Origin of the sequence: Arthrobacter sp. D5-1 (assembly GCF_017357425.1) — a bacterium.
Taxonomy (GTDB): Bacteria; Actinomycetota; Actinomycetes; order Actinomycetales; family Micrococcaceae; genus Arthrobacter.
Window position 1 is genome coordinate 57,672 of sequence record NZ_CP014571.1, and the last position, 55,525, is coordinate 113,196.

Annotated in this window: 56 protein-coding genes and 3 tRNA genes (2 of these 59 only partly in view); 29 read left to right on the forward strand and 30 right to left on the reverse strand. The window is 63.5% G+C overall.

From position 1 onward, the window contains the following. The 5 genes from gyrA to AYX22_RS00240 all read left to right on the forward strand — a co-directional run. Positions 1-941: the final stretch of a DNA gyrase subunit A gene (gyrA, locus tag AYX22_RS00225; RefSeq protein ID WP_207595586.1), read on the forward strand. 1,729 nt of this gene lie to the left of the window's left edge; 941 of the gene's 2,670 nt are visible here — the last part of the coding sequence; its start codon lies beyond the left edge, outside the window; it ends in the stop codon at positions 939-941. Beyond that, the gene (locus tag AYX22_RS00230) at positions 938-1,639 is read left to right on the forward strand and encodes a DUF3566 domain-containing protein (RefSeq protein WP_207595587.1); all 702 of its coding nucleotides are present in this window, start codon (positions 938-940) and stop codon (positions 1,637-1,639) included. The genes gyrA and AYX22_RS00230 overlap by 4 nt, the downstream gene beginning before the upstream one ends. A gap of 113 nt (positions 1,640-1,752) precedes the next feature. Then, positions 1,753-1,826: transfer RNA gene (locus AYX22_RS00235), tRNA-Ile, on the forward strand. Between the two features lie 47 nt (positions 1,827-1,873). Then, positions 1,874-1,993 carry a DLW-39 family protein gene (locus tag AYX22_RS23940; protein WP_232481486.1) on the forward strand — a complete coding sequence of 40 codons (120 nt, stop codon included), beginning with the start codon at positions 1,874-1,876 and terminating at the stop codon, positions 1,991-1,993. 70 nt (positions 1,994-2,063) lie between these two features. Beyond that, positions 2,064-2,139, forward strand: a tRNA-Ala gene (locus tag AYX22_RS00240). 187 nt (positions 2,140-2,326) lie between these two features. Here AYX22_RS00240 and AYX22_RS00245 read toward each other — a convergent pair. Next, positions 2,327-4,318, reverse strand: a complete 1,992-nt coding sequence (locus AYX22_RS00245) for a beta-N-acetylglucosaminidase domain-containing protein (protein ID WP_207595588.1) — start codon at positions 4,316-4,318, stop codon at positions 2,327-2,329. Positions 4,319-4,436: 118 nt separating this feature from the next. Between AYX22_RS00245 and AYX22_RS00250 the strand changes: the two genes are divergently transcribed. After that, positions 4,437-5,345, forward strand: coding sequence for a DMT family transporter (locus tag AYX22_RS00250; RefSeq protein WP_207595589.1), 909 nt, complete (start codon positions 4,437-4,439; stop codon positions 5,343-5,345). A 38-nt stretch (positions 5,346-5,383) separates the two neighbouring features. Here AYX22_RS00250 and AYX22_RS00255 read toward each other — a convergent pair whose 3' ends face one another. Together AYX22_RS00255 and AYX22_RS00260 are read right to left on the reverse strand one after the other, a co-directional pair. Next, the gene (locus AYX22_RS00255; protein ID WP_207595590.1) at positions 5,384-6,259 is read right to left on the reverse strand and encodes a glycosyltransferase family 2 protein; all 876 of its coding nucleotides are present in this window, start codon (positions 6,257-6,259) and stop codon (positions 5,384-5,386) included. Between the two features lie 143 nt (positions 6,260-6,402). Beyond that, complete coding sequence (locus AYX22_RS00260) at positions 6,403-7,365, reverse strand: hypothetical protein (protein WP_207595591.1); 963 nt, start codon at positions 7,363-7,365, stop codon at positions 6,403-6,405. Positions 7,366-7,518: 153 nt separating this feature from the next. Here AYX22_RS00260 and AYX22_RS00265 point away from each other — a divergent pair, with 153 nt between their 5' ends. Beyond that, on the forward strand, positions 7,519-8,061 hold the full coding sequence (locus tag AYX22_RS00265) for a peptidylprolyl isomerase (protein WP_090822161.1): 543 nt from the start codon (positions 7,519-7,521) through the stop codon (positions 8,059-8,061). Between the two features lie 21 nt (positions 8,062-8,082). After that, positions 8,083-8,937 (forward strand): rhomboid family intramembrane serine protease, encoded by an 855-nt coding sequence (locus AYX22_RS00270; RefSeq protein ID WP_207595592.1) that lies wholly within the window; start codon positions 8,083-8,085, stop codon positions 8,935-8,937. Positions 8,938-8,982: 45 nt separating this feature from the next. On the opposite strand, the gene AYX22_RS00275 is transcribed toward AYX22_RS00270, so the two are convergent. The 7 genes from AYX22_RS00275 to AYX22_RS00305 all read right to left on the reverse strand — a co-directional run bounded on the left by AYX22_RS00275 (position 8,983) and on the right by AYX22_RS00305 (position 13,795). Next, on the reverse strand, positions 8,983-9,603 hold the full coding sequence (locus AYX22_RS00275) for a GyrI-like domain-containing protein (RefSeq protein WP_207595593.1): 621 nt from the start codon (positions 9,601-9,603) through the stop codon (positions 8,983-8,985). Positions 9,604-10,423: 820 nt separating this feature from the next. After that, complete coding sequence (locus tag AYX22_RS00280; RefSeq protein ID WP_207595594.1) at positions 10,424-11,023, reverse strand: DNA-3-methyladenine glycosylase I; 600 nt, start codon at positions 11,021-11,023, stop codon at positions 10,424-10,426. A gap of 93 nt (positions 11,024-11,116) precedes the next feature. Further along, entirely contained in the window at positions 11,117-11,833 is a 717-nt protein-coding gene (locus AYX22_RS00285; RefSeq protein WP_207595595.1) for an alpha-ketoglutarate-dependent dioxygenase AlkB, read from the reverse strand. Further along, the gene (locus tag AYX22_RS00290; protein WP_207595596.1) at positions 11,830-12,459 is read right to left on the reverse strand and encodes a methylated-DNA--[protein]-cysteine S-methyltransferase; all 630 of its coding nucleotides are present in this window, start codon (positions 12,457-12,459) and stop codon (positions 11,830-11,832) included. The genes AYX22_RS00285 and AYX22_RS00290 overlap by 4 nt, the downstream gene beginning before the upstream one ends. Then, the gene (locus AYX22_RS00295; RefSeq protein ID WP_207595597.1) at positions 12,456-12,986 is read right to left on the reverse strand and encodes an RNA polymerase sigma factor; all 531 of its coding nucleotides are present in this window, start codon (positions 12,984-12,986) and stop codon (positions 12,456-12,458) included. Before AYX22_RS00295 ends, AYX22_RS00290 begins: the two co-directional genes overlap by 4 nt. Continuing rightward, the gene (locus AYX22_RS00300) at positions 12,986-13,495 is read right to left on the reverse strand and encodes a methylated-DNA--[protein]-cysteine S-methyltransferase (RefSeq protein ID WP_207595598.1); all 510 of its coding nucleotides are present in this window, start codon (positions 13,493-13,495) and stop codon (positions 12,986-12,988) included. The genes AYX22_RS00295 and AYX22_RS00300 overlap by 1 nt, the downstream gene beginning before the upstream one ends. A gap of 45 nt (positions 13,496-13,540) precedes the next feature. Further along, complete coding sequence (locus tag AYX22_RS00305) at positions 13,541-13,795, reverse strand: cell division protein CrgA (protein WP_089593065.1); 255 nt, start codon at positions 13,793-13,795, stop codon at positions 13,541-13,543. A 157-nt stretch (positions 13,796-13,952) separates the two neighbouring features. Here AYX22_RS00305 and AYX22_RS00310 point away from each other — a divergent pair, with 157 nt between their 5' ends. Continuing rightward, positions 13,953-14,780 (forward strand): class E sortase, encoded by an 828-nt coding sequence (locus AYX22_RS00310; protein ID WP_207597406.1) that lies wholly within the window; start codon positions 13,953-13,955, stop codon positions 14,778-14,780. Positions 14,781-14,950: 170 nt separating this feature from the next. Further along, a complete protein-coding gene (locus AYX22_RS00315) occupies positions 14,951-15,592 on the forward strand; it encodes an aminodeoxychorismate/anthranilate synthase component II (RefSeq protein ID WP_207595599.1) in 642 nt (213 codons plus the stop codon). A gap of 105 nt (positions 15,593-15,697) precedes the next feature. On the opposite strand, the gene pknB is transcribed toward AYX22_RS00315, so the two are convergent. From pknB to AYX22_RS00350, 7 genes are read right to left on the reverse strand one after another with little or no spacing between them, the layout of a single operon-like run. Further along, positions 15,698-17,617: a Stk1 family PASTA domain-containing Ser/Thr kinase gene (gene pknB, locus AYX22_RS00320; protein WP_207595600.1), complete on the reverse strand. Its 1,920-nt coding sequence runs from the start codon at positions 17,615-17,617 to the stop codon at positions 15,698-15,700. A 9-nt stretch (positions 17,618-17,626) separates the two neighbouring features. Then, a complete protein-coding gene (locus tag AYX22_RS00325) occupies positions 17,627-19,471 on the reverse strand; it encodes a protein kinase (protein ID WP_207595601.1) in 1,845 nt (614 codons plus the stop codon). Then, complete coding sequence (locus AYX22_RS00330) at positions 19,468-20,925, reverse strand: penicillin-binding protein 2 (protein WP_207595602.1); 1,458 nt, start codon at positions 20,923-20,925, stop codon at positions 19,468-19,470. The genes AYX22_RS00325 and AYX22_RS00330 overlap by 4 nt, the downstream gene beginning before the upstream one ends. After that, on the reverse strand, positions 20,922-22,349 hold the full coding sequence (locus tag AYX22_RS00335; protein ID WP_089593071.1) for an FtsW/RodA/SpoVE family cell cycle protein: 1,428 nt from the start codon (positions 22,347-22,349) through the stop codon (positions 20,922-20,924). The genes AYX22_RS00330 and AYX22_RS00335 overlap by 4 nt, the downstream gene beginning before the upstream one ends. Continuing rightward, the gene (locus AYX22_RS00340; protein WP_207595603.1) at positions 22,346-24,040 is read right to left on the reverse strand and encodes a PP2C family serine/threonine-protein phosphatase; all 1,695 of its coding nucleotides are present in this window, start codon (positions 24,038-24,040) and stop codon (positions 22,346-22,348) included. The genes AYX22_RS00335 and AYX22_RS00340 overlap by 4 nt, the downstream gene beginning before the upstream one ends. Before the next feature lie 3 nt (positions 24,041-24,043). Continuing rightward, the gene (locus AYX22_RS00345) at positions 24,044-24,523 is read right to left on the reverse strand and encodes an FHA domain-containing protein (RefSeq protein WP_172322000.1); all 480 of its coding nucleotides are present in this window, start codon (positions 24,521-24,523) and stop codon (positions 24,044-24,046) included. A 5-nt stretch (positions 24,524-24,528) separates the two neighbouring features. Beyond that, positions 24,529-25,278 (reverse strand): DUF3662 and FHA domain-containing protein, encoded by a 750-nt coding sequence (locus tag AYX22_RS00350; protein WP_207595604.1) that lies wholly within the window; start codon positions 25,276-25,278, stop codon positions 24,529-24,531. Between the two features lie 370 nt (positions 25,279-25,648). Between AYX22_RS00350 and AYX22_RS00355 the strand changes: the two genes are divergently transcribed. Next, positions 25,649-25,731, forward strand: a tRNA-Leu gene (locus AYX22_RS00355). Positions 25,732-25,869: 138 nt separating this feature from the next. On the opposite strand, the gene AYX22_RS00360 is transcribed toward AYX22_RS00355, so the two are convergent. Then, entirely contained in the window at positions 25,870-26,568 is a 699-nt protein-coding gene (locus tag AYX22_RS00360) for a FadR/GntR family transcriptional regulator (RefSeq protein WP_207595605.1), read from the reverse strand. A gap of 10 nt (positions 26,569-26,578) precedes the next feature. Next, positions 26,579-27,706: a mandelate racemase/muconate lactonizing enzyme family protein gene (locus AYX22_RS00365; RefSeq protein ID WP_090822204.1), complete on the reverse strand. Its 1,128-nt coding sequence runs from the start codon at positions 27,704-27,706 to the stop codon at positions 26,579-26,581. Between the two features lie 69 nt (positions 27,707-27,775). Between AYX22_RS00365 and AYX22_RS00370 the strand changes: the two genes are divergently transcribed. After that, a complete protein-coding gene (locus AYX22_RS00370) occupies positions 27,776-28,060 on the forward strand; it encodes a hypothetical protein (RefSeq protein WP_207595606.1) in 285 nt (94 codons plus the stop codon). A 36-nt stretch (positions 28,061-28,096) separates the two neighbouring features. Here the strand turns inward: AYX22_RS00370 and AYX22_RS00375 are convergent, their stop codons facing one another. Together AYX22_RS00375 and AYX22_RS00380 are read right to left on the reverse strand one after the other, a co-directional pair. Then, a complete protein-coding gene (locus AYX22_RS00375; protein WP_242703461.1) occupies positions 28,097-28,723 on the reverse strand; it encodes a response regulator transcription factor in 627 nt (208 codons plus the stop codon). Next, entirely contained in the window at positions 28,720-29,952 is a 1,233-nt protein-coding gene (locus AYX22_RS00380) for a histidine kinase (RefSeq protein WP_207595607.1), read from the reverse strand. The genes AYX22_RS00375 and AYX22_RS00380 overlap by 4 nt, the downstream gene beginning before the upstream one ends. Before the next feature lie 145 nt (positions 29,953-30,097). Here AYX22_RS00380 and AYX22_RS00385 point away from each other — a divergent pair, with 145 nt between their 5' ends. The 3 genes from AYX22_RS00385 (at position 30,098) to AYX22_RS00395 (ending at position 32,079) form a co-directional block, all read left to right on the forward strand. Then, positions 30,098-30,571, forward strand: a complete 474-nt coding sequence (locus AYX22_RS00385; protein WP_207595608.1) for a hypothetical protein — start codon at positions 30,098-30,100, stop codon at positions 30,569-30,571. A 120-nt stretch (positions 30,572-30,691) separates the two neighbouring features. After that, positions 30,692-31,261, forward strand: a complete 570-nt coding sequence (locus tag AYX22_RS00390) for a sigma-70 family RNA polymerase sigma factor (RefSeq protein ID WP_242703462.1) — start codon at positions 30,692-30,694, stop codon at positions 31,259-31,261. Next, positions 31,258-32,079, forward strand: a complete 822-nt coding sequence (locus AYX22_RS00395; RefSeq protein WP_207595609.1) for a hypothetical protein — start codon at positions 31,258-31,260, stop codon at positions 32,077-32,079. The genes AYX22_RS00390 and AYX22_RS00395 overlap by 4 nt, the downstream gene beginning before the upstream one ends. A 27-nt stretch (positions 32,080-32,106) precedes the next feature. Here AYX22_RS00395 and AYX22_RS00400 read toward each other — a convergent pair whose 3' ends face one another. Continuing rightward, positions 32,107-32,814, reverse strand: a complete 708-nt coding sequence (locus AYX22_RS00400; RefSeq protein WP_207595610.1) for a TetR/AcrR family transcriptional regulator — start codon at positions 32,812-32,814, stop codon at positions 32,107-32,109. 106 nt (positions 32,815-32,920) lie between these two features. Between AYX22_RS00400 and AYX22_RS00405 the strand changes: the two genes are divergently transcribed. The 3 genes from AYX22_RS00405 (at position 32,921) to AYX22_RS00415 (ending at position 36,820) form a co-directional block, all read left to right on the forward strand. Next, on the forward strand, positions 32,921-34,297 hold the full coding sequence (locus tag AYX22_RS00405) for an NAD(P)/FAD-dependent oxidoreductase (protein ID WP_242703655.1): 1,377 nt from the start codon (positions 32,921-32,923) through the stop codon (positions 34,295-34,297). A gap of 103 nt (positions 34,298-34,400) precedes the next feature. Next, complete coding sequence (locus AYX22_RS00410; RefSeq protein WP_207595612.1) at positions 34,401-35,282, forward strand: universal stress protein; 882 nt, start codon at positions 34,401-34,403, stop codon at positions 35,280-35,282. Positions 35,283-35,305: 23 nt separating this feature from the next. Continuing rightward, the gene (locus AYX22_RS00415) at positions 35,306-36,820 is read left to right on the forward strand and encodes an APC family permease (protein ID WP_207595613.1); all 1,515 of its coding nucleotides are present in this window, start codon (positions 35,306-35,308) and stop codon (positions 36,818-36,820) included. Here the strand turns inward: AYX22_RS00415 and AYX22_RS00420 are convergent. Beyond that, positions 36,792-38,525, reverse strand: coding sequence for a prolyl oligopeptidase family serine peptidase (locus tag AYX22_RS00420; protein ID WP_207595614.1), 1,734 nt, complete (start codon positions 38,523-38,525; stop codon positions 36,792-36,794). The two genes, AYX22_RS00415 and AYX22_RS00420, sit on opposite strands and share 29 nt — an antisense overlap. Further along, positions 38,522-39,745 carry a hypothetical protein gene (locus tag AYX22_RS00425; RefSeq protein ID WP_207595615.1) on the reverse strand — a complete coding sequence of 408 codons (1,224 nt, stop codon included), beginning with the start codon at positions 39,743-39,745 and terminating at the stop codon, positions 38,522-38,524. The genes AYX22_RS00420 and AYX22_RS00425 overlap by 4 nt, the downstream gene beginning before the upstream one ends. Before the next feature lie 104 nt (positions 39,746-39,849). Here AYX22_RS00425 and amiA point away from each other — a divergent pair, with 104 nt between their 5' ends. The 7 genes from amiA to AYX22_RS00455 all read left to right on the forward strand — a co-directional run bounded on the left by amiA (position 39,850) and on the right by AYX22_RS00455 (position 47,771). Further along, positions 39,850-39,951, forward strand: coding sequence for a streptamidine family RiPP (gene amiA / locus AYX22_RS23945; protein ID WP_242703463.1), 102 nt, complete (start codon positions 39,850-39,852; stop codon positions 39,949-39,951). A gap of 74 nt (positions 39,952-40,025) precedes the next feature. Continuing rightward, on the forward strand, positions 40,026-40,757 hold the full coding sequence (locus AYX22_RS00430; RefSeq protein WP_207595616.1) for a hypothetical protein: 732 nt from the start codon (positions 40,026-40,028) through the stop codon (positions 40,755-40,757). After that, the gene (locus tag AYX22_RS00435) at positions 40,754-41,863 is read left to right on the forward strand and encodes a CocE/NonD family hydrolase (protein ID WP_207595617.1); all 1,110 of its coding nucleotides are present in this window, start codon (positions 40,754-40,756) and stop codon (positions 41,861-41,863) included. The genes AYX22_RS00430 and AYX22_RS00435 overlap by 4 nt, the downstream gene beginning before the upstream one ends. Further along, a complete protein-coding gene (locus AYX22_RS00440) occupies positions 41,860-43,251 on the forward strand; it encodes a YcaO-like family protein (RefSeq protein WP_242703464.1) in 1,392 nt (463 codons plus the stop codon). Before AYX22_RS00435 ends, AYX22_RS00440 begins: the two co-directional genes overlap by 4 nt. Then, entirely contained in the window at positions 43,251-44,381 is a 1,131-nt protein-coding gene (locus AYX22_RS00445; protein ID WP_207595618.1) for a hypothetical protein, read from the forward strand. The genes AYX22_RS00440 and AYX22_RS00445 overlap by 1 nt, the downstream gene beginning before the upstream one ends. Before the next feature lie 13 nt (positions 44,382-44,394). Continuing rightward, the gene (locus AYX22_RS00450; RefSeq protein WP_207595619.1) at positions 44,395-46,113 is read left to right on the forward strand and encodes an ATP-binding cassette domain-containing protein; all 1,719 of its coding nucleotides are present in this window, start codon (positions 44,395-44,397) and stop codon (positions 46,111-46,113) included. Further along, complete coding sequence (locus tag AYX22_RS00455) at positions 46,110-47,771, forward strand: ABC transporter ATP-binding protein (protein ID WP_207595620.1); 1,662 nt, start codon at positions 46,110-46,112, stop codon at positions 47,769-47,771. The genes AYX22_RS00450 and AYX22_RS00455 overlap by 4 nt, the downstream gene beginning before the upstream one ends. 53 nt (positions 47,772-47,824) lie before the next feature. Here AYX22_RS00455 and AYX22_RS00460 read toward each other — a convergent pair whose 3' ends face one another. From AYX22_RS00460 to AYX22_RS00475, 4 genes are all read right to left on the reverse strand, one after another. Beyond that, a complete protein-coding gene (locus tag AYX22_RS00460; protein ID WP_242703465.1) occupies positions 47,825-48,844 on the reverse strand; it encodes an ABC transporter substrate-binding protein in 1,020 nt (339 codons plus the stop codon). A 41-nt stretch (positions 48,845-48,885) separates the two neighbouring features. Beyond that, a complete protein-coding gene (locus AYX22_RS00465; protein WP_207595621.1) occupies positions 48,886-49,707 on the reverse strand; it encodes an ABC transporter ATP-binding protein in 822 nt (273 codons plus the stop codon). Next, positions 49,704-50,822, reverse strand: coding sequence for an iron ABC transporter permease (locus tag AYX22_RS00470; protein WP_207595622.1), 1,119 nt, complete (start codon positions 50,820-50,822; stop codon positions 49,704-49,706). The genes AYX22_RS00465 and AYX22_RS00470 overlap by 4 nt, the downstream gene beginning before the upstream one ends. Positions 50,823-50,935: 113 nt before the next feature. Further along, on the reverse strand, positions 50,936-51,484 hold the full coding sequence (locus tag AYX22_RS00475) for a hypothetical protein (protein WP_207595623.1): 549 nt from the start codon (positions 51,482-51,484) through the stop codon (positions 50,936-50,938). A 100-nt stretch (positions 51,485-51,584) separates the two neighbouring features. On the opposite strand from AYX22_RS00475, the gene AYX22_RS00480 reads away from it, so the two are divergent. Continuing rightward, positions 51,585-51,968, forward strand: a complete 384-nt coding sequence (locus AYX22_RS00480) for a VOC family protein (protein ID WP_207595624.1) — start codon at positions 51,585-51,587, stop codon at positions 51,966-51,968. 52 nt (positions 51,969-52,020) lie between these two features. On the opposite strand, the gene AYX22_RS00485 is transcribed toward AYX22_RS00480, so the two are convergent. Next, complete coding sequence (locus tag AYX22_RS00485; protein WP_207595625.1) at positions 52,021-52,470, reverse strand: DUF5997 family protein; 450 nt, start codon at positions 52,468-52,470, stop codon at positions 52,021-52,023. A 33-nt stretch (positions 52,471-52,503) separates the two neighbouring features. Between AYX22_RS00485 and AYX22_RS00490 the strand changes: the two genes are divergently transcribed. Then, the gene (locus AYX22_RS00490; protein WP_207595626.1) at positions 52,504-53,229 is read left to right on the forward strand and encodes a LysR family transcriptional regulator substrate-binding protein; all 726 of its coding nucleotides are present in this window, start codon (positions 52,504-52,506) and stop codon (positions 53,227-53,229) included. Here AYX22_RS00490 and AYX22_RS00495 read toward each other — a convergent pair whose 3' ends face one another. Further along, complete coding sequence (locus tag AYX22_RS00495; RefSeq protein WP_207595627.1) at positions 53,230-53,928, reverse strand: GntR family transcriptional regulator; 699 nt, start codon at positions 53,926-53,928, stop codon at positions 53,230-53,232. It abuts the gene before it with no gap. 109 nt (positions 53,929-54,037) lie between these two features. Between AYX22_RS00495 and AYX22_RS00500 the strand changes: the two genes are divergently transcribed. Then, positions 54,038-54,796 (forward strand): 5-oxoprolinase subunit PxpA, encoded by a 759-nt coding sequence (locus AYX22_RS00500; protein WP_207595628.1) that lies wholly within the window; start codon positions 54,038-54,040, stop codon positions 54,794-54,796. A 49-nt stretch (positions 54,797-54,845) separates the two neighbouring features. Further along, positions 54,846-55,525, forward strand: the 5' portion of a protein-coding gene (locus AYX22_RS00505; RefSeq protein ID WP_207595629.1) for an MFS transporter. The gene runs 670 nt beyond the window's last position; 680 of the gene's 1,350 nt are visible here — the first part of the coding sequence; the start codon lies at positions 54,846-54,848; the stop codon falls past the right edge of the window.

Consider the following 55,525-nt stretch of genomic DNA (forward strand, 5'->3'; position numbering starts at 1 on the left):
ACCACTGGCTGCTGTTCTTCACCAACCTGGGCCGCGTGTACCGTGCCAAGGCCTACGAGCTGGCAGAAGCTGGACGTGACGCCAAGGGCCAGCACGTGGCCAACCTGCTGGCTTTCCAGCCTGATGAGCACATCGCCCAGGTCCTTGACCTCCGGGACTACCAGCAGGCCCCCTACTTGGTGCTCGCCACCAAGAACGGCCTGGTTAAGAAGACGAGGCTCGAAGACTACGACACCAACCGCACGGCCGGCGTCATCGCCATCAACCTGCGCGACGAGGACGAGCTGGTTTCCGCACAGCTGGTCAGCGAGACCGACGACCTCCTCCTGGTGTCACGCAAGGGCCAGTCCATCCGCTTCACGGCCACCGATGACGCACTGCGTCCCATGGGCCGCGCTACGTCCGGTGTGACCGGTATGAAGTTCCGTGAAGACGACGAATTGCTTGCTGCAGACGTCGTCCAGGACGGTTCCTTCGTCTTCATCGTGACCGAGGGCGGCTACGCCAAGCGGACCGCCGTGGACGAATACCGCTTGCAGGGCCGTGGCGGCCTGGGCATCAAGGTTGCCAAGCTTGCCGAAGACCGCGGTGACCTTGTGGGTGCCTTGATCGTGCAGGAAGAGGACGAAGTCCTGGTGGTCATGGAGGGCGGCAAGGTGGTCCGCTCGGCTGTCACCGGCGTGCCGGCCAAGGGCCGTGACACCATGGGTGTCATCTTCGCCAAGCCGGACAAGAACGACCGCATTATTGAGGTTGCGCGCAACAGCGAACGCGGCTTGGAAGTCGAAGAGTCAGAAGACGGACTCGACGATGACGTAACGTTGGCTGCAAACGACGGCGCCCCTGAGGCGACCGTGACGGCCGAAACGGAAAACGACGCAGACCCGGAAACCGAAACGGGCGCGGAGCTGAACGAAGACAACACCGGAGGTAACGAGTGAGTAATTCCGACTCATATCCCAAGCCGAGCACAGGTGTCCCCGGCGGACTCCGGCAGCCCTCGGGCAGCGCCCAAGCAGGAACGCCTGCGCGGCCCCAACAGCGTCCAGGAACTGGGGCTGCTGGAACCGGCGCCGCCGGCGCACGCCCAGCAACTGGCACCAACTCCGCGCAGCGGCCCTCCGGGGCTCCCGGACAACGGCCGGCCCAGGCAACCCAGCGTCCTGCAGGCGCTCCGGGACAACGTCCGGCACAGCCCGGACAGCGCCCTGCCCAGTCAGGTCAGCGCCCCGCCCAGGGTGCCCCCGGCTTGGTGAAGCCTGCTCCCAAGGCCAAGGTCCGCCGCGCTCGTTTGCTGGTCAGCAAGGTGGATCCCTGGTCTGTCCTGAAGATGGCGTTCCTCTTGTCCGTTGCGTTGGGCATCGTCACAGTGGTGGCTGCCATCGTGCTGTGGACTGTGTTGGATCTCACAGGGATCTTCAACCAGGTTGATAGCCTCCTGGGGACCCTGGCAGGATCCGAAGGAAGCGGTTTTGAACTGAAGAAGATTGCGTCCCTCGGCCAGGTGGCATCCTTCGCCACCATCATTGCCGTGGTGAACGTGGTCCTGCTGACCGCACTCTCCATGCTTTCCGCAGTGCTGTATAACATTTCCGCAACGTTGGTTGGTGGCGTCGGCGTCACTTTGACCGACGACTAATAAAAACCCGCGGAAATACGCCGAAATTGGCAGAATTTCCGCATGGAAATGCCTCGATTTGAGATCGGGCCGGGATGTGCTGTACAGTCATATCTCGGCCCGATGAGGCATCGGGGCGTATAGCTCAGGCGGTTAGAGCGCTTCGCTGATAACGAAGAGGTCCCAGGTTCAAGTCCTGGTACGCCCACGGAACCGAAAGAGGTTCAGGTAAAACTGAACCGGAATGAGGTGCTTGTGAAGAAGTTGCTGGTAGTTGTAGCAGCGGCAGTCGCAGGTCTCCTGGTCTATAAAAAGGCACAGGAATCCGAAGCCCGGAAGGATGTCTGGAGCAAGTCAACCGACACGGTGGACTAGCCGAGGAGCCCGGTCTGAGCTGGTAAATACCAGCCTGGACATGGGGTATGATTGACGGGTTGCTTCTTATGGGGGCATGGCGCAATTGGTAGCGCACCTGCTTTGCAAGCAGGGGGTTCGGGGTTCGAGTCCCCGTGCCTCCACCATAAGAAAAGTCCCGGTCAGAAATGACCGGGACTTTTGCTTTTAACTCCGTAACCCCGCCAACACCCAACAAGGCCGGTGCCACCTTGCCGCGCCCACGCCGCGCGCTTCCACCATTGCTACGCATTTCCGGGCGGCACCAGCGAATGTGCGTGTCATCAACGAATGCCCGCGGCACCAAGGGGGAACTCAGCCAGCCGGAACCTGCTGCAAGGCTCGCTCAAGGAACGCTGCCAGCTCGCTGTTCCCCAAGACGGGAGTCACCACACCCAGCTCCAGGGTGGGCTGTGTCTTGGCCCCAGCGGTCTTCAGGGCACCCTGCACTTTGAGCCGTGCTGCGGTTGCGGCCTCTGTATCGCCTCGCTTGTCCGCCTCCAGCATGGTGATGGCCTCCTCCACTCCTCGTCCGTACTCAGCAGCCGCTGCAACCCACGTAGAGCCGTCCTGTGCGAAACCGGGCTCCGCCATCCGTGGCAGGAGCCCGGGAAGCCGCTGAAGCAACCCAGCGCGGTCCTTCAACGCCCCCGAGGGTTGCGTGCCGGCGTCGTACTCCGCCCAGAACTGGTCAATATCGTGCCGCAATTCTGGAGCGGAAGGGGTGAGTTCGTCGTCCTGCCAATCCTGATTCAGGTCCACGAAGGCCCGTACGGCAGCTTGGACCTCAGGATCGGGCCCGGCGAGCAAGGCCAACGCGGCATTCATGGAATGGGAGGCGTCATAGGCGGGGCCGTTCCAGGAGAGGTCAGCGTAGTTGAAGATGGCGGGCAGGGAGAGATAGGGCTGGATCATTGGGTTGGTGACGATGCCCTGGATGGACCCGTGCAGATCTGCGTCCCTGCCGATGACGGGTGCCAGGAAGAGATGGTCCTGGGAGAAGTCGTTGACCGGATAGTTATCCCAGATGACTATGCTGCGGGAGGCGCCGGGTGTCCCGTAGGTCTGGCCCGCTGTCTCAGCTGACTTCCGGGTAATCCGGTGGGAGACGACTTCTTCACCCGTCCACTGCACCACAATTCCGGGGTTTAGCGCCTGACCGAGTTCGCGCTTGTACGGAGTGCTCGGTGAGCCGTTGTAGAAGGTGGGGACCGTTTCCAACGGGAGGACCCCGTCCTTGGCTGAGATGAACTTTTCATTCACGTCGTTAAGGAAGGACGCCTGTGCCTTCGCCAGGTTTGCTTGCCCCGCGCCGAATTCCCGGAGGTCTTCCGCGCATTGCACTTTTGTGGCGATGTCGTCCAAGGGAATCACGTACGAACGCACTCCCAGCGCATACAGGGATTCAAGCTTCGCCACTGCGTCCTCAAGATCGGCCTCGCGCGAATAACAAATGTCGATCCCTGGCGAAAGGGCATAGCTGAAGCGGACGTGATTGGCGGCAGCAGCGTCGATCAGTTCCTTCAGCTCCTCGAGCTCCTGGTCGGTGTACAGCTCGCGCCACTTGTCGCGCAGCAAAGGATCGTCCTTGGGCGAGTAGATGTAGGTGTTCATCTTCTGACTGCCCGCAAATTCAATGACATCCAGACGGGCCTGGTGGGACCACGGCGTGCCATAGAAGCCCTCAATAACGCCGCGGGTTTGCATCAGCGGCCAGTCACTGACCAGGACCGGGGCCACAGAGCCGGCCTTGAGCAACTGCCGGAGGGTCTGCACGGCGTGGAAGACGCCGTCGTTATCACGTCCGGCGAGGACCGCCGTCGGAACCCCGTCAGGCTGTCCGGTAGCAATGGCATAGCCTTCAGCGCGTCCAAGGGCATCACGAAGGGAGGAGTCGCCGTCCACGCTCAAAGCCTTGAGTGCCGGACCCATGGCGGACCCGGTGCCAAGGTGGATGGCAGATGATCCGTCGCGGGGGTTGGAAAGCTGCGTCACGACTTCAGCCGTGCCTCCAGCACCGGTCACGAGATCCTGCACGGCGGCGGTGGAGGCCTGATCGGTTCCGGCGGGTGCCACCACGTACACATGACCGGTCAACGGAACAGGGTCGCCGGTTGCGGTCCGGGCATGCTGCGGTACCGGGAAGATGCTCGGAACACCTGTCCCGTTTCCCCCGTTTCCCTGGGTTCCGTCAGGACGTTCACGTGAAACAGCGGCCCATCCAGCGATAATCAGGGCGGCTGTGAGCACGCCGGCCGCCACCAGCAGCAGGACTGACCGCCGACGCTTGACGGGTGCTTCGCTCAATCAAATAACCCCTTGGGTATGCCGTCACCGGCTGACGGGAATGCTGAGTCAAGACAACCACACTGTTGGAGCATCAGATAGGGGCTGGAACGCTCCCCCACCCCACTAGTGTTGATCCGTGACCTTTCTCATGGCCGCCCTGGGTGTTCTGGGTGTTGCCTCCTCCGGACCGCTCATTGCGGGCACCCTCGGAGCCACCTCAGTGACGGCACTGGCTATCGCTTTCTGGCGGAATGCGATCGGTGCGGTGGTGATGGCAGCTCCGGTGGCTGTCCGCGAGCCGAGAGCATTCGGCAGGATCACCCGTCGGGAATTCGGTTGGTCCACTGTTGCCGCCGTTGCACTGGCGTTCCACTTCGCTTGCTTCATCACCGCCCTTGAACTGACCTCGGTGGCGGCCGCCACTGCCTTGGTGTGCTTGCAATCCGCGTGGATCGCGGTCTTCCAGTTGTTCCGGGGCACACGGCATCGCTGGCCGGTGCTGGTGGGCCTGGGGATCGCTTTCGGCGGCGTGGTGGCCATTACCGGGTTCGATATGGGTTCCTCGCCGGAGGCCCTGCTCGGAGACTTGTTGGCGATTGCCGGCGGCGCTCTGGCGGGTCTCTATACACTTGCGGGCGGGAAGGCCCGCCAATCCATGGGAACGGGCACCTACACCACGCTCTGCTACGGCATGTGCGCAGCGATCGTGGCGGTGCTGGCACTGTTCAGCGCCCAGCCACTGACAGGGTTCGACGCCGGCGGCTGGCTTGGCATCATTGCCATCACCGTTTGCGCGCAGCTGGTAGGGCACACGGCGTTCAACCACTTGCTGGCCACGATGAGTCCGTTGCTGGTGTCCATGATCATCCTGCTGGAGATTCCGGGCGCTGCCATCCTGGCTGCCGTCTTCCTGTCTGAGACCTTGCCGGCCGGGACCTATGCGGGCTTGGCACTGATCCTGGCTGGCCTGGCCGTGGTTGTTGCCGGGCAGCGGCGGGGCCGCCCAGCAGCAGATCGACGCGAAGCTGAGTTGGGCACGGACTGAGGATCCGCCGTCGGGTGCTTGTCATCGGCGCTGCGCGCCTAGACACCACCGCGGCGGGCGCCCTGTGCGGCGTTTGCCGTGTGGATGGCCCGGAGGATCTTGGCCGGGAAGTACACCGAGAAGAACACCACCATGGGTGCTTTCAGGGCCATCTTTTTGACGTTGTGGGCCTTGTACGTCCGGTCGAAGCGCTGCACGTAGTAGCGGTAATCGCGGGGTGAATCCTCCAGCCGGCGGGCAGACATCCCGGACACCATCTGCGGCACGTACTGCACTTTGAGGTCGTGCTCGAAGAGGTGCAGTGACAGATCAATGTCCTCGTGCATTTCGTCCTTGGGATCCAGGCACGCTTCGTCGCGGATGGTCTCCCAGGCGGTGCGGCGAAGGGCCATATTGGAGCCAAAGAGGAAATGGTATTGGTGCTTGGCCAAGCGCAACATGAGCTGGCGCATTTTGTCGTCCGCCTTGAGGCCGAAGCGGCGCATGGGCATGTCGTAATAGACCACAGGACCCGTGGCCGCAGCGATCGACGGGTCTGTGAACGCCTTTTGGACTTGTTCAACCCAGTCCGGTTCCAGAACGGAATCTGCATCGATGCGTCCCACTACCTCGCCCGTGGCGCTGTTCAGGCCATGATTGCGGGTGGGGATCAGGCCCTGGAAGGCTTCCTGGCGCAGGAGAATGATGGGGCTTTCCGGGTATTCCTGCTGCATCTGGCGCACGATCCTGGCTGTGCGGTCCGTGGAAAGGTTGTCCACCACAATGATTTCGTCAGCAGGAACGGACTGGTAGATGGCCGCGATGAGGCACTGGCGAATGACGCTTTCCTCGTTATACGCCGGGATGACGATGGACACGCCCGGGGGCACCGGACCATCCTGAAGGGCACCCGCAGAGGGTCTATCGGCTGACATCACTCCAAATCTAACACTCGAGGCAGTGCGTCGGACGGAGCCTTGGGTTACAAGCCGGCAAACACTGAAGGGATCCCGGCGACGGCCGGGATCCCTTCAGTAGCTTGACGTGCCGGCCCCTGACAGGGGCCACTTGTCAGTGTTTAGTTCTGTACACCCTTGGCGTCGGAGTCCGAGCCCTCAGTGTCCTTGTGCAAGCTGGCCGCGATGTTCTTGACGGCAGTCTTGGCGTCGGTTGCCACCTTCGCAGAGGAGTCTTCAACGTTCTTGAAAGCATCCTCGGTGGCCTGCTCTGCCTCTGCTGCGGCTTCCTCCGGCGTGATGTCCTTGGTGCCGGATTCAGTCACTGCGGCAGCCGTTGCTGAGGCATCAGCCGAAGCCGGGGCAGCTGGAACCGGAGCGGGCGTCGGAGTAACCGGGGAAGGTGTCTTCCACGGATCCTCCACCGGCTTGGAAGCTTTCCATGCGGCAACGCCGGCGGCAGCGGCCGCGGCGATAACAGTCACGATCAGCCAGCCGCGCTTCTTAGGCTTTGGCTGTTCCTTCACCAAAGCGGTGGAAACGGCCTTGGTGGCCTGATCGGTCACTGCCTTGATCTGCTTGCCGGTGGCCTGCGCCTGCTCTTGGACGCTGTGCACAACGCCGGAATCAACCAGCTTCTGCGCTACGGCGTCAACCTGGGCCGGCGCGTTCTCCAACGCGTGGTGAACGGCTACCGAAGCCTGGCCCAATTGCTCGGACAGCTTGGGCAGGTACTCCTCCACCACTTTGTCCCGCGCGTGGCCGAGAGCCGGAGTGGCCTTGTTGAGCGTCTCCTGGATCCTGGGCGTTGCGTCCTCCACTACGTCATGGATCTTCGGCGCAAGGTGCGCCAATCCATCCTGAATCCGCGGCGTAACAACAGCAACGCCGTCGGCAAGGTTGTGCGCAGCGGACTTCAGCCCCTCTTGGATCTTGGGGGAAGCGGTATCAATGCCGTGCTGGATACGCGGAACAGCCCAGTTGACGGCGGCTTCCACGCGGGGTGCTGCCCAGTCGCGGGCGTTGTCCACACCTGCCACAACGGATTGTTCGAGGTCGCGGGCAATACGGTCTGATTTCTTCACAACTACCTCCCGATACACATGCTCGTTTGTTGCTAGCCTACGTCGCTTGTGGAACACCGGCTATTCATCTGCCCGATTCGTCCCGGATTTCACCGAGCGCGGAACCGGCTTTACAACTGCAACGGCGTTGACCCTGCATGGAAGAATGGGGCCATGACCATCGCAACCGCAAAAGCAACGATCCACACGACCCTCGGCGACATCAAGGTTGACCTCTTCGGCAACCACGCGCCCAAGACGGTCGCCAACTTCATTGGCTTGGCCACGGGCGAAAAGTCCTGGAACCACCCTGAAACGGGCGAAGACAAGACCGGGACGCCGCTGTACGACGGCACCATCTTCCACCGCATCATCAAGGACTTCATGATCCAGGGCGGAGATCCCCTGGGCCGCGGCGTTGGCGGACCGGGCTACCAGTTCGACGACGAAATCCACCCTGAACTGACCTTCAACGCTCCCTACAAGCTGGCCATGGCCAACGCCGGTATCCAGATGGGCAAGGGCACCAACGGGTCACAGTTCTTCATCACCACCGTGAACACCGACTGGCTCTTCGGCAAGCACAGCATCTTCGGCGAGGTCACGGACGAGGAATCCCGCAAGGTTGTGGATGCCATTGAGGCCGTCCGCACCGGCATGGGCGACCGCCCCGTTGAGGACGTCGTCATCAACAGCATCGACATCGAACAGCTCTAGTCAGACTCTGAACCTGAGCTCATGAGTTACGGAATCCCGTCGGCAGAGCCGTCCGCTGATATTCCGGTGTGCCCGAGGCACCCGGACAGGCCCTCCTATGTGCGGTGCCAGCGCTGCGGGCGCCCTGCGTGCCCCGAGTGCCAGCGGGCGGCCGCCGTCGGGTTCCAATGCGTTGACTGCGTCAACGAACAAAAACGTACGACGCCGGTCTACCGGTCGCCGTACGGCGGCGCCCTGGCTGTGGGCAAGCCCTTGGTGACGTACATGATCATTGGCTTGTGCCTGTTGATCTTTGTCCTTCAGTGGATCGTGCCCCGGGATGCGGTCTTCCAGAATTTTGCCTTCGCGAATATCTTCGCCGACAGCCAACCGTGGCGCATGCTCACCGCGGCCTTCCTGCATTCGCAGGGTTTCCTGCTTCATATCGTGCTGAACATGTACACGCTGTGGATCTTCGGACAAGCCCTTGAGCCTTTGCTCGGGCGTATCCGGTTCCTCGCTCTGTACCTGATCTCTGCCGTCGGCGGATCGGTAGGCTACCTGGCCCTGACCCCGATGTTTCCGCCCGTTGCCGTTGTGGGTGCTTCCGGGGCCATCTTCGGCCTCTTCGGAGCCATGCTGGTGGTGCAACGCCACCGTGGCGGTGAAACCAAACAACTCTGGGTCCTGATCGCCATCAATGGAGCCATCGGTTTCTTCGTTCCCAGCATCGCGTGGCAAGCGCACCTGGGTGGCTTGATCACGGGTGGCCTGGCTGCTGCCGTTATCGCCTACGCACCAAAGGGCAAGAACCAAGCCCTGCTGCAGGCCGGCGGGCTGATCCTGGTGGCTGGCCTGTTGGCCGTGGTCACGTGGTTCCGCGTCACTGCCGGATAGCCGCTCGTCAGCTGGTTTCCCCGTCCGCGGCCGGTTTAGCCTTCGTCAGCCTGCAATCGGCATCACCGGCTGCCGCAGGATGGTCTTGAGTTTCTCCGGTGCGGTGCGGCGCGGATCGCCAAGATAGATTTCATGGTGCTTGCCGGTCATAACCAGTGATTGACCGGGAATGAAACTGTTGTGCATCTCCTCAAGCACGGGTGCCTCATCATCGTAGGACCCAATGTGGAGCGTCTGCACGCTCATGCCTTCCTCCAACGGCCCCAACCGGAGTTCATCCAAGGCCGGGGCCTCCCCCTTTTTGGCCACCACTTCGCGTGCTGCATCAAAATGCTCATGCGTGATCCAATCCGGAACCAGGTTCATCAACGTCCAGTCCCACTGTGACTTGTCCCTGGCGCTGGTGAAGGACTCCATGTCATCGGCCCACCAGAGGGCCTCCAGGGGCATCACGCCGTAATCCTTGTCCAGCTCGTTCTTACTGAAGAACTTCAGCTTGTAGGCCACCGGATACAGAGTGGTCAGAGCGTCCTTGTAGGCCTGGGCGCTGTTGGGGTCTCCGTGGCCGTCGATCATCAGGAACTGCAGCGGTGGAACTGTTACTACCGAGAACTCGCCGTGCTTGGCGCTGTAGCTGGGGATCAGTTTCTTGAAGTCGCTCTTCATGCCACCACGGTACGCCCAAGCCCACACCCCGTCGGTGTACTCCGTTACGCCCAGCGGCAGTGGCGGCTGTCCGCGATGTTATCCACAACCGTTATCCACACTGTGTGTAACTTACATGCGTGTAGTTAGGCCCGCTTCCGGTCGTTGGGGCCGTGAGATCGGTAGATATCCCCCGAAAGGCATGAATTTCTCCACACCTGTGGATAACTTTGTCCCCGTTGGCCCCAGATCTGTGGACAAACAGAGTGATTATGGGCCCAGTGTGGACAACCCTGTTAATTACGTCCCACAGCTGCGTGTATCAACAGGCTTATCAACATTGTTAATAACTTACAGTCGTGTAGTTCAGGGCATTCCAGGGGCTCTGAGCCCCGTCATCGTGGGGATTTCCACTGAGAAACCCACAAGTTTTCCCCACCTGTGGATAACTTGTGCGTAGGTGGCTGTTATTAAGTGGGTAACTTTTTGGGCCCCTGCTGCCGGCCGTGTGATCAGCGGGGCAGTGTGGCTGTGGAAGGGCGGAGCCGATGTGCCGCCGATGTGCCCCCCAAAGCAACCCAGGGCAAAGCCGGCAATCCTACGATGTTGAACATTCGGTGAAACTTGGGGCACTATCCACAGCCCAGTACACAGTGGGTAAAACTGTTCTTACCCGGGAATGTGGCCAAAATTGGCGCCAGCCCAGCGATCCATGGCCGATTTCCATGGATGTCCACAGAGTTTATCCACGCCTGTGGATAAAGTTGCGCACTTCTGTGGACAAGGGCTGGGGGTTGCGGGGGTTGCCGCACGGGAATCACACCCACGCTGAGCCGATGGATCAGGCCCATACTCCCGACGACCCACGGCGATGACTGTCCATTAGATGGGTGTCAATGATGCCGATTGCTTCCATGAGGGCATACATGGTGGTGGGCCCAACGAAGGCGAAGCCCTTCTTCCGGAGTGCTTTGGAGAGTGCGACTGACTCAGGAGATGTTGTGGGAATGTCCGCATAGGTACGGGGAGCCGGGGTGGTGGGTGGCTGGAAAGACCATACAAAGTCCACCAGCCCGCCCTCTTCGCGCAGGGCAATAGTGGCCTTGGCATTGGTGATGGCTGCACGGATCTTGAGGCGGTTGCGGACAATCCCGGCATCCAGCATCAGCCGTTCGACGTCCTCATCTGTGAAGGCGGCAACGCTGTCCGGGTGGAAGTCCAGGAACGCAGTCCGGAATGCTTCCCGTTTCCGGAGAATGGTGGCCCATGACAGGCCCGCTTGGAAGGCCTCCAGACTGATGCGTTCGTACATGCCTTGCTCATCGCGGACAGGCATTCCCCACTCGTGATCGTAGTAAGCCTGCATGAGCGGGTCCGATGCAGCCCACAGGGGGCGGGCAAGGCCGTCCTCACCGACGACTGTGCCGTTGTCCGGGATCATTCATGCTCCTCCGCAGCCGGGGCTCCTGGAACCCGCGGCCAGTTGTTGTGGCGTCTGGGGATATTCTGCCGGGTGGCCCTGACATTCATCGCCTCAAGACATTCCAGTTACCCTCATGGTGATGTTGATCCGTCCGTGCGACAGGCCGCAGTCCGCGGGAGCAGTTCCGGGAAAGACTTTGGGAATGCCGTGATAGGCAAACCTGGACGGCCCACCGAAGACAAACAGGTCTCCGGAGTGGAGTTTCACATCCGTATACGGCTTGGTTCGGGTCTTGGTATTGCCGAAGCGGAAGAGGCAGGCCTCGCCGATGCTGAGGGACACTACGGGTGCCCCCGAGCGTTCGTCTTTGTCCTGATGCATACCCATGGCTGCGCCGTCGTCGTAGAAGTTCACCAGTGCGGCGTCGGGCGTGTAGTTCGAGGCAAGATCGGTCACTGACCCTTCCGGGTCGGCTCCGGACGCGTAGGCGTCCGCTACAGCCTTCCGTCCCAAACGAACCATCCAGTCCGGGAAATCGAGCACGGGACGGCCGTTGACGTCGGTGGCTTCCCGCGTGTACTTGTACGGTTGCCAATGCCACCCAAGGCACACGGTACGGACCGACATCCGGCGGCCGCCCGGAAGTGTTGCAGCCCGCAAAGGCACCGGACCCTGGGTCCATTCGCCAAAGCGCCCCACAATCCACCGCTGCTGCTCGGCGTTGAGCCAGCCGGGGATATGGACCGCGCCCGGGGCAATCAGCCGGGGTCCGGCGTCGTGCGTTTCAGGCTGCACCAGCTCCAACGGAAACAAGGCGTCATCGCTCACGCTGCTGCCTCCAAAGTCAGCAGCGCGCGTTTTGCCTCCGGTCCCCCGAGGTAGCCGCCGAAGCTGCCATCCGACTTCACTACACGATGGCAGGGGATGATGACGGGAATCGGGTTGGTGGCACAGGCAGTTCCAACAGCCCGGACCGCATTGGGGCTGCCCGCAGCCAAAGCAACGTCCGCGTAGCTTTCGGTCCGACCATAGGCAATCCGGGGCAGGTGCTGCAGCACATTCAGCCGGAACCCGCGGGACAGTCGGAAGTCCACGGTGAGATCGAACTCTGTCCGGGTGCCGCCAAAATACTCCTCGAGTTGCCGCGCAGCACTGTCCAACCGTGCCGGTGCCTGAAGAATGCGGGGACTGATGGTGTCGGACAAGCGCTGCAGGACTTCGGTGTGGTTTTCCACCTCAAAGGCCACCCGTACGATTCCCCGGTCGGTGGCAGCCAAGAGGAGTTTCCCCACAGGGGAATCCACCACTCTGTAAGCCACGTCCAGGGTGTGGGTCAGTTGGGCATCGCGGGCAAGCCGGGCGCGCAGGCTCGTAAGGGCGGGTTCCAGGCCGGCGTCGAGGGGTTCCAGGAGTGACAACACGTCCGCGTGGTCGGGGCTTGATTCAAGGGTCATCGGATTTCTCCCTTCGAAAGTGAATGTGTCAGCGCCGGAAGGTCAACCAGCACGCTGCGGAGGGCTTTGACGCCGTCAGTCCCTGCGCGTCTTGCGGCCTCAGGAGTACCTCCCAGGAGTGCGGCTACGTCCTTATAGGGAAGTCCAGCCAGGTAGTGATACGCCACGGCTTGCCGTTGTTTGGGTGGAAGATGGGCCACCGCGTCCAGTAACTCGATGTGGTCCCCACCGGGAATACCAAGGTGCGACGCATGCTCGGGCGGGGAATCCACCGGGACGGCCCGACGGTTGCCGGCGCGCAGGTGATCGATGCATTTTCGGTGCGCTATGGTGACCAGCCAGGCCTGCACGTTGGCGTCGTGCGGGAGGTCAGGATAGGCCTGGAGGGCAGCGAGGAAGGTATCTGACCAGGCGTCGTCGGCGTCGTGCACGCCCAGGACCGCACGGCACACCCGGAGGACGGTGGACCCCTGTTCGTGCACTACCGATTCGAAGGGTTTTTTGCCGATCGCTTGCCGAAGCCCCATCAGAAAAGTTTTCCTTCTTTCACAGCCGCCGGTTCTTCCAATTCAAGAAGGAAGCGTTTGTTCCGGAGGCCACCGGCATACCCGGTCAGTTGGCCCTTGCGTCCCACCACGCGGTGGCACGGAATGATGATGCTGATGGGATTCCGGCCGACGGCGGAGCCCACGGCCTGGGCCAGATGAGGATCGCCCAACTCAGCCGCCAACTCGCCGTAACTGACGGTCTCTCCGAAAGGAATGTCTTTTAGGCGTGTCCATACCTTTTCCTGGAAGGGGTTCCCGCGTGCCTCATGCGCTACGTCAAAAACGGTGCGGTGGCCACTCAGGTATTCGTCCAGTTCGTGCCGGACCCGGGTGAACACAGGATCCTCGAACCCAACAGGAACCCCGAAGTAGTCGGGCGGAGGCATATGCCAGTGGCCCTCGTAGAAGATGCCCGTCAAAAATTCCCCGCGGGCAGTCAGCGTCAACTGCCCCAACGGGGAATCCATGGTGGTGTGCCGGATGCTCATACCTTGTAGACGTCTACGGGCACGGAAATGTGAGGTGCGGCTTTCCTAGGAGCGCCAGCGCGTGGTCATCAGGAAGCCCACAATGGCAATTCCGAAGCCGGCCACGATGTTCCATGAGGCCCAGTCCCGGACCGGGAATTGTCCCTCGGTGATGTAAAAGGTGATGATCCAGAGGAGGCCGAGGATCATGAGCCCGAACATGACGGCTTTGTACCAAACCGGGTTCGGCTTGTACTGCTGCGCTGCGGAAGCCTGCTGGTCCTGACGGGCAGGCCGCTTGCGGGGCTTGGACTCGGGCACGGATCCTCCTTGGCTGTACGTTGGTACCCGTTCCAGCCAGCCTTGATATCCTGCAGGAAGGAAAATTCCAGCGGTTAACGGCCACGCGGCGTTCCGGGTTGGTTCTAGCTGTCAAGTCTAGCCGCAACTCGGGGTCCGCCCGCCGCGCCCGCGCCCTATCCGAGGAGACGCTGTGGCGCATCAGCAGACGACGGCAACTTCTGCCGTGCCGTCCGGGCGCCGCGGGCAGGAAGAAACTCCCCGGACGCCCCTCCGCGCTTCGGACGTCATCCGAAAACTCAGCCAGATCCTGGGTGAACTCCTCATCACGGCCGGTGTCGTCCTGCTGCTGTTTGTGGGCTGGCAACTGTGGTGGACCAACGTTGAGGCAGACGCCAAACAGGCGGAAGCCATCCAGAACTTCGCCCAGCAACTCACAGGGCCCGTTACTCCATCAGAGTCCGCGACCCCGGCGGACTACGGGGATCCAGTCGTGGGAACAGCCCCTGCCAACGGGGAAACGATCGGGATCATGTACATTCCGCGTTTCGGTGCCGACTACACCCGTCCCATCATCGAAGGAACCGGCGCGGACGTTCTGGACACGCTGGGCTTGGGACACTACGGAAGCACCAGCATGCCCGGCGCAATCGGGAACTTTGCGGTGGCCGGCCATCGGCAGACACACGGAGCGGTCCTGGACAGCATCCACACCCTGGCTCCCGGGGACAAGATCTACGTTCAGACCGCTGACGGGTACTACACCTACGTCTTCCGCAACAACCAGATCGTGCTTCCCAACCGCACTGATGTATTGCTGCCCGTGCCTACCCAGACGGGCGTCGCGCCTGAGGAGAGAATCCTTACCATGACCAGTTGCAACCCGCGTTTCGGTTCGCAGGAACGCATCATCGCCTACTCCGTCATGGAAAGCTGGCAACCGGCCTCAGCAGGACCGCCGTCGGACATTGCCGCCCAAGTAGCCCAGGCCCAAGGAAAGGGGTAGCGGATGTACGCGTGGATTTTCCGTAATCTACCGGGACCCGTCTGGGTGCGGATCCGGACCTGTTTGGTATTGGTGGCAGCAGCCCTGGTACTGATGGTCCAGTTCCTCTTCCCCTGGTTCTCCCAATTCACCACTTTGACTGACTCAACGATTGGTTTAGTGCAGCAGCCATGAGCACAACAAAAATTCTTGTAGTAGATAACTACGACAGCTTCGTCTACACCTTGGTGGGATACCTCCAGGAGCTCGGCGCGAAGACCACCGTGGTCCGCAACGACGACGTGACACTCGCCGAGGCCACTGAGCTCGCAGCAACGCGGGACGGCGTCCTCGTCTCGCCGGGTCCCGGAACCCCGGCCGAAGCCGGCGTCTGCATCGAGCTCATCAAGTGGTGCGGCGACAACAGCAAACCGATGTTCGGCGTCTGCCTGGGACACCAGGCCCTGGCCGAGGCGTACGGCGGGGTGGTGACCCATGCCCCTGAACTCATGCACGGCAAGACGTCCCCCGTCAGTCATGAAGGCAAGAGCGTTTTCGCCGGGCTCCCCTCGCCCGTGACGGCAACGCGCTACCACTCACTCGCTGCGGTTCGCGATTCCATCCCGGATGTCCTGGAGATCACTGCCGAAACCACCAACGGCGTAGTGATGGGCTTGCAGCACAAGACCGCACCTCTTTGCGGTGTCCAGTTCCACCCGGAATCGGTCCTCACAGAAGGCGGGTACCAGATGCTCGGCAACTGGTTGGAGTCCTTGGGGATGGCCGGAGCGGCCGAACGCGCCTCCAAACTGAGCCCGCTGATCAAGCAGTAAGTGGCGGGGCTGCGGCGGTCGGCAGCGACCGCCGCCCTCCGTGTGCTAGCTCGTTCCTCGCTTTGATGCACGCTTCCGGGCGCCGGCCCGCTGCCTTCGGTCCGGCTATTTCTTGGTGGCCGTCGGTTTGGGGGTCGGCTTGTCCGTCTCCGTGGGCGTTGGAGTGGGAGTGGGCGTGGGGGTGACGGGGGCCTTGGCCACCGTGATGGTGACGGACTTACCCTGATCCACTTCGGTGTTGAACGTCTCGCTCTGGGCCGTTACGGTGCCGGGCGCTACCTCGGAGTTCTCCTGCTCCACCACCACCATGGGCAAGCCGTTGGTCTTGAGCGAGGCTTCCGCTTCAGCCACCGGCAAGCCAATCAGCTGGGGCATGAGTACCTTGCCCGAGGAGACCTGGAGTTCCACCTTGGAGCTGATGGCGATGGCTCCGCCGGGGGCCGGGCCAGTGTTGATCACCAAGCCCACAGGCACAGTAGCGCTGTGCGTCCGGACAGTCACGATATCGCCGGTGATACCCAGCCTGCGCAGGGCGTCACGGGCGTCGGGCTCCGTACGGCCCACGATGTCGGCCGGAATGGTTACCGAGCTGGGTCCGCTGGAAATCTTGAGGACAACTTCGGCGTCCTGGTCGAGCATTGAACCTGCAGTGGGCGATGTGCCAATGGTCATGTCCTTGGCCACCGTGTCACTGGCTTCGCGCACCGTTTTAGGCACCAGCTTGGCCGAATAGAGTTCCTGGATGGCTTGGGACTCTGTCATGTTGGCCACCACGGGCACAGCGATCTTGGCCGGGACCGGCGGTTGCGCGTTCATGAGGTTGTAAAGCCAGAAACCGCCGCCTGCCAGCACGATAAGAGTGAAGATCACCAGAGTTGCAGCCCACGCACGACGGCGGCTCTTCTGGCCCGCTGTACGCTCGCGTTCCGGTGGGAGGCCCAAGGGAAGTGCCTCTTCCGGCTGCTGTTCAGCGGGTTCGTCCTTATACTCCGGTTCCTTGAACTGGTCAGCGGCAAGAAAGCCCACTGCGGTGGAGCTCAGGAGTTGGGTATCCGGGTCCTCTTGGTCCACAAGGTCGTTCGGATCAGTGGGTGCTTCGCTTGCCGGGACAGCCGGGACGGGAATGCCATTGCTTGCCGCGCGCAGGGCGCGGCGGAAGGAAGCAGCGTCCTGGAAACGGTCTGTCCGGCTCTTCTGCAGGGCCTTGGCAAGGACCGAGTCGAGGGCTTCGGAAACGTCGGGATTGTGCGAGCTGGGCATATCCGGGATTTCGCGGACGTGCTGGTAGGCCACCGAGACCGGGCTGTCGCCGACAAACGGCGGCCGGCTGGTCAGCAGTTCATAGAGGAGGCAACCCGCCGAATAGAGGTCGCTGCGGGCGTCCACGGTTTCGCCGCGGGCCTGCTCCGGTGAAAGGTACTGTGCCGTGCCTACGACGGCCTGGGTTTGGGTCATGGTGGCAGCGGAATCTGCCATGGCGCGTGCAATGCCAAAGTCCATGACTTTGACGTCTCCGGTGTCAGCACAAACCATGACATTGGCTGGCTTGATGTCGCGATGGACGATTCCCGCACGGTGGCTGTATTCCAGGGCGGCCAGGACACCCAGGGTGTAGCCGATGGAATTCTCAACGCCCAGTTCGTTCGCCTTGATCATGTCCCGCAGGGTGCGCCCTGCGACGTATTCCATGACGATGTACGGAACACGAACATCCTCGCCGGGGCCACCCGGGACGGAATATTCGCCGGTATCGAAAATGGCCACAATGGACGGATGGTTCAACGCCGCAACGGCCTGTGCCTCACGTTTGAACCGGGCTTGGAACTGCGGATCGCGGGCCAGATCTGCACGCAGGATCTTGACCGCGATGGTCCTCCCCAGCAAAGTATCCGTTCCGCGGTATACGTCCGCCATGCCACCACGACCGATCAAATCACCGAGTTCGTAGCGTTCATTGAGGATGCGCTGTGAAGACACAGGTGTGCTCTCCTCTCGATGCGCGGGACCTTGGCGTGGCGTAGACATGGGACTCAGTTAGTTGCTCGGGCTGCCAGTGCCGCTGGGGCTGGCGCTTGAGGAACCGGGGTTGGTGGGTACAACGGCCTTGGACAGGAAGTAGGTCACTGTAGAACCTGCGGGAACCTCAGCTCCAGCCGCCGGCGAAGACCTTACGAACGTACCGGCCTGTTGGCCTACGGCTCCGTTCACCGGATCCCCGGCTACCCACCGCAGTCCGGCGCCCTCAATGGCCGCGCGAACCTGTGACTCGCTGGCTCCCACGCTGATGGTGGGGACGGCGACCGCTTCAGGTCCCTTGGAGTACTGAACCGTGATGGTTTGTCCCGGATCAACAGGCCCTGTGGGGTTGATGTCCACCACGGTCCCTGGAGCAGCCGGGTTGAAGACCTCCACACCGTCGACGCCGAGGCCCAGATTGCGGAGTTCCGCGCTGACGGTTTGGAAGGGCTGACCCAGATACTGCTCGGGGATCACGTTGATCTTCTGCGGCGTTGACTGCGTCGGCGAGGGTGCCTCGGACGTAGGAGGAGGTGTCGTCGCTGTTGGCGTAGCCGAGGTCGACGTCGGGCTCGCCGACCGGCTGGTGCTGGCAGTGGTGGACTGGCTCGGGCTGGGGGTCGGCGAGAAGAACCCGGACTGAGTGATCAGGAAACCGACCAGCGCGAACAGCACCAGCAGGATCAAGGCAACCATCGGCCAAGTCCAGGGGCTGCGCTTCTTGCGTTCCGGCTCGGCATCGTCGAAGTTCTCGTCATCGGTGTAGACGACTTCCTCGTCGTCGTTCAGCTGACGCTCTGCCTCCAGGGCGTTGGCGCGTGACAGCGGATTGTCGGACGAGGCCGCGGCCGCTCCCACAGCAGCTCCGGCTGCACCGGCGCCCAGCACCGGAAGTGCGGAGGTCGCCGTCGACGACTGCTCTTTTCCGTAAGGCGAGGTGACGACGCCGGTGGGGGCCGTCGCGGTGTCCACAGGCGCTGTGATGGGTCCGGTAGTGGATTCGAACAGCAGCATGCCGGGTACGGCGGCGTGGGCCGTGGCGATGTCGCCGTTGCGGATGGCCTCGGCGGCTTCGGCCAGCTTGATCGCGTTGGCAGGACGGTTCTTGGGATCCTTGGCCAGCATGGACATCAGGAGGGCGCGGACGGGTGTCGGCAAGGTCTCCGGCAGGGGCGGCGGCGCATCGTTGACCTGCGCCAGGGCAATGGCGATCTGCGATTCGCCGGAGAACGGACGGTGGCCGGTGAGGCACTCGTATCCGATGACACCCAGTGAGTAGATGTCCGAGGAACCCGTGGCGGTCTGGCCGGTTGCCTGCTCAGGAGCCAAATACTGGGCGGTGCCCATGACCTGGCCGGTCTGTGTCAGCGGAACCTGGTCCGCCAAACGGGCAATGCCGAAGTCGGTGACCTTGACGCGGTTGTCCGGCGTGATCAGCAGGTTGCCGGGCTTGATGTCGCGGTGGACCAGGCCCTGCGCGTGTGCCACGGCAAGGGCGCGGGCTGTCTGCGCGATGATGGAGAGCGTCATGTCCGGAGACAGCACCTGCTCCCGCTCGAGGATTCCGCTCAAGGGATGACCCGGAACGAGCTCCATGACCAAATAGGCCGAGCCGGCTTCTTCGCCGTAATCAAAGACGTTGGCGATGCCTACGTGGTTGAGGAGGGCGGTGTGCCGTGCCTCGGCACGGAACCTCTGGAGGAACCCGGGGTCACCCGTGTATTCCTCTTTGAGCACCTTGATGGCAACGATCCGGCCAAGGATCTGGTCCTTGGCCTTCCAGACCTCGCCCATGCCGCCAATCGCAATACGACTGGTCAGTTGGAACCTGCCGCCGAGTGTGATTCCCGAAGTAGGCCTCACTTATTCAACACCGCCTCAAAAATCTTCTTTGCGTTCGGACTGGTTAGCTGGGCACCGCTGAGCACATCCACACCCTCCATGACTATGGTGACGGCTACTTGCGGGTCGTTAGCCGGGGCGAACCCGGTAAACCATGAGTTGTTCAAACCTGAATCGCCGAGCTCCGCAGTACCGGTTTTGCCGGCTACCTTGACCCCGGACACGGCTGCTCCCTTGGCGATGCCGTTGTCCACGGCACTGGTCATCCACTCGGTGATTTGGGCCGCGATGGGCTGGGTGGTGCTGGTACGGAGCGCCTCGGGCCTGAGTTCGCTGATGACCCGGAGGTCAGGAGCTCGGACCGTCTTGATCAGGTTCGGCTTCATCTGCACACCGCCATTGGCGATCGCGGCCGTCATCATGTTGATCTGCAGCGGGGTGGCCTTGACGTCGCGCTGGCCCACGGAGGACTGTGCGAGCTGGGCCTGGTCGAGGTCCTCGGGGAAAATACTGGGCGCCTGCTGGAGCTTGAGCTGATCGCCGAAGGTCTCGCCGAAGCCAAACTTCTGTGCCTGTTCGCGGATGGCATCCTGGCCCAGGTCCAGCGCAATGCTGGCAAACGGAGTATTGCAGGACTGCTCCAGGGCAAAGGCGAACGACGCCGTCTCCCGGACGTTGCAGTTGCCACCGGCGTAGTTGGGCAGGCTGGCACTGGAACCGGGCAACGGCAGGCTGCTGGGGTTCGGCAGCTCGCTGTCCTTGTTGTACTTGCCTGAGTTCAGAGCAGCAGCTGTGTCGATGAGCTTGAAGACCGAACCCGGCGAGAGCAGGTTGCCCGTGGGGCCGCTGACGTTTTGGTTCAGGTTGATGCCCGGGACCTGGTTCAGCTCTGCGTAGCTCGCTTCTGCGGCGGCCGTGTCATGGGTTGCAATCAGATTGGGGTCGTAGGACGGTTTGGACACCATGGCCAGAACGGCACCGGTCCTCGGGTTGGTGACCACGATGGATCCACGCTGGCCATCGGGTATGAGGTCATAGGCCAACTTTTGGATTTCAGGATCCAGGGTCAGTTCTACCGATGCACCCTTCGGCTCGTTGCCCAGGAACATCTGGCTGATGCGGTCCAGGAAGAGCTGGTCCGAGTTGCCGGCGAGGGTGTCCTCCATGGAGAGTTCCAAGCCGGTTGAACCGAAGCCCTTGGAGAAGTAACCGGTAATGCCGGCGTAGAGCTCAGGCTGGTTGTACTTGCGCTGGAACGCGCAGGACTCTGTGCCGGCAACAGACTCAGCCACTGGCTTGCCGCCGACGATGATGGCGCCGCGGTCGTTGCAGAACGAGGCGAGGATGGCGCGCTGGTTCCAGGGATTGGCGTTGAGGTCGTCAGCGCCAATCACCTGGACATAGCTGATGGCGCCGAAGATCAACGCGAACATGGCGACGGCGGCCATCCAGGAGCTGCGAATAGCCTGGTTCATTGGTGCTTCACCGCCTCTGTTGGTGCGCTGGGTGTCTGTCCTGTGGTGGGTTTACGTGCGGGCGCGCTGCTGCTGGCAGGGGGTTTGCCCACCATGGGAGTGGTGTCCACCGGCCCGCGGGCCGTGTTGGAGATCATGAGCAGCAAGCCGACGATGATCCAGTTGGCCAAGAGCGAGGAACCACCGGCTGCCAGGAAGGGTGTGGTCAGGCCCGTCAACGGAATGAGCCGGGTGACACCGCCGATGACGACGAAGCACTGCAGGGCGATCGCGAAGGACAGGCCGCACGCCAGGAGTTTCCCGAAGGCATCGCGGGTACCGAGGGCGGCGCGGAAGCCGCGCGTGAAGAGCAGCAGGTACAGCATGACGACGGCGAAGAGGCCGATCAGGCCAAGTTCCTCGCCGATGAGGGCCACGATCATGTCGCTGTTGGCGAACGGAACCAGGTCCGGGCGGCCTTGGCCAAGGCCCGTACCAACCAGCCCGCCGTCGGCCATGCCGAACAAGCCCTGCACAATCTGCCCACTGCCACCGGGCGACCTGCCGAAGACCTCCGGGGTGAAGGCGTTGATCCAGCTGTCGATGCGGAAAGCCACGTGCGAGAAGATCTGCGAGGCAATGAATCCGCCGCCAAGGATCAGCAGCAGGCCAATGACAACCCAGGAGATACGGCTGGTGGCCACGTAAATCATCACGATGAACAGGCCGAAGAAGAGGATGGAGGAACCGAGGTCACGCTGGAAGACCAGGACCCCGATACTGACCAACCAGGCGGTGATCATGGGCCCGAGGTCCTTGAACCGCGGGAACTGCATGGGGCCGATCTTCCGGCCGGCCAGGAGGATGAGATCCCGGTTGGAGGAAAGGTACCCGGCAAAGAATATGGCCAGCGTGATCTTGGCGATCTCACCTGGTTGGAACGTCATGGGTCCCACTCGGATCCAGACTCGGGCACCGAGGATTTCACCGGCGGAAATGCCCGGTATCAAGGGGAGGATCAGCAGGAACGCACTGGCTGCCAGTGAGATGTACGTGAAGCGGCGCAAAATCCGGTGGTCCTTGAGGAACCAGATCACGGCGATGGATACTGCCATGGCAATCAGGGTCCAGCGGAGCTGGTTGTTGCCCGTATCGTCACCTGGACCGTCCATGCGGTGGATCAGGGCAAGCCCCAGACCGTTCAAGGCCACGACAATGGGAAGTATTACCGGATCGGCATACTTCGCGCGGAGCCTGAGGACCATGTGGAAGGCAAAAGCCGCCACAGCCAGCAAGCTCGACTGGAACCAGAAGTCCCGGTCCAGGCCGACGTCGGAATTGATGCTCACCAAGGCACTCGCGCCTACGCCCACGGCAAGGGCCAGCACGATGAGGACAAGTTCAACGTTCCGGCGTGGTTTGGGAGCAGTTTCAGTCTGTATCACTTGGCCGCCTCACAGGGAGTCGGGACGGGCGAAGGTGTAGCAACGGCTGCAGTACTCGGTACGGGCACGGTACTGGTGGGCGACGGCGTGGCTGTCGCTGTCGCCGGAGCAGTGGTGGGGCAGTTGGCTGAGGCGCTGCCGGTGTTCTTCAGGTTCTCCACAATGGCCTGTGCGTCGTCGAGGTCACCTGCGGGAACCGTCTGGCGTACGCTCTGCTGACCGTATTCCGGCAATGAATCCACCTTGATATCGGTTACGGCTTCGAGCCGGGAGAGCTGGATGGGGCCGAGTCGCTGCGAGATGCCATTGAAGATAGCGACGCGCTGATCGTATTCGCCCACGTAATAACGGGTTTGGGTCCACGCGTAGCCAAGCCATAGGCCAACTACGACTCCCACTACAACAACCGCTGCGACGGCGGGCATCAACCAGCGGACGCGGCGCCGTGCAGGTTCCTCGACGTCCAGTCGATCCTGTTCGGCCTTGTGGGTGAGGACGGTGGCAGCCCTGCGGGCAACCGTCCGGCCTGCCACAGTAGGGATGGAGCCGGTCTCCGCAGCTGTTGCCGCAGCGCCGACCAGCTCATGGGGGCGGCTGGCCAATTCTTCGCGCAGGACCTCAGCGGACAGGTGCTCGCCCAGGTGCGGATCCGTGGTGATGGGAGGTTCTTTGGACTCATCCGAGGATGTGGACGCCTCGTCGGATTCGTCGTCTGTGGCGCTGGGGTCGGTGGCACTGAATGACGATCCAGCTTCGGCCTCCCTCGCGGCCTTCTCCTTGGGCTCGGCCTGCGTGTCCTCGGCCGACTTGGTGGCGGAAGGACCCACAGAGGGCTTGGAGGCGGTGACCGCCCCGGGCTCGTCCACCGCGGCAAGCGCCGCAGCCGGAACGACGTCGACGGCGGCCGTGTTGACGTCGTCGTCGGTCTCTTCCACGATCTCCAACATCACTACGGTGACGTTGTCCGGGGCGCCGGCTTCCAGCGTGAGATCAACCAGGATCTCAGCGCATTCGCGAAGGTCCTTGGTCTCACGAACCATGCGCTCCACCACGTGCCCGGCCACGTAGTTGAGGCCATCGGAGCAGAGCAGCCAGCGTTCGCCGGGTTCGACGTCGAGGACGTCCAGGTCCAGTTCCGGGCTGGCATCGACGTCGCCAAGGACGCGCATCAGGACGTTCTTGTGGGGATGGGTTTCGGCTTCTTCGGGACGCAGGCGTCCCTCGTCAATGAGCCGCTGCACGAACGTGTGGTCGATGCTGATTTGCTCAAACTTCTTGTTACGCAGCCGATATGCGCGGGAGTCACCAATGTGCGCGAAGTGGAGCTTGCGGTCTTCCAGGAGGAGGGCAGTCACAGTAGTTCCCATGCCGGAAAGCTTGGGATTCTGGTGAACAAGCTCCGAAAGCAGCGAATTGGCCGTCTGGATCTCATCCGCGAGGACAGTCTCTGCGCCGTCAGGATAGTCGTCATGATCGAGGTGGATCATGTCCAGCACCGTTGACGCCGAGGCAACATCGCCGCCGGCGTGACCACCCATACCGTCGGCCACGACTGCAAGATGGCGGCCCACGTACGCGGAGTCGTCATTCTTGGAGCGGATCCGTCCGACGTCGGAACGCGCCGCGTAGCGCATGATGAGCGGGCGCTCCGCGGGCTTTTCCTTGCCTTCGGTGGTCTCGGGGGAGGCCATGGACTACGGCCTCAATTCAATGACCGTCTTGCCGATTCTCACGGGGACGCCAAGCTCAACCGGCAATGCACGGGTGAGCTGTTGATCGGCCAAGTAGGTGCCGTTGGTGGAGCCGAGGTCCTCAATGAACCAGCGGCTGCCTTGCGGGAACAAGCGTGCGTGCCGGCCCGAAGCGTAGTCGTCTTCCAGGACCAGGGTGGCTTCCTGCGCGCGGCCCAAAAGAATGGGGCTGGCGGCCAAGGGGACAGTGGTGCCCTTGAGTGGACCCTCTGTCACCACCAGATTGCGGGCATGCTGGATGGCTGGCGGCGGGGAAGCAGCCAGTTCCGGATGCTTGCGGACTTCGCGGGCTGTGGGAACTCCGGTGACGGCTTTACGGCCGATCTGGAAGTCGCGGCGCATGGTGGAGACAATGCTGAAGATCAAGACCCACAGCAGCAGGAGGAACCCGAAGCGAAGCGCTGTGATGGTCAGTTCGCTGATGTCGTTCACGCGTTGCCACCCGGGGTTTGGGGGAGAAGGCGGAAAATGATCTTGGTACGTCCCATCGTGATGGTTGAGCCGTCTGTAAGTTCCACGCTGCCGTTTACCTTATGCCCGTTGACGTAGCTGCCGTTGGTGGAGCCAAGGTCAACGGCCCACGTGCTGCCGTTCTGTGTGCGGACCTCAAGGTGTTTCCGGGAGACGCCGGTGTCATCCACCAGGATGTCGGCCTCCGAGGAGCGTCCCAGCACCACGGACTGGGCATTGAGGGAGTACCGCTGGCCACCAATGTCCAGAACTGGCTGGAGACGGGTGGGACGCCGGGCCGGTGCGGCCGGAACGTTGGCCCGTGGGGCCTGGGGGGCGGGTGCGGCGTCATCGGAGGATTTCTCGGTCCGGGAAGTGATCTCAAAGTGCCCGGCACGTTCTTCGTCATTGCGGCGGAACGAAATCCTGACTGCGCCTTGGAGCGTGTAGCCCTGGCTGCGGACGTGCTGGATGACGACGTCGCAGAGTTCCTCTGCCAAGGGAGTTCCCCATTCCTGGGCCCTGGCAAAATCTTCGTCACTGAGCAGGACATCGAAGACATTGGGAGCGAGGGTGCGGCCGGCAGCGATGGTGATGGACTTGTTGTCCAACTCGCGCCTCAACTTGCTCGCAATCTCCACCGGCTCAACACGTGCCCGCGACCCTGTGGAGAAGACGTTGCGAACGGCTTTTTCAATGCCGCGCTCGACTTTGTCCAGCAAACCCATGTCCTTCTCCTTTCCTTGCCGCGGCACCCGTTGTGCCTGGTCCGATAGTCCGTCTGCGCACACGGCGAAGTACGCGCCTGACGGCCCTTCCACTTCCCGATACTACTGGGACTGACTGGGAATGGCCTTAATCCACAACGCCTTGCGACCCGGAAAAGTTCGCTCCCGGCCCTCGCTGGTGCGGGAGGCGGCCCATGAAATTTCCGTGGAGTTCCGCCGCTGGGACGGGAATTTTCCGGGCTCCGGGGTCTCGCGGAGGGGGTGCCATCTCCCGATTGGTGTTTTGCCGGGAATGTCCGTTATGCTTTATCTCGCTGCTTTTGAAGGAAACGAAGCTGGGAAACCCGCTGAATCTGGAAAAAGAAGTTGCGCGCGAGTGGCGGAACGGCAGACGCGCTGGCTTCAGGTGCCAGTATCCGAAAGGGTGTGGGGGTTCAAATCCCCCCTCGCGCACGCAATTGAAAGAGCCCCGGTCTTAGGACCGGGGCTCTTTTGTTTTCCAGGGGATCCCAACTGGGTGACAGATAACGTTCTGTTGGCGCTTCGTAGGAGCAGTTGCTGTTACCTAGTTGGGTGAGGTGCGCGGAACCGTCAGCTGCGCGCAGAACCCGTGAACCGGCGTCGTGAGTTGCTCAGGTGCAGGCGCATGGCTGCCGCGGCAGCCACTTGATCACCCTCTGCGATTGCTGCGTATATAGAGGAGTGCTCGTGGACGACCTGGGCGAAGCGTTCGGGGGAGTCCTGGTCTTCGCTGGCGACGAGGCGCGGGCGGGGCATGGTGATCATGGTTTGGCCCAGGGCGGAGATGCAATCCGTATAAAAGGGGTTGCCTGTAGCTGCAGCCACGGCGCGGTGGAACTCGAAATCCGCTTTCATGGAGTGCGCCGGGTGGCCTGAACTCGCGGTGAACTGTTCCAAGGCGCCGTGCACGGCCTTGAGTTGGTGTTCGGTGTGGTTTTTCGCTGCCAATGCGGCAGCTTCGGTCTCGACGCCGATCCTGAAATCGAGCATGTGCAGCCGGTCTTCCATGCTGGATACCGAGCGTGTTCCTGGCGCTGCTGCTGGACCTTCCGCGGGCGGGGTCAGCGCGAAGCTGCCGCGCCCGCGTTCGGTTTCCACCAATCCCTCGGCTTGCAGTCGGGTCAGGGCCGAGCGGACGACCGTCCGGCTCACCCCGAACTCGCTGATGAGGGTGTTTTCGCTGGGGAGCTTCTCACCTGGTTGGATGGCGCCGTCGACGATGCGGTTGCGGAGGTCGGCGGCGAGATCCGCGGTCAGGTTTCGGCTCATGAGTTCAAGATTACGCGCCGAACTCCACTGATTCCGTGGTCCACGCGCGGGCCTGATCGCTGAGCGTGACTCCCAAACCGGGGCGGTCCGGGACGATCATGCGGCCGTTTTTGGTCTCCAGGCGTTCCTCGAACAGGGGGTCGAGCCAGTCGAAGTGCTCCACCCACGGCTCGCGTGGGTACGCGGCGGCCAGGTGCAGGTGGATCTCCATGGCGAAGTGCGGTGCCAGGCCGAGTCCGCGTTCATCCGCGAGGGCGGCGAGGCGCAGGAATTGGGTGATGCCGCCGACGCGGGGGGCGTCGGGCTGGATGATGTCGCAGCTGTTGGCGTTGATGAGGCCCTTGTGTTCAGCAACGGATGCGAGCATCTCGCCCGTTGCAATGGGCGTATCCAGGACCTGGGCCAAGTGTGCGTGGCCCTCAAAGTCGTAGGCATCCAGCGGTTCTTCGATCCAGATGAGGTTGAATTCCTCCAACTGGCGGCCCATGCGCAGCGCCGTGGCACGGTCCCACTGCTGGTTGGCGTCCACCATAAGCGGGACGTCCCAGCCGATGTGCTCGCGGACTCCGGCCACGCGACGCAGGTCTTCTTTGGAATCAGGCAGTCCGACCTTGATCTTGATGCCGCCGATGCCCTCATCGATTGACCGGGTGGCGCGTTCCTTGACCTCGTCCAGTGTGGCGTTGAGGAAGCCGCCTGAGGTGTTGTAGGTCTGGACGGAGTCGCGGTAGGAGCCGAGCAGTTTGGCCAGAGGGAGTCCGGCGCGCTTGGCTTTGAGGTCATAGAGTGCGATGTCGATCGCGGCAAGTGCCTGCGTTGCCACGCCCGAGCGACCCACCGATGCGCCGGCCCAGAGGAGCTTGGTGTAGATCTTGCCGATGTCGTTCGGGTCCTCGCCGATGATGCCTTCGGCGACTTCCTTGGCGTGGGCGTACTGTGCGGGTCCGCCTGCACGCTTGGAGTAGCTGAAGCCGATGCCGCTGTGGCCCTGCTCCGTGGTGATCTCGGCGAACAGGAACACTACTTCGGTCATGGGCTTCTGCCTGCCGGTGAAGACTTTCGCGTCGCTGATCGGTACGGTGAGGGGCAAACGAGCCGTGGACAGCTTGACGTGGCGAATGAGATCTACGGTACTCATGGTTCTCCTAGTGGGTGCGGCATCCTTGCCTGCCACTTAGGATACAAGTTGTAAACTTATACTACAAGGGTGGGGATCTTTGTGGCGACGGCTGAGGCTTCGCATACTCACTTGTTTCCCGGGGCTGTTGTCAAAGTTCACGGATCAGGGGCGCAGTTGGTGGTCACCTTCTCGGACGGCGCTTCCGCAGCCGCTGAAATAGTCGACGACGGCGGCAAGCCCGCCTTGGTCGTGGAGGCGTACACCACGAGTTCCGGGACGGTGATCCCGCGCAAGATGTGGTTTGTGAGCGCTTCCGAAACAGAGGGTGCTGAAGGGTGGCTGAAGGTGGGCCGGGCAGTGGTGTTGGAATGATGAACGTTCAGGCGGGCTCGACCGGGTGCGGGGTCATCAGATCCAGCCCTGTTGCCAGGCTTTCTCGGCCGCTTCGTGCCGCGAAACGGCCCCGAGTTTCATCATTGCCGAGGACAGGTAATTGCGCACGGTTCCGGGGGCGAGTCGCAGTTGCCCGGCAACCTGCGTCACGCTGGACGTTGACCTGCTGTACCTCAATACATCAAGTTCGCGGTCGGTGAGGGGGCAGCGCTCGGCGGCCAGGGCCGTAGCTGCAATTTCAGGGTCGATATACCGTTTGCCGCCGGCCACGCCCCGGATGACGTGGGCCAGGTCTTCAGCGGGTGTGGATTTGGGAACGAAACCCGAAACCTTCGAGGCCAAGGCCCGGCGCAACACCCCGGGGCGGGCGTGGCGAGTGACGATGATGACACGTGTTGTGACGGTTGCCAGGATGCGGGTTGCTGCCTCGACTCCGTCCATCCTGGGCATTTCCAAATCCAAGAGGCAGATGTCCGGCTGAAACTCCAGTGCCAACTCCGCGGCGGTGACACCGTTGTCGGCGCTGGCAACCACCTCGATGTCAGGCTCCAGCCCCAAAAGAGCCTCCAAGGCGCCGCGGATGAGATGTTCGTCGTCGGCTATCAGCAAGCGAATGCGCTGCAGGTCATCAAGATCGTTCACGAAGCAATTCCTTGGGAGGGGACCGATGCCTGAAGTTCAAAGCGCTCCGCGTCCAAGATCGTTTCGACCTGACCACCCAGTGCCGAAATCCGTTCGCGAAGGCCCTTAAGGCCATTGCCGGGTGACTTGTTGACGAGCGAATCGCTTGTTACTCCGTTGTTGCGAATGGTGAGGTTGCAGCTATCCGCGGAAGCAACCAGCGTGATGGAAGCCAGTGTTGCATCGCTGTGCCTAAGGATGTTGGTGGTGGCTTCGCGAACCGCCATGGCCAGCGCCTTATGAACGTCGGGGTTTCCAGGAATCGGGTCAATCGTGAGTTCGCAATGCGCTCCAGCGGCCGAAAGTACTTCGCGTGCGTTCTCGAGTTCGTTTTCGAGAACTGTTCCGCGGTATCCGGAGACCAGGGAGCGGGTTTCCTCCAGCGCCTGTTTCGCGGAGAGCCGCGCATCGTGAATATGCCCGCGGGCAGCATCGAGATCGATAGTGAGCAGTCGTTCCGCAAGTTCGGACTTCAGGGCAATGACTTGGAGGTGGTGCCCCTGGATATCATGCAGGTCCGCGGCAAAGCGCAGCCGCTCCTGGGCAACGGCCAGTTCCCCTGCCATGAGCCGGTGCCTGTCCAGCTCCACAACTATCCGCCACCACCACAAGCTGCTGATCAAGACCACGGGCATCAATGCGGCATAGCTGAGAAGCATGCGTAAGCCGGGCTCTTCCGGGAATCCGTAGCCGTGGCCATGCAGCAGCGAGTAGATGGTGGGATGCAAAAGCGTCGTTGTGAGGCCAGCGCCCAGTACGACCAGCCGCTGGCGGGAAGGAAGCAGGCAAGCCACCAGGGACGCAGCCAACCACAGCGGCAGGCTCCACATGAGCGCATTGCTGGTAGAGAACAGGCCCAACACCCAAACGGCGACAGAAGAAACAAGCAGCGCCAGCGTCCAGGGAGTGCTCGGAAGTCCTCCGTTCAGGCCTGCCCGCAGGAACCAGCAGTACCGGATTTGGGCGGCCACCACGATGAACAGTGCAAGAAGGAGAAGCCCGGCAACGCCTTCGGAGCGGGAGGTGAACGCTTCCAGGGCAAGAATGACCAGCATGAAATCGAGAACCACGAGGATGAACACCATGGAACCGAGGGTGTACGTCCACGTCGTGCGTACGCTGCGACCCGGGCGTGCGGTGGGCTGCGGAACCTCAAGGTTCGTGGCTGCAAGGTTCGTGGCGGCTGGCATGACGCCCAGTGTAGGGCAATGACATTTGTCATGGATTCATCTGAAAAAGTGCAGGTGAAACAGTGACAGCAAGGCACTACATGGACCCCGATTGGCCCCTGAAGGATGGGACTGTCAACGTTTTCCATCCATGAAAGCAGCCACCATGATTGAGTCCCTGCAAGATTTCACGTCCTCCCTACCGCCCGTGTTGAAGTGGCTCGGGGTAGTGCTGATAGCGGCCATCCCGTTTGTTGATTCCTACTTCGGCGCTGTGGTGGGAGTGTTGACCGGTTTGAATCCCGCGGTGGCCATAGCCGCGGCTGTTGTGGGAAACGTCATCTCATTGCTCATCTTTGTCTTTGCCGCACACCGCGTGCGCACCAAAGTGGCGGCAAACAGGCCGACCAAGGAAATCACCCCGCGCCGCGCCAAATTGCGCGCCACCTTCGATAAGTTCGGTGTAGCAGGAGTAAGCCTGATCGGCCCAACAATTCTGCCCAGCCAGATCACATCCGTTGCCATGATCTCCTTCGGAGCCTCCAGGAACGCCGTCATCCTCTGGCAGATCATTTCAATCATTATCTGGGGGACCGCGTTCGGAATTCTGGCCACTCTGGGCGTTTCCCTGGTCCGCTAGAGCTTTCACGGCGCTGGATACCTTCTGCAACAGGCCGCGACGTTATGCGTGTCCTTCGAGTTCCGGGAATATTCAGAGCGACTGCAACACACTTGGCTACGTGGCGGACAGGTACTGGGTATGAGCTACCTATCAAGAGCCCCTGACAGGGAAGAGGCCTTTCGGGCGCTGTACGAATCCGCCTACGCTGACCTGCTCAAGTTTGTTCAGCGTCGCGCGGATGCGGCGAATGCCGAGGACATCGTGGCTGAGGCATTTCTTATCGTGTGGCGGCGGTTTTCGGAAGCGCCGAAGCACCAGGAGGACGCCCGGGCCTGGCTCTTTGGCATCACACGGAATCTCATGCTGAATGCCCGCCGCGGAGAACAGCGGCGGCAGGCCCTGGGCGTCCGATTAGCTGAGGCGACAGCCATATCCCCTGTCGATTCCCATGCTGACCTGGTCAGCAGCCGCGTTGACTTAGGCAGAGCATGGGCCCTTCTCTCCGAAGTCCACCAAGAGGCCCTTGGGCTTGCAATCTTCGAGAACCTGGCTGCACCCCAGGCGGCGCACGTGGTGGGCATCTCCCCGGTCGCGTTCAGGCTCCGGCTCACCCGCGCAAGGCGGGCTCTGCGACTGCTTCTTGACCACGTCCCCCAGAATGAGTCGCCGACGCCGGCGACATTTCCCGTAAAGGCCACGACACCATGAAAAACAGCCGGAATATCGACACGCTGCTGCGCTCCATGGACGCAGCCGGGCAGAGTGGAGCTCCCAACCCGGGCCGTTCGCAGAACGACGTGGAACAGATTCTCAGGTCCCATCGGATCTCTGCGGCCACCGCCTCCAGACCCGCGATCCACAAAACGTCGACGTCGGGCCCAAGCCGCCGTCGTCGTCGAACCCTCGCTTTGGGTACCTTTGCTTTTGCCGCAACAATAGGGTTCCTCGTCGTGCCGGCATTGTCCGGAGGCGACCCGGCATACGCCACGTGGACCGCCGCGCCGGGCGCGCTGATAGGTTCGGAGCGCGACGGCGCTGTCTCCGACTGCGTCAGGTCCAGCAAAGGTACTGGTGATGGCATGTTCGCCGGCGATGTGGATGCGGCAGAAGTTGCCATCGCCGAGAGGCGCGGCGCTTGGACCACGGTTGTCCTCAGCGGGGCTAACGGCTTCGAAGCCACATGCACCACCGACTCCACGGCCCCCTGGTTCAGGAAGGGCTCCTTCGGTTCAGTGGGAAAGCCCGGCAATGGACAGGAGCCCACCGGCAGGGGTATCAGGACCACCCAGCTGGGAACCGGGGTCATTGCCAACAATCCGCTCTCGATGGCTTCAGGGCAGGTTGGGCCGGACGTTGCTGCCATGAGTTACACCAGCAGGGCCGGCGAAAGGATTACGGCCACGGTGTCGAAAGGACAGTTCGCGTTTTGGCTTCCGGGCGGGGAACTGCCAAATTCCGGCGAAGACGTGCCTGTCGAAGTCACGTACACCGACAACACGACGGAAATCCGCTACCTCAGCCTCTGACGGTAACCCTTGAGACAAAGGAAAAACCTACCCCCGCAGCGCCCCGAAACCCGAAATCAGGGCCTCGAGTCCCAAGCTGAAGGCAACATCAGTGGGACGCGCATGCTGTTCCAGGGCCAGCCGATCCACGGCGGCCGTGAAGTTGGGGACCTGTTCGGCGAGGCTGCCGGCGTCGAAAATGTCCTCCGGCGCGGTGACGTCGTAAGCGGCCCCGAACACAAACGCCTCCAAGGCAACGATCGCGGAGATGATCTTCTCCTCAGGGAACCCGGCGTCCCGGAAGCCTGCGGTCACGGCCTCGTACATGGCCAGGGTCTTCGGGGCATTGGCCACCGGAAGTACTGCAATCACGGGGATCAGCGGCGTATGCTCCGAGAACACATCCCGGTAGGACCACGCCCAACGACGCACGGCAACATCCCACGGCTCCACCCCAAAGGCTGAGACATCCACCATCGCCGCCAAGTGGTCCTCCAGCAGCAGCAACACGTCATCCTTGGAGGCTACGTGGTTGTACAGGGCAGAAGGCGCGACACCGAGGGAACGTGCGAGGGCCGCCATGGTGAGTCCGTCATAACCCTTGCTGCTGATCAAGTCGAGTGCCGCCGTCGTGATGCCGTCCTGGTCCAGGATTGCCGCGGTCGGCCGACCGGCGCGGCGGCGCGCGGGGAGCGCGGAAGGAGCGGGAGTTGGTGCGGGCATCGGAAGCCTTTCTGCTGCCTGTGTCCCCAGCATTATTCCATCGGGCCTTCACAGCGGCCGACTCCAACGCTACTATGGATATAAATGAATGGCATTCATTTATTGGTCAGCCACCACGGACGGCCACGGAGAGGACATCATGCAGAATCTTGATCGCGACGTTGTGATCGTCGGTGCCGGACCGTCAGGGCTGACGGCGGCACGCGAATTGAAAAAGGCCGGACTCAGCGTCGCAGTGCTCGAAGCACGCGACCGCGTGGGCGGCCGCACCTGGACCGACACCATCGACGGCGCCATGCTGGAAATCGGCGGCCAGTGGGTTTCCCCGGACCAGACGGTGCTCATGGAGCTGCTGGACGAGCTCGGACTGAAAATGTACTCACGCTACCGCGACGGCGAGTCCGTCTACATCGGCGCAGACGGCAAGCGCACGCAGTACACCGGTGACACTTTCCCGGTGAACGAAACCACCAAGGCCGAGATGGACAAGCTCGTCGCCATCCTGGACGGCCTCGCCGCCGAGATCGGCCCCACCGAGCCCTGGGCACACCCCAAGGCACGCGAGCTGGACACCATCTCCTTCCACCACTGGCTCCGCCAGAACTCCAGTGATGAAGAAGCCTGCAACAACATTGGCCTCTTCATCGCCGGCGGCATGCTCACCAAGCCTGCCCACGCCTTCTCCGCGTTGCAGGCAGTCCTCATGGCCGCCTCTGCCGGCTCGTTCACGCACCTGACGGACGAGGACTTCATCCTGGACAAGCGCGTCATCGGCGGTATGCAGCAGGTCTCGCTGCTGCAGGCAGCAGAGTTGGGCGACGACGTCGTCCTCAACAGCCCGGTCCGAACCATCAAGTGGGACGACAACAACGTGACTGTCGTGTCCGAGCAGGCAACCGTCAACGCGCGGTACGTGATCATGGCCGTGCCGCCGAACCTGTACTCCCGCGTCTCGTTCGAGCCCCCGCTGCCGCGCCGCCAGCACCAGATGCACCAGCACCAGTCCCTGGGCCTGGTCATCAAGGTCCACGCCGTGTATGACACCCCGTTCTGGCGCGAAGAAGGACTCTCCGGCACCGGCTTCAGCGCAGGCGCGCTGGTCCAGGAGGTCTACGACAACACCAACCATGGCGACACCCGCGGCACTTTGGTGGGCTTCGTATCCGACGAAAAGGCCGACGCCGTCTTCGAACTCAGCGCCGAGGACCGCAAGAAGGCCATCCTTGAGTCCATCGCCGGCTTCCTGGGCGATAAGGCCCTCACGCCCGAGGTCTACTACGAATCCGACTGGGGCTCCGAAGAATGGACCCGCGGCGCCTACGCATCCAGCTACGACCTCGGTGGCCTGCACCGCTACGGCAAGGACCAGCACGCCAACGTAGGACCGATCTACTGGTCTTCCTCCGACCTCGCGGCCGAGGGTTACCAGCACGTCGACGGCGCCGTCCGCATGGGCCAGGCAACCGCCGCCCGCATTGTTGAGGCCAACAAGCTGAGCGCGCTGCCCGTCGCCTAAGGCATTTCGTACGAGCACCGGCAGGCCGGGGGAGCACCATTCCCGGCCTGCCGGCTCCACTGTTTAAGCAGTAACCGGTTTAAGCACCACAGGAAGGACCACCATGCGCTACGTAGTGGGCTACACCGCCAACGCGAGGGGGCACGACGCCGTTCACCTTGCCGTCGCGCTGGCCCGGAACCACGATGTCAGCCTTGACCTGGTCCTGGTGGTGCCTGAGGATTCCCCGTTCAACGCCGTCTACCCGCCTGAGACCGGCTATGACGACATCCTCAACGAGCAGGCACAGCGCTGGCTCGATGAAGGCCTCGCCTTGGTTCCGGACGACGTCACTGCCCGCGCCCACATCCGGCGCGGTGATTCCGAGGCCCAGGCGCTGATCGATGCCGCCGTGGAATTCGACGCTGCGGCACTGGTCATCGGCGCCACCAACAGCGGCCTCTTCAAGCGCTTCACCATCGGCTCTGTGGCGGGTTCGCTGCTCCATTCGTCGCCCGTGCCGGTGGCTTTGGCACCTCACGGCTATCACCGCACCGAGCCGATCACGCGCTTGAGCTGCGGTTTCGGAACCCGGCCGGGTGCTGACGAACTGCTCGACGTCGCAGTGGAGTCTGCGCGGGACCGTGGCCTTCCACTGCGGCTCGTCTCCCTGTTGGCGCTCGACGGCGGTAACTCGCCTGGGTTGGCCGACGCCGCCTGGGTGCATGCGGCCGACCGGCTTGCCGCCGTCGGAAGCTCCGCAGACGCGAGCGGCGGAGCGGGATCCGTAACAGAAGAGCCGGAGATCGTCGTAGCCCAAGGGCGCACCATCGAAGAAGCCGTTGACCGACTCGACTGGGAAGACGGCGAAATCCTGCTGATCGGTTCCAGCCGCCTGGCCCAGCAGCGGGCCACTTTCCTGGGCAGCACCGCAAACCGGATCCTGCGTGCCCTCCCTGTACCCATGATCGTGGTTCCCCGCGACTACACGCGCCATAGCGCCTAGCAATCGCCTGAGAGGCAAAACCCATGTCAACTGCACCAAAGACGGTCCAGTCGAAAGAATCGCCAGCCCTGAGTGAAAAAGGGCTGAAGGCCGGATCGGTGGGCCTCATCGGCGCCGTCGTGATCGGCGTTTCCTGTATCGCACCCGCCTATACGCTCACCGCGGCCCTCGGCCCCACCGTGTCCGAGGTCGGTGTGCACCTGCCCGCCATCTTCCTGGTGGGCTTCATCCCCATGTTGCTGGTGGCGCTGGGCTACCGCGAACTGAACAACGCAATGCCCGACGCCGGTACCTCCTTCACGTGGGCGACGCGCGCCTTCGGTCCGTGGATCGGTTGGATGGGTGGCTGGGGGCTGATCGCGGCCACGATCATTGTCCTCTCCAACCTGGCGGCTGTGGCGGTGGACTTCTTCTACTTGATGCTTGCCCAGATCTTCAGCAACCCGGAACTCGGTGAGCTCAGCAAGATCCTTCCGCTGAACATCGCCACCACGCTGGTGTTCATCGCCTTGGCTTGCTGGATTTCGTACCGCGGCATGGAGACCACCAAGGGCGTCCAGTACGTGCTGGTGGCCTTCCAATTGCTGGTCCTGGGCTGGTTCGCAGTCTCCGCATTTGCCCACGTGGCAAACGGCACGGCTTTCGATGCCACCGCAGTTTCACCTGACTGGTTCAACCCGTTCGCCGTGGACTCGTTCTCACAATTCGCCGCAGGTGTATCGCTCTCGATCTTCATTTACTGGGGCTGGGACGTCACCCTCACCATGAACGAGGAAACCAGGAATCCGGAGAAAACCCCAGGCCGCGCCGCGACCATCACGGTGCTGGTCATCGTGATCATCTATATGACCGTTGCACTGGCTACCTTGTCCTTCGCCGGCGTCGGCGAGACCGGATTGGGTGCCGGAAACCCGGAAAACCAGTCCAGCATCTTCGCCGTGCTTGCCGGTCCAGTGATGGGTCCCTTTGCGATTCTGATGTCGCTGGCCATTCTGAGCAGCTCAGCGGCATCTTTGCAGTCAACGTTCGTTTCCCCGGCCCGAACCATGCTGGCGATGGGCCACTACCGCGCCATCTCGCCGAAGTTCGGCAAGATCAGCCCCACGTTCAAGTCGCCCAGCTTCGCGACCATCGCCGCTGCGATCGCCGCCGCCGGTTTCTACGTGATCACCCGCACCGTGTCCGAGAATGCGCTGTGGGACACCATCACAGCTCTGGGCATGATGATCTGCTTCTACTACGGCATCACAGCACTGGCCTGCGTTTGGTTCTTCCGGGCCGAGGCATTCCGCGGTGCGCGTTCGTTCTTCTTCAGGTTCCTGGCGCCCTTGCTGGGAGGCGTGATCCTGTTGGTCATGTTCGTCAAGACGGCCATGGACTCAATGGACCCGGAGTATGGTTCAGGCTCCTCTGTGGGCGGCGTGGGGTTGGTGTTCGTCCTGGGAATGGGCGTGATCCTGCTGGGCGTCGTGATCATGCTGGTGATGTACAGGGTGCGGCCAGAGTTCTTCAAGGGCAAGGTTCTGACCCGGGCGTAGCCTCGCGGGAAATGGACGCCGCGAAGGCGAGCACGGCAGCGGAGAAGTCCAGTACGTCCGGCGCTGCACGCTGGCCGTGACCACCACGGTCCTCGTGGAGCAGCCAGGCCCGGCCCCCGCGTTCGCGGATTCCGGTAACAACCTCCACGGCGGCTCTGTTGTCCACGCGTTCGTCACGCCCCAGGAGGCAGCACAGGAGGGGCGGAAGCGCGGCGGCGGAGCCAAGTCCGCCCACCACATGAACCGGGGAGTAGGCCGCCCGATCATGGTCAGAGCACTCCCCGTCGGCGCCAAACTCGTGCAGCCATTGCTTTCCCAAGCCATGGCGGTGAAGGTCCACGGTGTCCAGCAACGGAGCCACGGCCACCACTCCGCCGAATGAGGCAGGGGACAGGAGCGCTGCTGCCGTGACCACCAAGCCACCATGCGAGGCCCCGAACGGCACGGTCTGCCCGGGTGTCGTCCAACCGGCCGATGTAAGGAATCCGGCCACGTCGATGAGGTCCTGGATGGTCCGCATCTTCCGTGGACCCCGGCCCGCCTCATGCCAGTCCCGGCCCATTTCCCCGCCCCCACGTAGTTGCGCAGCCACGTACACCCCGCCGCTCTCCAGCCACGCCGGCACGCTGGGTTCGGCCTCGGTCCTGTGTGTCACGCCAAAACCGCCGTAGCACGTGAGAATCAGGGGCAGTGGCCGCGCCGGGAGGCCGTCCGGCCCAAGGTCTGAAGCCCGTGCGGAGATGACCAGGGGGATGCCGACGCCGTCACTCGCCACCGCTGTGACCCTCTGATGGAGTATGTTGCCGCTGGGGTCTCTGGAACTTTCGTTCGAGCGCACCGGTTCATCCACACAGAAAACCCCCGATGGACGTTCCGGGGAGGCCGTCTGGAGCCAGAGGTCAGTGCCATCGGCATGGGGTTGGATGGCGAAGGATGAGACGTATTCGGCTGGGGATAAACGGTACACGGGGCGGCTATCCAGTGTGACTGTGGTGCCGTGGTGGTCGGAGGCCAGTTCCACGCGGATCCCGCCGGCGGGCGCGGCGGTGGGATGCCAGGCCCCTGACTCCAACTCCCACTCTCTTGTTCCGGTCCCCGGGTTCTTCGCCGCCAGTCTGAGATTCCCCCTGGCGCGCGTCAGCGAGAGCCGGCTGCCCGTGGTGCTGCCAAGATCCGTTGGAAACGGGAGCTCCTGGGGGTGACCGGCGTCGAGCGGGCAATGCATGATCTGCTGGCAGGGCGGCTTGCCGGTCAAGACCCAGATCCCGCCACCGTCTGGCTCCCAAACCGGCGCAGCGTACCAAGCCGTCGCGCCCGGGATGTGGACCGGCTGCGTCCCGGCAGCGAGGATCCAGGTTTCCGCTAGTTCGCTGGCGGAGGTGCTCAGCAAGGCCGCGATACGCGTTCCGTCAGGGGAGATGGTGAATCCGCGGACAATGGTGCCCGGTGCCGTGGGGAGCCGGACGCCGGGCGGTGCAGCCACACCCGGGTGGGCCCGGCGAACATTCCAGGCATCCCGTAGCCCGGCCTCGGCTGCCAAGTGCAAGGACGCAAACGCTTCGCCCGGCCCGCGCCAAAGAAAGGCAGCCTGTCCGCCGGCGAACTGGGGGAGCCCTTGGCGGGGTGTGGAGTCCCAGCGTTCCAGGAGGGAACGGAAATGCGGCCGAAGTCCTCTGCCAGGAACGGCCTCCTCGAGGGTATTCACCGTCCCACCGTGTCGCCCGGCGCTGCGTCCACAGCAGATACCCAAGCGAGGTGGCCGCCGTCGTGCAGGGGGCTGCCCAGGGTGATGGTGCGCAGGGGGCTACCGGCCGCTGATGTGTCCACTACGTGCAGTTCGCCATGTCCACCGCGCGTCACGGCGACGAGTTCCGAGGACGGTGAGGCGGCAATGGCGCGTCGTTCGGCGTTGTCCCAGGGTTCATTGCCGGGCCGTGGGGCGCCGTCCATGTGGGGGAGATCCCACGTGCCCCGCAGCGCCGGTGGGCCTGCCTCCAGCGGTCCAAGGTGGTGCACCGAAAGCTCGTCGCCCTCCGGATGGACGCGGGCGGTCGCGATGCCGTTGGCAGTCAGCGCGAAACGGAAGACCAACCCCTGGCCCAGTGGTGTGGTCTGCGTCAGCCCGGTATCCAGGTTGTGCACCCACAAAGTGTTGCCCCATTGGGCCCAGTCTCTGGGCTCCCCGCCACCGTGGCGAAGGACGGCCACCAGGACACGCCGCCCCGGGCAGAAGCGCAGGAAGTAGGCGCGGCCGGGAGCATCCCACGCGATGGCCTGGAGGGCCTCCGGCTGCGGCTTGCGGATGTCGAAGCGTTCCAGGCCCTGGCCCGTGGCCACGAACATGGTGCCCGTGACGGGATCGAAGGCGTCGCCGTGGCCGTCGGGGGAGGCCTCAGCCCGCAGCCCTTGCATGGGCGGGCAGTGCACTCCTTCGGCCAGGATCCGCTCCACGCTGAAGGATTCGATGCCGCCGGGTTCGCGGTGACGCACGACGGCGGCAGGCCCCTCTGGCGTTTCGCCCACCACGACGCCAGGCTCCCCCGCCCTGGTGCGGATGCGGCGTGAGGTTGGTCCGCCGTCGGACTCCAGGTCCACAACCGTGAGGAGATCGCTCCAAGGTTCCCAGGAGACACCAAGCCCGGTGGTGACGGCAATGAAGCGGCCCGAGGGGTCGCAGGCCAGGTGCTCACCCGGGATGGCCACCGGAATGGTGCGGAGCGGGGTGTTGGTGAAGGCATCGGCGATGACCAGGGCACCTCCGGCGTCGTCGATGAACGCGCATCGTCCGCCTCCCAACGGCAGGAACCCGGCGTGCTCCGCCAGGACCACGGAGTCCAGGCGGCGCTGGACTGCCCCGGTGACCGGATTCAGGAACTGTACGTTGCCTGCTTTTTGGTCGGCGACCACCAAAACTTCGGAGTTCATTGGCTCTCCCTTTCACTTAATTTGAGAATGGTTCTCATTAACTATAGTGTGACGTTGTCGCCGCAACAGCGGAGGCAACCACCACCACCGAAAGGAGACCAACCATGGAAAAGACCACGGTTTTGGTTGAAGTTGAAGAGACCGAGCAGCTGGCACACCTGTCGGCAACACACTCGAATGCACTGGTCGAGAACCCGTTCGACTAGTCACTAAGCCAGGGGGTGGGCGCGCCGGCGCGCCCACCCCCTTAGCTCCACCCCCGCAACTCTTGGAAGGAACCATGGGCACCGCAATAGACAGCTTTGACGTCGCGGGAAGATCAACCATCCGCAGCGGTGACGGCGCCTTCTTTCATCTCCCACCCTCGGCAGGCAGTGGCCAGAACCTGGCGACAGGCATCAGCGACGAACTGCTGCAACGCCGCCAGGCTGGTGCGCGTCCCCTCGCCGGACGGGAGCGAATCGGGCTGGTAGCCCCCGAACCCGTTGCTGCCGCACTCCTGCCGGTGTTCCACGAGGCCGGGCTTGAACTGACGGTGGGTGACGACCGGGGACCCGGCTCCGTAGGACTCCTCCTCCACCTGGCGGCTACGCCCGCCGAGCGGAACCGCTTTGAGGCACTGCCGGGGGGCCGTGCGGCCGTGCTCCGCTTCTACGGAGAAGGCGACCTGGTCTTCGTAGATCCGCTGGCTCTTGAACCGGCAGACCCAACAGGGTGGCAGGTACTCCGGCGCAGGCTCGCAGCCTCACCGGCCGCCGCCGAACTGAGGGCCTGGCTGGATACGCCCGCTGCTGCCGCGGACTTCGCTCCCCAAGGGGTAGCCATGGACCTGCTCACGGCCAGACTGCTCACCATCATCACCGCTTGGCAAAGGAATTCGCCGTCACTTGCCGCTCACCGCCGTAGGCTCTGGCGGCTGGACACCCTGACGTTGGCAGCCAGCGAACATCCCGTTCTGCCCTTCCCGGAACCCGCCAGCCTGGGCGAGGGCTTGCGGGCTCCGCTGCCATGAGACCCGCCACTGCGCCGGATCACCTGGACATCACCGCTGACGACGGCGTTCGGCTCACCGCAGACCACTACCGCGCACCGGCGGAAGGGGAAGCCCAAGGGGCGGTCCTGATCCGGACACCCTACGGCCGGGCCCAGTACGCGGCCCAAGCCCACGCATGGTGCCGTGCCGGATACGACGTAGTGGTCCAGGACGTCCGGGGGCGCTACGGGTCCGCCGGCGCATGGAATCCCTATGACAAGGAGGGCGCGGACGGAGCTGCAACCGTCCGCTACCTCGCCGGGAACGGGTTGCTCAGGGGCCCCCTCATTCTGGCTGGAGCCTCCTATGATGCCCACTGCGCAGTTGAAGCAGCACGGGTTCTGGAGAAGGAACGGGCTCCGGAGGAAACACGGCGTCCGGTGGCAGCCGCTCCCAAACCCCTGGCCGTGGTGGCGATGGTGCCGGCGCTGGGCCTCTGCGAAACAGCCAGGGAACCTGATGGCACACCGCGCCTGCGGGACCGGATTGGTTGGTGGCACCAGCACGGTTTCGGCAAGGAGTCCGGCCACCCTTTACCTGCCGCAGAGCTCCGGCGGATATACCGGCAGGCTGAGGAGCGCGGGATGGACTGGATGATTCACAACCTCATGGATGACGCCACGTATGGTCCGGGGTCCACCGCTGGTTGGAAGCGGCTCTGGGACGCCACACCAGCCGATCTTCACGCCCTTTATGGCCAGCTGAACACGCCGCTCCTGATGATTTCGGGACAACGGGACTTCTTTGTTGCCGAAGCTGCGAACCTGGTGAGGGCCTGGGGCAGCGCAGCACCGCGGACCTTGGTGGAAACCCTTTGGGGACCATGGGGACACCGACTCGCCAACGACCTCGGCGCCGGAGCCGCCGCAGCACTCCGCCAACAGGGTGGCCTGATGGCCCGGATCAAGGACTTTCTGGCTGCCGCCAGCGGCTGGGATCCAAACGGCGCCCAGCCCGGGCCCCTTGGAGACCGCCGCCCACCAGTCCTCCAGTGGGAACCCGGCGACCAGCCACACACATGGCACTGGGCGCCTGCGACCCCCGAGACGTTGCCGCACCACCTGAACAACCACGGAGAATCATGACCACAACAGCCGAAACCCTGGGCCTGCTTCCCTTGCACACCTTGGTGGACGAGCAGACCGGGATCATCCGCAGGGTCCGTCCCGTTCTCACCCCGGAGAACGCCCCACCCGCATACACGTCCATGACCGCGGAGGTATCGAACGCGCGGTGGCTGGGAGACTGGCCCGCCGACCGCGTTTCACTGGGCACCACGTTCGGCGACAGCCGGCAAGCCTGGATCGCGGCCGTCGCCGAAGGCATGGAACGGTACTGCGGCAACTTCATCCCCGCAGACCTCCCGGACCACCACTACTTCACCGGGACGGCCCGTGAGCTGACGGCGTCAGGCCGGGCCGCCGTCGGGCTTGAACAACTGCCGCGATTCGCGGACTGGCAGCTGGAGCGTGCGGCATTCCCCTACCGGAACCTCGACGCCGATACTCCCGCGCTGTGGACAGCGTGCAGGCGGGAATCTGACAGCTCGGAGGTGTGGCTTCCTGCGAGCCTCACCCTCCTGAACTGGCGGCAACGGCGCTTCCGTGACCTCCCGCGGATCCATCATCTGAACTACGCGGGGATCGCCACCGGGCAGGGCCGCGCTGATGCCACGGACAGGGCGGTGCTGGAAACCATCGAACGCGACGCCCTGGAACTGTGGTGGCATTTGGACGGTCCCACCCGCGGTATCAGGCCGGAGAGTGTTCCCGGGCTGGTGGACGCCATGGCCGGTTGCTGGCTGCAGTACTGGGTGGTGGAAATGCCCAGTGAGTTCGCACCCTGCATGGCGGCCCTGGTGTTCGATCCGGACACGGGGCTGTACGCCGCCGGATTCTCCTGCAAGAACGAACCCGCTGAAGCGGCACGCAAGGCAGTCCTGGAGGCTGTCCACACCTGGATCTACTCCCAAGGTGCCACCGACGCGGACGGTTGGGTGTTCCAAGCGGTGGAGGCAGGGCTCATGGCCAAGGGGCTGTACTTGGAACACCGTGAAGACCGTCAATACCTGGACGACGTGGGGCCCGGGTTCGGTTCAGTCCGCGACCTCGGTGCGCATGTTCAGGTGTGGCTTGATCCCCGGACACACGTCCTTGCGGAACGCTTCACCAAGCCCGCAGGTGGGCTGGTGGACATTGCTGCCGTGGATGACGTGTCCATGCCGGAGCTCTACAGGCGGCTGGAATCGGCCGGCCACACCGTCTATACCCGTGAACTGACCACTCCCGACGTCGCGGCGACCGGCCTGAGTGTTGTCCGCGCCGTGGTGGGAGGGCTGGTTCCCAACGCACCGGCCGCTTTCGCCTACCTCGGCTGCCGCAGGTTCGCCACGGCGGCGTTGGAGCGCGGGTGGCGTGAAACGGCGCCGGCCCTGCCTGAGGACTTCACCCTCACCCCGCCTCCCCACATGTAATGGACGTCCCCCACGTACTCCTAGCCCCAGGATTTGCCCGCGCCTGGAGCCACGAGGTTCCCGGTCCCGTGCAGCCGCCCGGCCCTCAAGGTTCCCCGGCGTCCGGCACAGTTGAGAGCCAGCGGCATGATGGGCTCCCGGTGGCCGCCATGCTGCGGGCCATCTGGTGGAGCGAGGACTTCCACCCGAATCCCGCAACCGGCCTGCCCGGGAAGGTGCGGAAACGCCCAGTGCCGTCGGCCGGCGGGTGCTACCCGGTGCAACTGCGGGTCCTCTGCGGGGAAGGCTGCGACGTGCCGCCCGGAACATACGTGTTTAACGGCACCGGATTCAACGGCAGCGGCGGTGAGCTGCTACGCCTGCGGAACCACGACGACGGTCTGCGGGCACCCGCGCGGGGCGCCGTCGTCGTGCTGACCGTGCTGCCGCAGCGAACCCTGGCAAAGTACCACCACCGTGCGGGTCCGCTGCTGATCGCGGATACTGCCTACGCGGCGGTGGCCTTGGTTCACCATGCCGCTGCCCGGGGTGTGGACGCCCGGTGGGATGCCGTGGCACCCCGCCGTTGGCCGGGCTCTGTTCCGGAGTTCGCGCTGGCCACGGTCTCTCTGGGAGTGTCCCCGGCGAGGTGCCGGCAGCCCCGCCATGACCGGATCGCCGGGGTTTCGGAGGCGCAGCTGGCTGCCCGCAGGAGCTGTGGGTTATCCCGCTTGCGTGCCCGCCCGGCCGCCGACGCAGGCCGGGTGGTTGGGGAACTCCTGGACCGTTCCTTCCTTTCCTTCCCGCAGCCAGCCCCTTCGTCCTGCCGTGCCCGGGTCCTGTCCGCGGAGTCGCTCCGTGATCCGGAACTAGCCGATCGATGTGCCGGGCAGTCCTGGGTCAGGAGCCTCGACGCCCTGTTGGTTTTCGAGATCCTGGGCACGCCAACCCCGGCTGCCATGTGGTGGACCGCCACGTTGGCCGCTCATATCCTCTACACCGCGCTTGGCGCGGACCTGCCCCTGGAATTTCGTCCGGTGGGCGGTTGGACCGGCTCCCGCTGCGGCTGGACCACACTCCATGGGCTGGGCGTAGCAATCCGGAAACCACTCACCACAAACCACGAAAGGGCCGCGAATGCTGGTCAATAAGAGGCTCTTCCAAATGACGGCTGGGCACCGCGGCCGGCTGGCTGGAGTGACAGCCCTGCTCTGCGTCACCACGGCGAGCTACTGGTTGCAGGCGTGGTTCCTGGCCCAGGCCCTGGCGGCGCTGGTGGTTCTGGTGCGGGTTCCCGGAAACCCCGACGGCGGCACGTACGTGCCGCTGGCTCCCTACCTTGCCGGGGTTCTCGCCTGTGGCCTGGGGCGCCTTGTGATCCAGCAGTTCCACGCCCGGCTTGCCAGTTCTTTGGGCTCCGGGGTGCGGTTGCAGGTACGACGGAAGTTGGCCGACAGCCTGCTCCAGCCCGAACGACTCAGGGATACCTCGGACCGCGGCGGAGCCCGGCGGCTGGCCCTGAGCGAGGGTGTGGACGGAGTGGACAGCTACATCAGCCAGTACATCCCCCACGCTTTCCAAGTGCAGATAGTGGTGCCCGCGCTTCTTGTCTGGATCGCGTGCCTGAATCCCTTGCTGGCACTCGCCTTGGCCCTTGCCGTGGCCGTGGCTGTTGGTGCGCCGAAACTCTGGGGAAAGGCCTTGGCGAAACGCGGAAAGCAGCACTGGGACAGTTACGAGGCACTCAGTGCCGACTTCCTGGAGGCCCTTCAAGGGATGCGGACCCTCAAGATCCTTCACGCGGTTCCCCGGACCAGGGCGCGGCTCCATCACAGGTCCCAAGAGCTTCATAAAGCAACCGTGTCCACCATGCGCACGTCCTTGGTGGACACGGCGTTGGCGGACTTCGGAATCCAGTCAGGGATGCTGGCCGCCGCCGCGCTGGCCGCATACGCAGCGCTGGGGCAGCGGCCGTTGCCCGGACCGGAGACTGCGGCGATCACGTATTTCCTGCTGATGCTCTCGTCGGAAGTTTTCAGGCCGGTGCGGGATCTTGCACGGCAATGGCATGCCGGGTATCTGGGGCTCTCGGCCTTGGGCAGTATTGACGCGGCGGGAGGCGCGGACGCCCGCGGCGATAGCACGCTGACGGGCGAGGGGCAGGCGCGTTCCGCGCAAGTAGACCCTTCCGCGCCCGGGATGCGCCCCGGCGTCGTGCCTCCCGGTCGTCTCACTCTGCAGAACGTGAGCTTCCGATACTCAGCTGCGGACCCCTGGGTTCTGCGGGATGCGTCGGCGGAGATCCAGCCCGGCGGCCTCACCGCGCTGGCGGGGGTGTCAGGGGCGGGGAAGAGCACACTGTTCGATCTTCTGCTGGGTTTCCTGCCGGCGGGGGAGGGCCGTATCCGCCTGGACGGTCAACCACTCAGGCCAAGTGACGTCAGCGTGGTCTCACAACGCAGCTACCTCTTTCCGGGGACCATCCGGGAGAACCTCCGCGTGGTGGCGCCTGCTGCTACGGAGGAGGAGATCCAGCGTGTCGTGGAGATTGCCGGCCTGGCAGACGATCTGCGGCAGTGGCCCCACGGGCTGGACACTGTGCTGTCCGAAGGGGGCGGATCCGTCTCGGGAGGCCAGCTCCAGCGGCTTTCGATTGCACGGGCACTCCTGGTGGACAGGCCGGTTCTCCTGCTGGACGAGCCAACGTCCGCCCTCAACACCGAGCTCGCTGGGCGGGTGTTGGAGGGGCTTCGCCGCGAAGCCGGACGCCGGATTGTGCTCATGATCGCCCACCGGCCCGAAGCCCTCGCTGCCGCGGACACCGTACTCCGCCTGGCACACGGCCAACTCCACACACAGCAACAGGAAGCAGCCACGTTATGAGCCTCACCGCACGCACACCCCGCAACCCGCTCCTGGGTTTGGTTCCGCACATGTCCGGCGAGTGGGCAGGGATAGTGTGGACCGCCGTTGTGGGCATCCTGAACAACCTGGCCCTCATTGTCCTGGCGGTGGTGGGCTCCTACGTTGTGGCGCTGGCTGTGATGAGGCAGGAGCCCGCAGCCGCCGAATGGTGGGTTGCCGGGGCGGCGGCCGTGGTGTTCAGGGCGGTGTTGACGTGGCATGAGATGGACATCTCGCACAGCATCGCGTACCGGATCCTGGCCGCGCTGCGCATGGCGCTCTTTGACGGTTTCGCGCGCGGCGTCCCTTCCCGCACGCCGGACCAGCACACCGGAAAACTCGCCGCCACGGCCATGGGCGATGTTGAAAAGCTGGAGTTCTTCTACGCCCACACGGTTGCCCAGCTGGCTGGCTCCGCAGTGCTGTTCGTGGCCGGGGTGGCTGCGGTGTGGCCGCTGGGGCCGGGCCTGGCCGTGGCCTTGCTGCTGGGGTTCGTGGCGCTGGTGGCGGTGACGCTCCCGGGATTGCGCCGGGGCGCCGTGCTGGGGGCGAGGGTGCAGGAGGCCAGATCCGGGGTGTCGGTACTCGCCGTGGACCTGCTGGCCGGCACCCGCGAGATCCTGGGTTTCGGACTGCGGGAGCACGCGCAACGCCAACTAAAGGAACAGAGCCTGGCAGTGGATGCCGGCCAGCGCAAGCTCAATTCCTTCCTTGCCTTGGCAGCGTCCTTGCGCGAGCTGTGTGTCCTGGGCACCGTGGTGGCGGTCTTCGTCGCCGCCATCTCACAACCCGGACTGGATTCTGTGTGGTTGCCCGCCCTGGTTGCCGGCACTCTGACTCTCCTGGCTCCAGTGGCCGAGGGCGTTGCCACCGTAACCCAGCTCCAGCCGCACCGTGCCAGCGCCCAGCGCGTTGGGGAGGGCATCAGCCTGCCCTCGGCCGCAAAGGTTTCGGGGCCCCTCGTGGAGTTCAGCTCCCAAGGGCCGCTGGGTCTGGAGGTCCGGAACCTGCAGTTCACGTACGACGACGGCGCGCCGGCTTTGCGCGCGACGTCCCTGTCCGTGGCGCCCGGCGAGCATGTGGGGATCAGCGGCCCATCCGGTGCAGGAAAGACCACGTTGGCCCGGTTGTTGGTGCGCCTGTGGGTGCCGGATTCGGGGAGTATCTCGCTGGTGTCGCGCAGCGGGGAGTCCGTGGACGCCTGGGCCGTGGACGAGGCGTCGTTCCGGCGTATGGTCACGTTGGTGGAGCAGGACGCCCCGGTTTTCCATGGTTCCGTCCTGGACAACATGCGCCTGGCCCAGCCCACGGCAACTGAAGCCGACGTCCTGTCAGCCTTGGACCTGGCCGGGCTTCCGCTCGCTGGCGAACGATGGGCGGATGGCGTGGATACTGTGATCGGCGAGCAAGGGGTGAGCCTGTCCGGTGGTGAGCGTGCCCGCTTCTGTTTGGCGAGGGCCCTGCTGATCAAGCCGAAGATTTTGGTGCTGGATGAAACCACAGCAAGCCTGGACCCTGCCTCGGAGCGTGCTTTGGTGGAGGCTGTTGCTGCAATCGCCGGCGACACCACGGTAATCACCGTGTCCCACAGGGAGTCCACCCTGGCCGCATGCCACCGGCGGGTGCAGCTGGGCTAGCTTCCCGCTCCCGCTTCCCCCGCCCGTCCTCTCGGGCGGGGGAATTGGAGGGCTTAGAACGCGTCGGGGTGGAGGCCCTTGGCGATCTGCTCCACGGCGCGGAGGTTGCCCCAGGTTCCGGGCATGACGTCATCGGAGTCGACGGCCACCAATCGCTGGTTCTTCACTGCGTCTACCTCAGGGAACTTCTCCTGAAGGAAGGTGCGGGTGGCGTCCTCGTGGGCCTTGTCCAAGGTGGTGAACACGATGACCTCGGGGTTCTTCTGTACAAGTGTCTCCGGAGAGATCATGGCAGAGAAGAACGTGGCGAAGGCTTCATCGGACGGGCTGAAGAGGTTCTCGCCACCGGCAGTCTTGATCATGTCGTACTCGATTCCCGCCCCGATGGCCGCAATGGAGTTCCCCTCAACAAACAGCTCCACCACGGTGGGCTTCTCTTTGCCTTCCACCTTTGATGCAACCGAAGCCAGCATCTCAGCTGCTTCCGTCCGAACGGCTGACGTACGCTCACCCGCGCCAACCACAGCGCCGATGTTCTCGATATCCGTGAGGATGTCCTTGACCTCGGCCTTGCTCCGGCGTTCCATGCAGCCCGCCGTTGCTATGTAGGACTCAGAGCCTGCAGCTTTGAGTTGTTCGATGCTCGCAAAGCCCTGCTCGGCAGTGAACTCATACGCTGTGGGGGAGTAGACGAAATCGGGGTTGGCGCCCAACAGGACTTCGCGCGACGGCGGCATCTGATCACTCAACCGCTGCACGTTACCGCGCTCTTTAAGTTCCGGCAGCAGCTCGCTGCCTTTGCTCTGTGCCTCGGCCACTACCTTGTCCGCGGCGCCCAGCTTCACCAACAGCTCGGACTGTCCGGGAGTCATGGCCACCACCCGCTGGGGCACGGAGGTGAAGGTCAGGGTGCGGCCGCAGTTCTCGATTGCTCCCGCGGGCTGCGCAGCGACACCGGCGTTTTCCTTGGCAGGTGTTTGGCTGACCGCTTGACCGCAGCCGGACAACAGCATTCCGCTGAGTGTCATCACGCTCAGGACCGCAGCGGTTTTGGGCAGGGTGGATTTCTTCATGTGTGTGCCTCCAGTTGGGTTGTATCGGGTGATGGGTACGTTCAATGGCGGGCGGCGGAGAAGTCCGCATCCTGGCTGGGCGGGGGCGTCTGTTCCGGCGTCTTCGCTGCAATGGCGATCAGCGCCCGCCCGGTCAAAGGATGCTCCAGCGTCCGGGATTCAACACCGAAACAGCGGCGGACCAGTTGGGGGTCCAGCAGCGTTGACGGCGGACCGAAAGCCTGCAGCCGCCCGGACTGCAGCACTGCCACCTGGTCACAGAATTCAGCCGCCAGGTTCATGTCATGCAGGGCGGCCAGCACGGTCCTTCCCCGCGAAGTGACCAGATGCATGAGCTCCAGTTGGAAGGCGACATCGAGGTGGTTGGTAGGTTCGTCCAGGACCAGGACCGGTGCTTCCTGAACGAGCGCCCGCGCCAGGAGGACCCGCTGCTTTTCCCCGCCGGACAACCCCGCAAAGTAGCGGTCCGTCAGGGAGGAGGCTCCGACGTCGAGCATTGCTTGGTGGACGAGGTGGTGATCCCGGTCTGAATCCGCACCAAACCCGCGCTGATGCGGGGCGCGGCCCAGCATCACAACCTCGCGGGCCGTCATGGGAAAGTCCTGACTGGATTCCTGGGCCATCACGGCCACGCGGAGCGCGGCCTGCCGGGAGGTAAGGGCGCGAACATCCCGGCCGCCTATGGTGACGGTCCCCGAGGTGGGTTTGTTCACCCGGTACAGGGCACGCAAAAGAGTGGATTTGCCGCATCCGTTGGGCCCCAGAATGCCAACCACGGAGCCGCTGGGTGCAGTAAAAGTGACGTCGTGAACCACCGGAGTGCCGCCAAGGGCGATGCTGACGTTGAGGAATTCCACCTTCATCGTTTGATGCCACCCCTTACAGCGCCGTTGCCGCGCATGAGCCACAGGAAGAAGGGCGCTCCGACGGCAGCGGTGAGGATGCCCAACGGAATCTCGGCCGGTTGCGCCACCGTGCGGGCCAGCAGGTCAGTGAGCATGAGGAAAAGAGCCCCGCCAAAGATGGTGACGGGCAGCATGCGGCGGTGATCGGAGCCCACCAGCATGCGCGCGGCGTGCGGCACCACCAAGCCAACAAATCCGATGCCGCCGCACACGGCAACCGTGGTGGCAGTCAGTAATGCCGTGGCCAGCAAGAGTGTCCGACGCAGCGATTCCACGTTGACGCCCAGGGCCGTGGCCGTTTCGTCGCCGGCCAGGAAGGCGTTCAGCGCGCGGGATCGGAACATCGCGAAGACGCTGATGGCCACGAGTGCCACGCCCGGCAGCAGCAGTTGCGGATAGGTGGCTGCGGAAACGCTGCCCAACAGGAAAAACAGCACACTGTAGACGTTCTGGGCGTCGGTGGTGATGGTCAGGAAGTTGGTGATCGCGGAGAGGAGTGAGCCCAACGCCACGCCTGCCAGGATGAGCCGGGAGGGTGCAATCACGCCATCCTGTTTCGCGAGCAAGTACACCAGGGCCGTCGCCGCCGCAGCTCCCGCGAATGCCGACGCGTTCAAGCCCAGCCCGCCCACCGCCGTCGAGCCTGCCACGATGGCCAGAACGGCTCCCACTCCCGCCCCGGCTGAAACACCCAGAATGTAAGGCTCGGCGAGTGGGTTGCGGACGTTCGCCTGGAGCAGGGCTCCGGCCAGCGCGAGGCTGGCCCCGGCAATGCCGGCCAGGAGCGCCCGGGGGAGCCGGAAGCTCCACACGGCTTGGTCCTGGGACACGGTGAGCGAGCCGTCCGACATCCATGGCAGGCCAGGGATCAGGTGCCCGGCCATGATCCGCAGCGATTCCAAAAACGTTGTTTGCAGCGGCCCGGTGCTGCCCGAAACCACCAGAAGCACAACGATTCCGAGCACCAGCATTGGTGTCAGCAAGCGTTCAAGCACTGACCTGCGTGGGCGGGCGGGGCCGGCTGATGGGGCGGGGCGGTTGCCGCTGACTGGGCGTTCGAGGTCAGCGGTCATGGAGGAGTCCAATCACGCCCTGACACTATCTTAAATGAGAATGATTCGCATATATGTGATTGCCGGGTTGGTACCTCAGTGCCCGTGTTGTCGGGTGGGATTGCTGTTGAGTGTTACCTCGGCGCGGGCACTCCGGCAGCGCGCTCAGCTTCTTCGAGCGCCTCTGCGAGGCGTTCGACGGCGGCCCGGTAGTCAGTTCCAGCCGTCACCTTGCAGTATTCGGCCTCCCGCATGGCCCGGGTGAGCGCAGCAGTCTCCGCTGACCTCACGTCCGTCATGGCGGGGAAATCGATGGTGCGTGCGGGGTCCAGTTCATACCGGCTCCACTGCTCCAGGACGTACTCGTGGCGGGCGGCGTCGTCGGCAAAGCCGGCACGACGGCGGGGCTCGGCTGCGTGGATCCGTTCCACTTTGCGGATGCTGACCAAGGTTGCTGCCGCCGTGGCGAGGCCGATGGAAATCATGATGAGCCCTGCCGGCGGCCATTGCACCGCGGGGACCAAGATGGCGGGCGCCACCACAACGAGCCCTCCGAACACGTCCCAAAAAAGCCCGTCCGGCTCCGCGCCGCGGCCGTAGGTCAGTTTCCTGTGCAGGACATAGGTGGTTGCTGCGGTTGCGAGAACCAGAGCAACACCCCACAGGAGCATCATGGCGGGCATCGGACCACCTCCAGGCGAATTCGCTGCTTTGCCTTCAGTATGCGGCAGTGCCCGCGTTGGCGCGAGGGGTCATCTTGCCCCGGGGCGTAGCCTAGGCACCATGAGACTGAAAATGTGCAGCATCCACGTCAAAGACCCGGCAGCAGCCCATGTTTTCTACACGGAGACGCTGGGTTTCGAGACCTTGATGGCCATGCCCGAGTACAACCTCTTCATCATCAAGGATCCCGGAGCGGACAACAGCACGTCGCCTGGCCTGCTGCTGGAACCCAGCGACAACCCCATCGCCTCCAATTACATGAACGCCCTGCACGAGTCCGGGCTGGCGGCCATTACGTTCGGGGTGCCTGATGTCCAGGCCGAGTACGAGCGCTTGCTGGCTGCCGGTGTGACCTTCCAAGGCGAGCCCACCGAGGATCCCTCAGGCGTCAGTGCGGTTTTCGACGACGGATGCGGCAACTTCATTCAGCTTCACCAAGACTGAGCTTAAACAGTTGTGGCCGGGACCATTGGTCCCGGCCACAGCTCAGGCAGACTTAAGCGTGGTCGCGCTTGGAGGTCTTCGGGGCGTCGCGCTTTGCGGCGGCGTTGTCCCGGGCTTCCTTGGTGGCGGCCTTCTTGGCGGCTTCGTCCTTGACCCGCTGGGCTTCGGAGCGGACGGCAGCGTGGGTGGCGCGCTCGGTGACCAGCCACTGCGGCGGAGCCTGCAGCAGCTCGGTGATTTCCGCCGTCGTGAGCGCATCTTCAACGCCGCCGCGGGCGAGGCCGCTGATGGAGACGTTCAGCTTCTGCGCGACGACCGGGCGGGGGTGCGGGCCGTTCCGGCGAAGTTCGGCGAGCCATGCCGGGGGATTGGCCTGGAGTTCGGCGAATTCGTCACGGGTGATGGACGAATCCTGGAACTCTTGGGGTGTAGCGGGCAGGTAGATGCCGAGTTTCTTGGCAACTGTTGCCGGCTTCATGGACTGGGAGTTCGAGGACGTCATGCTTCAAGGGTATCTGGCCGGTACTGTGAGTGTGTGCCAGACGCTGAAGATTCCGCCGAAACAACCGGGCCCCTTGCCGGCCTCCGCTTCGCCTACGTTGCGGGTGTGACCCCTGGGAAATGGATCCGACGGTGGGAAGAGCGCATGCCCAACTTTCCGTTGCACTCGTTCATGTCCGACGACGACGCCCAGGTTTCGGTGTTGCATGACGGTTCCGCTGACCTGAGCTTCGTTCGGTTGCCCGTGGACCGTGAAGGCCTGAACGTCATCCCTCTTTATGAAGAGCAGCCAGTGGTGGTCGCTCCCAAGGGGCACGAGATCTCCGTGTTCGAAGAGGTGGCCCTTGAAGATCTTTCCGACGAGAACTTCCTCGACATCGAGGAAATGGGCGGGCCGGACATGGCCCTCCAGGTTGTCGCGTCCGGTGCTGGGCTGGCGATCCTGCCAATGTCAGTTGCACGGCACTTGAACGCCAAGGACACCGTTATGCGCCGCCTGACCGGCGCTCCCGGGACGCAGATCGGCCTGGCTTGGCTGGTTGGAACCGACAGTCCCGTGATCGAGGAGTTCATTGGAATTGTGCGTGGGCGGACCGCGCAGAGTTCACGCCAACCCTCGGCCCAGCAGGAGAAGCCCAAGAAGGAACCCAAGCCCGACCGCCGCGGGGGAGGCCCCAGGAAGCCTGCAGTCGCGCAGCGTTACGCCCCGAATCCTGACAAGGGCCGGGGCAAAGGTTCGCGCAAGAAGGGCAAGCGCTAGCTACGCGCCGTGAATTGCGGTCTGTTGCTGCTCTGAACGGTTGAGATAGGCCAGAAGAAGGTCGCCGGCCCGTTCCAGCTCTCCAGCCTCCAGCGCTGAACAGATGCGCTCGTTTTCTGTGAGCCAGTCGCTGTAGAAGTGCGCATTCAGGGTGGCCTTGTGGAAGTAAAGGCGCATCTCGGCCAGAATCTGGGCCATGATCGTGTTCAGCCGGTTGCTCTCGGCGAGGGCAACAATCGCGCCGTGGAAATGCTGGTTGGCACTTCCCAAGCCTTCGTTGTCCCCGGCTGCCGCGGCCCGCTTACCCTCGTCGACGGCGGCCCTGACGGCGGCGATGCGTTCCGGTGAACCGCCCGCCCGGATGGAACTGACCTCAATCGCACGGCGAACCGTGTAAACGTCGTGAATGTCGCCTGCTTCAAGGGTGGCAACAAAAACGCCCTTATTGGGCTGGCGGAGGAGCAGCCGTTCACCGGCCAGCTCAGCGAATGCTTCGCGGACCGTGTTCCGGGAGACGCCCAGATCCTCGGCAATGGTGGCTTCGGTCAGCTTGGCCCCCGGGACCAGGAAACCTTCGGCCAGCTGGTAGCGCAGCTCTTCGGCGACTCTTTCGGCAACGGAAGGAACTCTCATGCGGACCCGGGCCCGCGCGCTGACAAGGCCAGCGGTTCCGTCTTTTTCCTGATCTGCACTGGCCATGACACCAAAATTACACGATTGCCCAAAACTTGGATCGCTGGATTGTTGAACAATCCAACAGATTGAGGCATTCTAGATGTAACGCACATCACGAGGCAGGGATCACATCATGGCAATCATCGACATGAACAGCGACGTCGGAGAGTCTTTCGGGCGCTGGACACTCGGCGATGACGCAGCCATGTTCGAGTCGGTCTCCAGTGCAAACGTTGCCTGTGGATTCCACGCTGGGGACCCCAGCGTCATCCGCAGCACCTGCGACAAGGCGGCGAAGGCCGGCGTCGTCATCGGCGCCCATGTTGGCTACCGCGACCTCGCTGGATTCGGTCGCCGCTTCATGGACATCCACCCCAGGGAACTGGCGGATGATGTGGTGTACCAGATTGGTGCCCTCCAGGCTCTGGCGGCCACCGCCGGTGCACGCGTCCAGTACGTGAAGCCCCATGGTGGCCTCTACAACGCGATCGTGAAGCACACGGCCCAGGCCCGTGCCGTCGTCGAAGCTGTGAAATCGGTGGACCCCAACCTCCCGATTCTCGGCCTCCCGGGCTCCGAAGTCCTGCGTCTCGCCGAAGAAGCAGGCCTTCGAGGCGTCGCCGAGGCTTTTGCCGACCGTGCCTACAACCCGGATGGAACACTGGTTTCCCGCTCACAGGCGGGCGCCGTTCTCCATGATCCGGCTGAAGTGGCAGAGCACGTCCTTCGCATGGCCACCGAACAATCCGTCAAGACCATTGATGGTTCCATCCTGAAAATCCGCGCAGAAAGCATTTGCGTGCATGGTGACTCGCCGGGGGCCGTTGCAATGGCCACCGCAGTGAAGTCCGCTTTGGGCGAGGCCGGCGTCACCGTCGGCTCGTTCCTCTAATCCGTTCCATTCAGGCCCAGCACTACATCCCTCACCCCCGGAGGAAACCATGACCAGCACCAACAAGGCAGCCAAGGCCGTGACAAGGAAGCCACCGGCCGGCGCCATCAAGGCGTACGTCGCCAGCCTCACCGGCACCTCGCTTGAGTACTACGACTTCGCCATCTACTCGGTGGCTTCGGCCCTCGTGTTCCCCAAGATTTTCTTCCCCGGCAATGACGAATTTGTCGCGTTGCTGCTCTCGTTCTCGGCCTTCGCAGTTGGCTACCTGGCCCGACCCATTGGCGGCGTCATCTTCGGCCGACTGGGCGACAAGATCGGCCGCAAGTATGTCCTGGTCTTCACGCTCGTCCTGATCGGTGTCGCAACTGTCCTGATCGGCGCTTTGCCCGACTACTCGGTGATTGGCGTCGCGGCTCCCACCATTCTCGTCCTGCTGCGCCTGGCGCAGGGCATTGGCGTTGGCGGCGAATGGGGCGGGGCTGTACTGCTCTCCAGCGAATTCGGCGATCCCAACAAGCGGGGTTTCTGGTCTTCCGCAGCACAGATCGGCCCGCCTGCCGGTAACCTCATGGCCAATGGTGTCCTTGCCATCCTGGCCGCCTCGCTGAGCGAAGAGGCCTTCCTCTCCTGGGGCTGGCGCGTAGCCTTCCTTGCCTCCGCGTTGCTGGTTGTGTTCGGCCTGGTCATCCGACTCAAGCTCGAAGAAACTCCGGTGTTCAAGGCCAT

Coding starts and splice junctions, on each gene's coding strand:
- AYX22_RS00255 (WP_207595590.1), bottom strand. CDS start 6,259: ATGTCAGCCGATAGACCCTCTGCGGGTGCCCTTCAGGATGGTCCGGTG.
- AYX22_RS00265 (WP_090822161.1), top strand. CDS start 7,519: ATGACCATCGCAACCGCAAAAGCAACGATCCACACGACCCTCGGCGAC.
- AYX22_RS00270 (WP_207595592.1), top strand. CDS start 8,083: ATGAGTTACGGAATCCCGTCGGCAGAGCCGTCCGCTGATATTCCGGTG.
- AYX22_RS00275 (WP_207595593.1), bottom strand. CDS start 9,603: ATGAAGAGCGACTTCAAGAAACTGATCCCCAGCTACAGCGCCAAGCAC.
- AYX22_RS00280 (WP_207595594.1), bottom strand. CDS start 11,023: ATGATCCCGGACAACGGCACAGTCGTCGGTGAGGACGGCCTTGCCCGC.
- AYX22_RS00290 (WP_207595596.1), bottom strand. CDS start 12,459: ATGACCCTTGAATCAAGCCCCGACCACGCGGACGTGTTGTCACTCCTG.
- AYX22_RS00295 (WP_207595597.1), bottom strand. CDS start 12,986: ATGGGGCTTCGGCAAGCGATCGGCAAAAAACCCTTCGAATCGGTAGTG.
- AYX22_RS00300 (WP_207595598.1), bottom strand. CDS start 13,495: ATGAGCATCCGGCACACCACCATGGATTCCCCGTTGGGGCAGTTGACG.
- AYX22_RS00315 (WP_207595599.1), top strand. CDS start 14,951: ATGAGCACAACAAAAATTCTTGTAGTAGATAACTACGACAGCTTCGTC.
- pknB (WP_207595600.1), bottom strand. CDS start 17,617: ATGTCTACGCCACGCCAAGGTCCCGCGCATCGAGAGGAGAGCACACCT.
- AYX22_RS00330 (WP_207595602.1), bottom strand. CDS start 20,925: ATGAACCAGGCTATTCGCAGCTCCTGGATGGCCGCCGTCGCCATGTTC.
- AYX22_RS00340 (WP_207595603.1), bottom strand. CDS start 24,040: ATGGCCTCCCCCGAGACCACCGAAGGCAAGGAAAAGCCCGCGGAGCGC.
- AYX22_RS00350 (WP_207595604.1), bottom strand. CDS start 25,278: ATGGGTTTGCTGGACAAAGTCGAGCGCGGCATTGAAAAAGCCGTTCGC.
- AYX22_RS00360 (WP_207595605.1), bottom strand. CDS start 26,568: ATGAGCCGAAACCTGACCGCGGATCTCGCCGCCGACCTCCGCAACCGC.
- AYX22_RS00365 (WP_090822204.1), bottom strand. CDS start 27,706: ATGAGTACCGTAGATCTCATTCGCCACGTCAAGCTGTCCACGGCTCGT.
- AYX22_RS00380 (WP_207595607.1), bottom strand. CDS start 29,952: ATGCCAGCCGCCACGAACCTTGCAGCCACGAACCTTGAGGTTCCGCAG.
- AYX22_RS00385 (WP_207595608.1), top strand. CDS start 30,098: ATGATTGAGTCCCTGCAAGATTTCACGTCCTCCCTACCGCCCGTGTTG.
- AYX22_RS00390 (WP_242703462.1), top strand. CDS start 30,692: ATGAGCTACCTATCAAGAGCCCCTGACAGGGAAGAGGCCTTTCGGGCG.
- AYX22_RS00395 (WP_207595609.1), top strand. CDS start 31,258: ATGAAAAACAGCCGGAATATCGACACGCTGCTGCGCTCCATGGACGCA.
- AYX22_RS00400 (WP_207595610.1), bottom strand. CDS start 32,814: ATGCTGGGGACACAGGCAGCAGAAAGGCTTCCGATGCCCGCACCAACT.
- AYX22_RS00405 (WP_242703655.1), top strand. CDS start 32,921: ATGCAGAATCTTGATCGCGACGTTGTGATCGTCGGTGCCGGACCGTCA.
- AYX22_RS00410 (WP_207595612.1), top strand. CDS start 34,401: ATGCGCTACGTAGTGGGCTACACCGCCAACGCGAGGGGGCACGACGCC.
- AYX22_RS00415 (WP_207595613.1), top strand. CDS start 35,306: ATGTCAACTGCACCAAAGACGGTCCAGTCGAAAGAATCGCCAGCCCTG.
- AYX22_RS00425 (WP_207595615.1), bottom strand. CDS start 39,745: ATGAACTCCGAAGTTTTGGTGGTCGCCGACCAAAAAGCAGGCAACGTA.
- amiA (WP_242703463.1), top strand. CDS start 39,850: ATGGAAAAGACCACGGTTTTGGTTGAAGTTGAAGAGACCGAGCAGCTG.
- AYX22_RS00430 (WP_207595616.1), top strand. CDS start 40,026: ATGGGCACCGCAATAGACAGCTTTGACGTCGCGGGAAGATCAACCATC.
- AYX22_RS00435 (WP_207595617.1), top strand. CDS start 40,754: ATGAGACCCGCCACTGCGCCGGATCACCTGGACATCACCGCTGACGAC.
- AYX22_RS00440 (WP_242703464.1), top strand. CDS start 41,860: ATGACCACAACAGCCGAAACCCTGGGCCTGCTTCCCTTGCACACCTTG.
- AYX22_RS00445 (WP_207595618.1), top strand. CDS start 43,251: ATGGACGTCCCCCACGTACTCCTAGCCCCAGGATTTGCCCGCGCCTGG.
- AYX22_RS00450 (WP_207595619.1), top strand. CDS start 44,395: ATGACGGCTGGGCACCGCGGCCGGCTGGCTGGAGTGACAGCCCTGCTC.
- AYX22_RS00455 (WP_207595620.1), top strand. CDS start 46,110: ATGAGCCTCACCGCACGCACACCCCGCAACCCGCTCCTGGGTTTGGTT.
- AYX22_RS00460 (WP_242703465.1), bottom strand. CDS start 48,844: ATGAAGAAATCCACCCTGCCCAAAACCGCTGCGGTCCTGAGCGTGATG.
- AYX22_RS00465 (WP_207595621.1), bottom strand. CDS start 49,707: ATGAAGGTGGAATTCCTCAACGTCAGCATCGCCCTTGGCGGCACTCCG.
- AYX22_RS00470 (WP_207595622.1), bottom strand. CDS start 50,822: ATGACCGCTGACCTCGAACGCCCAGTCAGCGGCAACCGCCCCGCCCCA.
- AYX22_RS00475 (WP_207595623.1), bottom strand. CDS start 51,484: ATGCCCGCCATGATGCTCCTGTGGGGTGTTGCTCTGGTTCTCGCAACC.
- AYX22_RS00480 (WP_207595624.1), top strand. CDS start 51,585: ATGAGACTGAAAATGTGCAGCATCCACGTCAAAGACCCGGCAGCAGCC.
- AYX22_RS00485 (WP_207595625.1), bottom strand. CDS start 52,470: ATGACGTCCTCGAACTCCCAGTCCATGAAGCCGGCAACAGTTGCCAAG.
- AYX22_RS00495 (WP_207595627.1), bottom strand. CDS start 53,928: ATGGCCAGTGCAGATCAGGAAAAAGACGGAACCGCTGGCCTTGTCAGC.
- AYX22_RS00500 (WP_207595628.1), top strand. CDS start 54,038: ATGGCAATCATCGACATGAACAGCGACGTCGGAGAGTCTTTCGGGCGC.